The organism is Acetatifactor muris (genome assembly GCF_024623325.1).
GTDB classification, from domain to species: domain Bacteria; phylum Bacillota; class Clostridia; order Lachnospirales; family Lachnospiraceae; genus Acetatifactor; species Acetatifactor muris.
Window position 1 is genome coordinate 1 of the sequence record NZ_JANJZD010000008.1, and the last position, 57,671, is coordinate 57,671.

General features: G+C 48.4%; 46 protein-coding genes and 2 pseudogenes (1 of these 48 running past the window's edge). 4 read left to right on the plus strand and 44 right to left on the minus strand.

The genetic code is table 11. The features are described from left to right. From NSB25_RS30020 to ileS, 13 genes and pseudogenes are all read right to left on the minus strand, one after another. Window positions 1–96, minus strand: a pseudogene (locus NSB25_RS30020) (maturase); the annotation flags it as partial. 704 nt (window positions 97–800) lie between these two features. Continuing rightward, window positions 801–3,374 carry an FILTED domain-containing surface protein gene (locus NSB25_RS08945; RefSeq protein WP_103237446.1) on the minus strand — a complete coding sequence of 858 codons (2,574 nt, stop codon included), beginning with the start codon at window positions 3,372–3,374 and terminating at the stop codon, window positions 801–803. A gap of 198 nt (window positions 3,375–3,572) precedes the next feature. Next, window positions 3,573–4,829 carry a hypothetical protein gene (locus NSB25_RS08950; RefSeq protein ID WP_103237447.1) on the minus strand — a complete coding sequence of 419 codons (1,257 nt, stop codon included), beginning with the start codon at window positions 4,827–4,829 and terminating at the stop codon, window positions 3,573–3,575. Window positions 4,830–5,147: 318 nt separating this feature from the next. Further along, window positions 5,148–5,639 (minus strand): SseB family protein, encoded by a 492-nt coding sequence (locus tag NSB25_RS08955; protein ID WP_103237449.1) that lies wholly within the window; start codon window positions 5,637–5,639, stop codon window positions 5,148–5,150. Window positions 5,640–5,928: 289 nt separating this feature from the next. Next, window positions 5,929–6,729 (minus strand): class I SAM-dependent methyltransferase, encoded by an 801-nt coding sequence (locus NSB25_RS08960; protein WP_103237451.1) that lies wholly within the window; start codon window positions 6,727–6,729, stop codon window positions 5,929–5,931. A gap of 273 nt (window positions 6,730–7,002) precedes the next feature. After that, window positions 7,003–7,413, minus strand: coding sequence for a hypothetical protein (locus NSB25_RS08965; RefSeq protein WP_103237452.1), 411 nt, complete (start codon window positions 7,411–7,413; stop codon window positions 7,003–7,005). A gap of 9 nt (window positions 7,414–7,422) precedes the next feature. Then, a complete protein-coding gene (locus tag NSB25_RS08970) occupies window positions 7,423–8,514 on the minus strand; it encodes an AAA family ATPase (RefSeq protein WP_103237453.1) in 1,092 nt (363 codons plus the stop codon). Further along, a complete protein-coding gene (locus NSB25_RS08975; RefSeq protein ID WP_103237454.1) occupies window positions 8,511–9,122 on the minus strand; it encodes a hypothetical protein in 612 nt (203 codons plus the stop codon). Before NSB25_RS08975 ends, NSB25_RS08970 begins: the two co-directional genes overlap by 4 nt. Beyond that, on the minus strand, window positions 9,068–9,796 hold the full coding sequence (locus NSB25_RS08980) for a DUF262 domain-containing protein (RefSeq protein WP_172454890.1): 729 nt from the start codon (window positions 9,794–9,796) through the stop codon (window positions 9,068–9,070). Before NSB25_RS08980 ends, NSB25_RS08975 begins: the two co-directional genes overlap by 55 nt. 239 nt (window positions 9,797–10,035) lie before the next feature. After that, window positions 10,036–12,345 carry a hydratase gene (locus NSB25_RS08985; protein WP_172454891.1) on the minus strand — a complete coding sequence of 770 codons (2,310 nt, stop codon included), beginning with the start codon at window positions 12,343–12,345 and terminating at the stop codon, window positions 10,036–10,038. Window positions 12,346–12,378: 33 nt separating this feature from the next. Continuing rightward, window positions 12,379–13,365, minus strand: a complete 987-nt coding sequence (locus NSB25_RS08990; protein WP_172454892.1) for a metallophosphoesterase family protein — start codon at window positions 13,363–13,365, stop codon at window positions 12,379–12,381. 77 nt (window positions 13,366–13,442) lie between these two features. Continuing rightward, window positions 13,443–15,908, minus strand: a complete 2,466-nt coding sequence (locus NSB25_RS08995; RefSeq protein ID WP_257479245.1) for a glycogen/starch/alpha-glucan phosphorylase — start codon at window positions 15,906–15,908, stop codon at window positions 13,443–13,445. Between the two features lie 210 nt (window positions 15,909–16,118). Further along, window positions 16,119–19,295 (minus strand): isoleucine--tRNA ligase, encoded by a 3,177-nt coding sequence (gene ileS, locus NSB25_RS09000; protein ID WP_103237698.1) that lies wholly within the window; start codon window positions 19,293–19,295, stop codon window positions 16,119–16,121. 568 nt (window positions 19,296–19,863) lie between these two features. On the opposite strand from ileS, the gene NSB25_RS09005 reads away from it, so the two are divergent. The 3 genes from NSB25_RS09005 (at window position 19,864) to NSB25_RS09015 (ending at window position 20,868) form a co-directional block, all read left to right on the plus strand. Continuing rightward, a complete protein-coding gene (locus tag NSB25_RS09005) occupies window positions 19,864–20,091 on the plus strand; it encodes a hypothetical protein (protein ID WP_103237457.1) in 228 nt (75 codons plus the stop codon). Then, window positions 20,081–20,395 carry a type II toxin-antitoxin system RelE/ParE family toxin gene (locus NSB25_RS09010; RefSeq protein WP_103237458.1) on the plus strand — a complete coding sequence of 105 codons (315 nt, stop codon included), beginning with the start codon at window positions 20,081–20,083 and terminating at the stop codon, window positions 20,393–20,395. The genes NSB25_RS09005 and NSB25_RS09010 overlap by 11 nt, the downstream gene beginning before the upstream one ends. Before the next feature lie 218 nt (window positions 20,396–20,613). Further along, entirely contained in the window at window positions 20,614–20,868 is a 255-nt protein-coding gene (locus tag NSB25_RS09015) for a hypothetical protein (RefSeq protein WP_103237459.1), read from the plus strand. Window positions 20,869–20,877: 9 nt separating this feature from the next. Here NSB25_RS09015 and NSB25_RS09020 read toward each other — a convergent pair whose 3' ends face one another. After that, a complete protein-coding gene (locus NSB25_RS09020) occupies window positions 20,878–21,459 on the minus strand; it encodes a hypothetical protein (RefSeq protein ID WP_146039924.1) in 582 nt (193 codons plus the stop codon). 449 nt (window positions 21,460–21,908) lie between these two features. Between NSB25_RS09020 and NSB25_RS09025 the strand changes: the two genes are divergently transcribed. Continuing rightward, window positions 21,909–22,613, plus strand: coding sequence for an Rpn family recombination-promoting nuclease/putative transposase (locus NSB25_RS09025; protein ID WP_103237461.1), 705 nt, complete (start codon window positions 21,909–21,911; stop codon window positions 22,611–22,613). Between the two features lie 110 nt (window positions 22,614–22,723). Here NSB25_RS09025 and NSB25_RS09030 read toward each other — a convergent pair whose 3' ends face one another. From NSB25_RS09030 to NSB25_RS09170, 30 genes and pseudogenes are all read right to left on the minus strand, one after another. Further along, the gene (locus tag NSB25_RS09030) at window positions 22,724–23,353 is read right to left on the minus strand and encodes a DUF2971 domain-containing protein (protein WP_103237462.1); all 630 of its coding nucleotides are present in this window, start codon (window positions 23,351–23,353) and stop codon (window positions 22,724–22,726) included. Next, on the minus strand, window positions 23,353–24,150 hold the full coding sequence (locus NSB25_RS09035) for an ABC transporter permease (protein ID WP_242982223.1): 798 nt from the start codon (window positions 24,148–24,150) through the stop codon (window positions 23,353–23,355). The genes NSB25_RS09030 and NSB25_RS09035 overlap by 1 nt, the downstream gene beginning before the upstream one ends. 5 nt (window positions 24,151–24,155) lie before the next feature. After that, window positions 24,156–24,959: an ABC transporter permease gene (locus NSB25_RS09040; RefSeq protein WP_103237700.1), complete on the minus strand. Its 804-nt coding sequence runs from the start codon at window positions 24,957–24,959 to the stop codon at window positions 24,156–24,158. Window positions 24,960–24,973: 14 nt separating this feature from the next. Beyond that, window positions 24,974–25,762 (minus strand): ABC transporter ATP-binding protein, encoded by a 789-nt coding sequence (locus tag NSB25_RS09045; protein WP_103237463.1) that lies wholly within the window; start codon window positions 25,760–25,762, stop codon window positions 24,974–24,976. A gap of 215 nt (window positions 25,763–25,977) precedes the next feature. Further along, window positions 25,978–27,372: an MATE family efflux transporter gene (locus NSB25_RS09050; RefSeq protein ID WP_172454894.1), complete on the minus strand. Its 1,395-nt coding sequence runs from the start codon at window positions 27,370–27,372 to the stop codon at window positions 25,978–25,980. A 432-nt stretch (window positions 27,373–27,804) separates the two neighbouring features. Continuing rightward, complete coding sequence (locus tag NSB25_RS09055) at window positions 27,805–28,626, minus strand: Rpn family recombination-promoting nuclease/putative transposase (protein WP_242982224.1); 822 nt, start codon at window positions 28,624–28,626, stop codon at window positions 27,805–27,807. Between the two features lie 116 nt (window positions 28,627–28,742). Then, a complete protein-coding gene (locus NSB25_RS09060) occupies window positions 28,743–29,312 on the minus strand; it encodes a SymE family type I addiction module toxin (RefSeq protein ID WP_103237464.1) in 570 nt (189 codons plus the stop codon). Between the two features lie 33 nt (window positions 29,313–29,345). Then, window positions 29,346–29,924 carry a hypothetical protein gene (locus NSB25_RS09065; protein WP_242982225.1) on the minus strand — a complete coding sequence of 193 codons (579 nt, stop codon included), beginning with the start codon at window positions 29,922–29,924 and terminating at the stop codon, window positions 29,346–29,348. A 55-nt stretch (window positions 29,925–29,979) separates the two neighbouring features. Further along, window positions 29,980–30,090 (minus strand): recombinase family protein, encoded by a 111-nt coding sequence (locus NSB25_RS29910; RefSeq protein ID WP_146039925.1) that lies wholly within the window; start codon window positions 30,088–30,090, stop codon window positions 29,980–29,982. 371 nt (window positions 30,091–30,461) lie between these two features. After that, entirely contained in the window at window positions 30,462–32,171 is a 1,710-nt protein-coding gene (locus tag NSB25_RS09070) for a glycosyl hydrolase 53 family protein (protein ID WP_103237465.1), read from the minus strand. A gap of 5 nt (window positions 32,172–32,176) precedes the next feature. Beyond that, a complete protein-coding gene (locus NSB25_RS09075; RefSeq protein WP_172454895.1) occupies window positions 32,177–33,160 on the minus strand; it encodes a LacI family DNA-binding transcriptional regulator in 984 nt (327 codons plus the stop codon). 1 nt (window position 33,161) lies between these two features. Beyond that, the gene (locus NSB25_RS09080) at window positions 33,162–33,545 is read right to left on the minus strand and encodes a hypothetical protein (RefSeq protein WP_146039926.1); all 384 of its coding nucleotides are present in this window, start codon (window positions 33,543–33,545) and stop codon (window positions 33,162–33,164) included. 37 nt (window positions 33,546–33,582) lie between these two features. After that, window positions 33,583–35,727 (minus strand): beta-galactosidase, encoded by a 2,145-nt coding sequence (locus NSB25_RS09085; protein WP_103237468.1) that lies wholly within the window; start codon window positions 35,725–35,727, stop codon window positions 33,583–33,585. Window positions 35,728–36,013: 286 nt separating this feature from the next. Next, window positions 36,014–37,537, minus strand: coding sequence for an ABC transporter substrate-binding protein (locus NSB25_RS09090; protein WP_103237469.1), 1,524 nt, complete (start codon window positions 37,535–37,537; stop codon window positions 36,014–36,016). A gap of 159 nt (window positions 37,538–37,696) precedes the next feature. Continuing rightward, window positions 37,697–38,623, minus strand: coding sequence for a carbohydrate ABC transporter permease (locus NSB25_RS09095; protein ID WP_103237470.1), 927 nt, complete (start codon window positions 38,621–38,623; stop codon window positions 37,697–37,699). Between the two features lie 14 nt (window positions 38,624–38,637). Further along, window positions 38,638–39,552 (minus strand): ABC transporter permease, encoded by a 915-nt coding sequence (locus NSB25_RS09100; protein ID WP_103237471.1) that lies wholly within the window; start codon window positions 39,550–39,552, stop codon window positions 38,638–38,640. Between the two features lie 337 nt (window positions 39,553–39,889). Continuing rightward, window positions 39,890–39,994: pseudogene (locus NSB25_RS30025) on the minus strand (transposase); the annotation flags it as partial. Window positions 39,995–40,136: 142 nt separating this feature from the next. Next, window positions 40,137–40,943 carry an SGNH/GDSL hydrolase family protein gene (locus NSB25_RS09105; RefSeq protein WP_103237472.1) on the minus strand — a complete coding sequence of 269 codons (807 nt, stop codon included), beginning with the start codon at window positions 40,941–40,943 and terminating at the stop codon, window positions 40,137–40,139. Beyond that, window positions 40,940–42,361, minus strand: a complete 1,422-nt coding sequence (locus NSB25_RS09110; protein ID WP_103237473.1) for an MFS transporter — start codon at window positions 42,359–42,361, stop codon at window positions 40,940–40,942. Before NSB25_RS09110 ends, NSB25_RS09105 begins: the two co-directional genes overlap by 4 nt. After that, window positions 42,354–43,250 (minus strand): TrmB family transcriptional regulator, encoded by an 897-nt coding sequence (locus NSB25_RS09115; RefSeq protein ID WP_172454896.1) that lies wholly within the window; start codon window positions 43,248–43,250, stop codon window positions 42,354–42,356. Before NSB25_RS09115 ends, NSB25_RS09110 begins: the two co-directional genes overlap by 8 nt. 314 nt (window positions 43,251–43,564) lie before the next feature. Further along, window positions 43,565–44,590, minus strand: coding sequence for a GDSL-type esterase/lipase family protein (locus tag NSB25_RS09120; RefSeq protein ID WP_172454897.1), 1,026 nt, complete (start codon window positions 44,588–44,590; stop codon window positions 43,565–43,567). Window positions 44,591–44,734: 144 nt separating this feature from the next. After that, on the minus strand, window positions 44,735–46,555 hold the full coding sequence (locus NSB25_RS09125) for a type 2 periplasmic-binding domain-containing protein (protein ID WP_103237476.1): 1,821 nt from the start codon (window positions 46,553–46,555) through the stop codon (window positions 44,735–44,737). A gap of 247 nt (window positions 46,556–46,802) precedes the next feature. Further along, window positions 46,803–47,717: a carbohydrate ABC transporter permease gene (locus tag NSB25_RS09130; protein ID WP_103237477.1), complete on the minus strand. Its 915-nt coding sequence runs from the start codon at window positions 47,715–47,717 to the stop codon at window positions 46,803–46,805. 12 nt (window positions 47,718–47,729) lie between these two features. After that, complete coding sequence (locus tag NSB25_RS09135; protein ID WP_103237478.1) at window positions 47,730–48,683, minus strand: ABC transporter permease; 954 nt, start codon at window positions 48,681–48,683, stop codon at window positions 47,730–47,732. 81 nt (window positions 48,684–48,764) lie between these two features. After that, on the minus strand, window positions 48,765–50,336 hold the full coding sequence (locus NSB25_RS29185) for a DUF5597 domain-containing protein (RefSeq protein WP_103237479.1): 1,572 nt from the start codon (window positions 50,334–50,336) through the stop codon (window positions 48,765–48,767). A 150-nt stretch (window positions 50,337–50,486) separates the two neighbouring features. Next, on the minus strand, window positions 50,487–51,980 hold the full coding sequence (locus NSB25_RS09150; RefSeq protein ID WP_103237480.1) for a response regulator transcription factor: 1,494 nt from the start codon (window positions 51,978–51,980) through the stop codon (window positions 50,487–50,489). 38 nt (window positions 51,981–52,018) lie between these two features. Continuing rightward, the gene (locus tag NSB25_RS09155; RefSeq protein WP_172454898.1) at window positions 52,019–53,764 is read right to left on the minus strand and encodes a cache domain-containing sensor histidine kinase; all 1,746 of its coding nucleotides are present in this window, start codon (window positions 53,762–53,764) and stop codon (window positions 52,019–52,021) included. An 8-nt stretch (window positions 53,765–53,772) separates the two neighbouring features. Continuing rightward, complete coding sequence (locus NSB25_RS09160; protein ID WP_172454899.1) at window positions 53,773–55,134, minus strand: ABC transporter substrate-binding protein; 1,362 nt, start codon at window positions 55,132–55,134, stop codon at window positions 53,773–53,775. Further along, window positions 55,118–56,458, minus strand: a complete 1,341-nt coding sequence (locus NSB25_RS09165) for an ABC transporter substrate-binding protein (protein ID WP_103237483.1) — start codon at window positions 56,456–56,458, stop codon at window positions 55,118–55,120. The genes NSB25_RS09160 and NSB25_RS09165 overlap by 17 nt, the downstream gene beginning before the upstream one ends. Window positions 56,459–56,498: 40 nt before the next feature. Then, window positions 56,499–57,671, minus strand: partial view of a beta-galactosidase gene (locus NSB25_RS09170; protein ID WP_103237484.1) — the 3' portion only. Its footprint extends 903 nt past the window's final position; only the last 1,173 of its 2,076 coding nucleotides appear in the window; its start codon lies beyond the right edge, outside the window — the gene reads right to left on this strand; the stop codon is at window positions 56,499–56,501.

Sequence of the window (57,671 nt, forward strand, 5' to 3'; positions counted from 1 at the left end):
CACTCCTGCCGCTCCTTTGTTCCTTACGACTTGCAGATATGCCGCATTGAGATTATCTTTACTTAATATCTGCTCCATGAGACTACTTGTGTCCATGCGTTGTTTCCTTTCTTCCCCTTTTGCCTTTGCCTCCTTTGAAGTCATCGACAGGCGTTATGCTCCGGCTACGAAGTGGAACGTACTTCAACTGATTGATTGTTCAGCCCTTCGCTCCATTCCCATTACAGGAACTTCCCTGCTACTATGGCTTCTGCTGACTTCTCACAGTTCGTTGTTACTACGGCTAATGAGACCGCCTGTGAGACCTCCCCAGTTAAGGCGCAGTATCTTTCCCCTCACCTATCCGCCGCATTTACTGGTACTTCCGGCAACTTTTGGACTTCATCTTCTTTTGCAGACTTATCCGTATTTCCCAGCCTTTTATGCGGTTCCTGTCCGTCGGACCAAGGGTTTGCTTACAGCTTCTTTCAGATTCCATCTCGCGGTGGACACCCTTGCTGTTCAGCTATGTGTTTCCTCGTTGCCCAGGCACACTCGGGACTTTCACCCGTTAGATTACTGCCCATGCTGGGCAAACAAAAGCGAGGCTGACCAGTTGACGGCCGCCTCGCAGAATTCTTTCTTCGCCTGGTCATTTTTTATTTTACCGACGAGTCAGAACCGTCACTCGTCATCATTTGGCGAAGGAAAGTAGAAAATTCTATTTCTTCATTCTTTTTATCATACGGAAAACAGGCCAATTTATCAAGACCATACTCTAACTATTCTCATCTATTTCTGTATGTCTTTTTCATTTATTTTTATACTTTTTCTTCCTGCATTTCTTCTTTTTCCTCTCTTTTTTTGACAGCGAAAACAGCCAGTGTAATATTGATTACCATATATAAAAGCATTAATATAGTCCATCTGTCAATAAAGATCATGGGGTTGCGCATATTTTCTGTCAAAATGAATGTGATAACTGCCAATATCACAGGAAGAATACTCAGAATTCTTATCAAACCATGCCTTTTCAAATCATTTTCGTGCTCATCTGCTTCCTCTCCATTCTTTAACGCCTTCTCTTCATCCCCTTTTCCTTCCCTTGTAAAATAGGATATCAGCAAAGCCAGACTGATGATTGCAGTAAGAATCGTGAGAATCAGATTCAGCAAAGCCCATGCCGGAGAACCGCTTTCCCTGCCTGCCAGCGGAATGTTCCTGTCACCTATATCTGACGATTCAGACTCCTCTGCAGGGGCTGGCATGGATACAGGTTCTTCATACAATATCGCCGATTCCACAGGCTGCTTTTCTGCAGCGGGCATATCTGAAACCGTCGGTTCCACAGGCACAATCTGTGCCTTTACAGGCAGTATTGTTTCCGCAGGTGGTATAGTCCATACAGGTGTCAGCGGTATAGCTGACTGCCGTTCCGGTGTCGGTTCCGGCGTTGGCTCTGCTGTCGGCTTCGGCGTTGGCTCTGCTGTCGGCTTCGGCGTCGGTGTTGCTTCCGGCTCTGTCGTCGGCTCCGGCGTTGGCTCTGCTGTCGGCTCCGACGTCGGCTCTGCTGTCGGTTTCGGCGTCGGTTCTGCTGTCGGCTCCGGCGTCGGCTCTGCTGTCGGCTCCGGCGTCGGCTCTGCTGTCAGCTCCGGCGTTGGTGTTGCTTCCGGCTCTGTCGTCGGCTCCGGCGATGGCTCTGCTGTCGGCTCCGGCGTCGGTGTTGCTTCCGGCTCTGTCGTCGGCTCCGGCGTCGGCTCTGCTGTCGGCTCCGGCGTCGGTGTTGCTTCCGGCACAACAATTTCCTGCCATTGTGCCGTTACTATGATATTACCCTTTTCATCTGGTTCACCGATATCCCATCCGACAAAAGCAAATCCATCTCGTATTGGGTCCGCGGGATGTTTCTTCGGAATTTCTTCCCGCTCCAAATTCTCTTCTGTCTGATAAATCGTGTCATCATAACCACTTACCCAGATAACAGTACAATTTCTTTCATCCGGATGTTCCGTGTTATCTGGTTCAGGTGTCCTGTTTCCATCCTGTGAACCGCCTGCAGGTTCCAGCACAATAATTGTCTCACTGTCACTGGGCTTCTCACCCTCACAGTTCTCAAAATCTACCATTACTGTATTGGTAACCTCGTCTGCCTCAAAATCACGATCTATTCTTACAGTAAGCTTCAGTATGGCTTCACTGCCTGCCTCAATTTTACCTATCTGGTATACGCCATCTTTCGGTTCAATCTTTTCATTGTTCAGCTCCGCCATCATGAGAACCAGTCCCTTGGGCAGATAATCTGTCACTGTCACCTTCCTTGCGTCCAGTCTGCTTTTATTCGTTACTGTCACAGTATATACAACTGTCTCCCCTGCCTCCACGATCTTCCTCTGAGCTTCCTTGTTCACCGTCAGCTCCGGTACTGCCATCTCTGTGCCATCATCCATCGCAGTATGCCTCTCTACACCGTCACCTTCCCCTGAGACCACATTATACACTCGTTCCAGAACATTCTGTTTTGCCTTATCATAGTCATCCTTTGTCAGTATATGGCTGGCCTTCACTGTAATTGTCTCACGGGCAGGTACCTCGGCCACAAGCCTGCCCGTCCCTGTCCTTCCTTCATATTCCAGAATCACATCCTCCATGGCTGTGTCCGTCAATGTCACACGACATGCAGAATATCTGCTGATATTGCTGATTCTGATATCCCATGTGATAAGGTCACCTGCCTGTGCGGGCTTACTTGATGTCCCCAGCTTCGACGTGCGTACTTTCTCAAGTACAATCTCTTTACTGTCATCTTCTTTATAGGTATTTGTAACAGATCTCGTCACTCCCGATGCTATAGAGCCAACAGACAGTATAATAACATTTCCGTCCGCTTTCCCGGAAGAGGGCTCTGCAGAATAAATATAGCCGTCCACATCACAGTTCTCAGTAATTGTAATTCTGCTGCTCTCACCTTTATTGTAAAAATACGGTACTTTCCATGTCACAGTCCCTGTATTCACTTCCACCTTTTCTGCATTATCCAATGTCAGAGTCTCACAGGCGGCAAGCATTCCTTCTGTAGGAGAATCACATATAACTTCCCATTGAATGGAAAAATTCTGCGGAATTTCTTTCAGTCCCACAAATATTTTCTTAAACGTCATTTCTTTTGTTTCTACAATTCTTTTTTCACAGATGTCAGCATTTCCTGCTCCTGTACTATCCGGCTCAGTCTCCTCCGCTGTGCCCCCTTTCATCTCATATAAAACGGGCGAATTAATCTCCGTTTCATTCCAGTCCTCGGAGCGCTCCATGGAAAAAGCAGTTATTGAACTAAAACCAAACAGCAGAACAAGAAGCAGTGCAAAGACGCTCCTGCCCAAATTTTTTTTGAACTTCATATTTTCTTTCCTTCCTTTGATTTTTTATTCTGAGAAAGACTTTCTGACTTGAAAAAGAAAAATGCTCTGACTCAGCCGAATCGACTTAATCAGAGCATAACACAAAATTCTTTACTTGTCATTGGACGTTTAGTCCAAAATACACTGCTTTATAAATTATCAGATAACAGTTCAAACAGGACCTTAGCAAAATGTTATCTATGCCTGAGCATAATATTTCGCCACATCCACATGCTGTACAGTACCCACATTTCCGTTCTCATACAGAAATACTCCCGTATTCCGGATGGCCCCTCTGGTCTGACCCTCCTGTCCTTTCAGGGTGAAATCTGTGGCGGCATTCTGCAGGCAGATTGCACCTACTCCCTTGTCAGCCAGCCGATACAGCACATCGTTTCCATTTTCGTCCTTACACCATATTTTCAGCTTACTCCAGATAGCGTCATTTTCATCTATCCATCCATTCCCGTCCTCATCGTATGCCGCCAAATCCGCAAAGCCGTTTCCGCTGGAAGTGCCGAACAACTCGCTTCCATCATTGATCACTCCGTCTCCATTTTTGTCCAGAGCCAGATATCCGCTTCCTTTTCCCAATTGTGACACTTCATCCTTCTCGCCGTCTCCGTCAATATCAAAATAAAATGTCTGATCCGACAGTTCCGCCACATCTGTATCCAGATTAATCACCAGAGGGTCACACATGGTAAATGACATTAAATGCAAGTCCTCTTCGTAATACTGCTGAAAAGAACGGCTCATACCCACATTTACATTAAAATTGATTTCTCTGCCATCTGCTGTCCGCACAGTACCCACCGTGGAAAAATTCGTGGCTTCCGTCTCCGTCTGACTCACAGCCTTATTGTAGTTCAACACTTTCAGAGTCTGCGTACGTGTTCCCTTTTCCAGACTCCCGGAACCGTTCTGATAAAACTGTCCGTTGGAATTGTTGACATATTCCTGCCCATTGTTCTGCCAATCTCTGGATATCTGGCTGTCGACTGTCTGAATACCATTATTCTGCATCCACTGGTTCAGCCGATTCCTTCTGGCAGAGAACAGCAAATCAAATATATAACGTATAGTTGTCTGTCGAATACTGGCCAGTGTTTGACTGGCCGGCGTTCTCACCGACACACTGGAACCTGTCTGCAGACGATTCTGCCAATCCTGAAGAGATGCCGCTGACTGCTGTACATTTTCCTTCGCTTCCTCTGCGTTGTTACCCGCGCCTTCTCCGGGTGTGTTGATGCCTTCCTTCTTTCCGGCATCTGAACCTGTATTTCCTGCACTTCCCGTATTTTCACCTACTGCGGTATGCAGCGCACCATTTCCATCCGTCAGCTCCTGGTGATAGTTCAATATTGCAAAACGTCTGAATATAGTGGTAGTCGACCGATAGCTTCTGGCAGACTCCATTCCCACTGTACTGGAATCGATCTTCAATTTTTTCACCCCTCAATGTCCACCCATTCTGCCTCGCCTGCATTTCCGTTCCTCCCTGACACGGTTTTGCCGCTTTTCAGAACTTTTTATGGTTTTCCTTCCTGGTCCCGCTGCCAGCTTCTTTGTCCAATCCCTGTACCCAAAGCAGACACCGCATCTGCGGCATAAAAAAATGGCACTCAGGCAGGAAACTCCTTTTCCTGCATAAATACCATCCGTGGTGTCCATATATGTTATACTCGGCGCAGTCGGCCTAACTGCTTCCCTGTACTTACTATATCGACACAAAAAATTCTTTCTTTAGAAGCTATTGGCAATAACTTCCTATTACTTTCTTTTTTCCGCCATCTGTTTTGCCTGAGCCGCCTTTGCGGACATAATTCCCGCCAGCATCTCTCTGGGGACAATCAGATTGGATCCGGCAGGATTAATCACAACTCCCAGCGCCGGGCAAATGTTCCCCTTTGCATCTCTGCGCAGTACCATGGCGGCATATTCCTCCAGCTTCAGCGCAAACACAGGAAACTTCTTATTCTTCTCCTGCCACTTTTCATACTCGGCCCTGTCTGTAAAAGCCATGAAAAATCTGGCCCCATCCGGCGTATTCAGCATGGGAAACTGGACTTTGCTGCCCGGCGCAACCACCGGCTTGCCTTCTGCATTCTCCTCAGGCGCCGGTTCCACAATAGCCGGTGACAGTAAGTCTGCTTTCAGCAGTTCACCCACAAACATATTGCGGTGTTCCGGTGTATCCTCTGCTTTCATCAGTTCAATCGAACCCACCAGCATTGGGTTTGATACAGATTTATTGAATTCCATAATTTCTCCTTTTCCTTATGAGTAAAATTTGTTAAATATATATCCTTCGTTGTTACCGGGCTTGCATTCTGCGCATGCAGAATCATTATACCATGTGCGCAGAAAATCAAGCGGCTCCGAAGGAGACATTTGATTTTCAAGCCATGGGGAGCCGGTATAATGCGCCACGCAGTGGCGGCAAGTCAGCTTATGCTGGCTTGAATTCTGCGAATGCAGAATCATTATACCATGTGTCTCCGTTTTCGGCTACAAAAAAATAAATCACCAGCAGTTACTGCGGAAGCGCCTTTCATTCCTTTTCTCCCACAAACAGTAAATGGTTCGTCATACCAAGCAGCTCCGGCTTTTCACAGATATAAAAGTGATAACGGAGATACTGTGCGTAATCCTCGTCGCTCATTTCATTGATCCTGGTCGCCAAAAGCTCGCTTGCACCGTCAGATGCGACTTCGTATAATACGTTGATACCACCGTCGGCAAGGAGCTTTCTTGCAGCATCAACCGTATGGAACACAAAGGGAAAGTCGTTGAGCCTGAATGTTTCCTTATCGTAGTCACCCTTTGAAAAGTAATTCCCATTGTATACAAGCTCAGTAAGAAAAACAAAGTCGTTGGAAATAAAAGCAAAGAAAATCTTGCCGCCGTCTTTGCAGACTCGTTTTGCTTCACTGATACATTTCTGCTTGTCCGCATCACTTTTCAAATGATAAAGCGGGCCGAAGAGAAGCACAATGTCAAAGGTCTTATCCGCATAACGTGTCAGCTCAAGCGCGTTGCCCTGAACAAGGTCGATCTTATCTTCGGGTTTAAGCTTTTTTCTGAAGGCGGCAATATTGGCGTCAGCAAGCTCAAGCGCCGATACTTCATATCCCCTGCGGGCAAAATAGATGCTATATTCGCCTGCGCCTGCGCCGATATCGAGTATCTTATCGCCCTCTTTCAGGTATTTATCTATGTAATGAACGGTAGTCAGAAATTCAACCCTTGCGGCTTTCGAATGATTGAGCCTGCTGTCTTCGTTGAAGATATCGTATGTTCTGTTCACACGTTCACTTTCGTTTTCTATTTTTGCGAGTTTGTTAAAGTCCATTTCTCTCCTTTCCTGTATATTTATTCTGATTCATATCATACCCTTCCAACTATGTAGGATAGGACAGGTTTTTTAGTTTTTTGCCCACATAACAAATTAATATAATGTTCTCTTCATATTCCGGAACGAAAAAGGATGCGGAAAAAATTCTCCACGCCTTAGCCAAAGTTCTTCATAAGTCTGAACCTGAAATAAATCTTCCCTTTTTAATATACATTCTATGGCATGCTTTTTTAACTGGTTTTTCTCATATATATTAACCACGCTTACATGCTACTCATCTTCATACAAAGAAGTGAGAATACCGTCTATAGATTCCTGCTCCCATTTCTCGTCCAATCCTATACTCAGCATAACAGAATCATTTAAATATGCCTCAGTTCCACCTTTCAGGCTTTCCCCGTCCACGCTGACCTCATACTCATCTTCCGGATGATAAGTGATACGTTTTCCCCAAAAGCTGAGATACAGTCTCTGGTATTCCCTGTCTGCAGTCGCCAGCCACTTTTCCAGGGGATATTTGTCTGACCTCAAATACAATATTTCGTCGTCGGGAACAGATACCTCTTTAGCTGGATATTTCCTTTTCAAAGTACTATAGATATCTAAAAAATTCCTTATTTTACAGTCAATCTTATGCGGGTCCTCCTGCCCGGCCTTCCAAGATTTTTCATTTAAATACATTTTTCCCCCTTATACCAATTCGTATAACGCCTTATCCCATTCATCGAAGAAGCCAGCCGGCCAACGGTCCAGCCGGCCATCCTGCAAAATTTCAGGATGAATACATTTATGACGGTAGCCGTCCGCAAAATCCTTATAAAAAAAGGAAAGTATTGTTTCTTCTTTGGATAACACCCGATTTTTAACTGCCAGACGTACCCCATTTAAAATGTGGTCACTGTGTGTCTCGGCAATTACCTGCACACCTCCCATCCCCACACGGGCAATCAATTCTCCCAATGCTCTCTGCCCTGCAGGATGTATGTGTGCCTCAGGATTCTCGATAATGATAATATCACCTTTCTTTGCTGAAACAAGCGCAATCATCAGAGGAAGTACATAAGTGATACCAAATCCTACATTTATACTCTTATATGACTTTGTCTTCTCCCGTCCTTCCACGAATTCATAGCGCACTTCTGACTTTCTTAACTGCATATTTACAGCCACCTGCGGGGAAATACCAGGAGAAATTCTGTCCATCCAGACTTTTGTCTGATTCCCCAGTGAATTCCCCATTTTATCAGGCAGAACCACATTCTCATTTTCCACGGCATCATCCCAATGATAATTGAGATACTGTAAAGCATATTCCCCGTCGTTCCCAAACTCTTTGCTGTTTATTTCCTCTTCATTTCTGATTCGATATAAATCCTGTGGCGGAATACGATATGCCGATAAATAGCTGAAATATTTTCCAAAGAGTTCCGAATCTATATTTTTCTCATTTCTATTTATAACAGGAAGGAAATCCGAATCCGGCAAATATTGAAACGTCCATGAATGCTCTCCTTTGCCATCTCCATAGCCTAATTCAATCATTTCTTCTTCTGCTCTCTCATACAAAACATCCTGACCACTTCCCAGTAAAACATAATCCCCATTCAGATGTAATCCTTTTATACCGTCATTTTTTAATGCAGATTGTCTTAGCAATAACAGGCTTTGAATCATAGTTGATTTCCCCATACTGTTAATTCCCGATAGAATATTAACAGACTTTAGAGGGAGCTCAAAGTTCTCAAAACATTTAAAGTTTTTCACTGTTACTTTATTTATCATACAAACTCCTTCAACATATTTCGCGCCATATCAATTCTCCGGTTTGTGGAGTGTTGATCACCGGCTTTAATCGCTGTGATGAATCCTCGGTCCTGTTGCATATCACAGAATTTCATTAAAAATTCTTTCCTTTTACAGACAATTTTATCCAGCTGTTCTTCCGTCAGTTCTGAAAAGCATACCGACCACATCTCAAATATTGCTTTGTTAATCGGTCCTCTTCGCCAGTTTTCATTATAGGATTTTGATAATAGAATCTGCTCTTTGATTCTATTATATTTTCGAAAGGCAAATTTCCCGAAAATTTCAGCGCAGTACCCCATAACTGTCTGAAATTTGTCCTCAATCCTCCTGATATCGCTTTCCCTGTAATTATTGACCAGTTTCATCGCCTTTATCAGATAATGATCAATATTTCCTTCAAATTCCTTCGTATAGTCAAGCTCCGTAAACGCCAGAAATCTGGTGACATATTCTCTGTCCAGCATTCTGTCAGGTCGAATTGCATTCTGGGTGGCCCTGAGAAAAATTTCACTTTTCGCAAGTCTCTCAATCAATTCTGTGACCTTGCCCTGATAAAGAGCCTGCCGGATTTCCTGGTCTTCCAATACAATGCCACCCGTATGTCCGGCGTACCTTTTTCTACTGTATAAGCTATGACAGAGGTTTCTTTTATCCTCCTGATGTATTGTCTGGGAAGTTCGTCAAAGTTAAGTCCGTTAAAATCCTTTAAATACTGTAAGCCTGTAAACTGCTGCTTTTCCCGTCGATTGTTCCTGTCGGCTCCTACCAGAAAATTCTTAAAAGCAGTCAGCCTCTGCAGTCCGTCAATCACAATCCATTCCGCCTCATTGGCAGCATTGAAATAAAAGGCCGGAATCGGTATTTTCAGCATAAGAGACTCAATCAGGCGGCTCTGCTGTTCCGACGACCATAAATTCCCATTCCGCTGAAAATCAGGATTCAAATCTATTTCTTCATTTTCCAGTCTTTCCATAAGGTTATAAACATTAACAGTTCGCTGCCCTATGTTCACTTCCGCCGGTATGAAGGTTTCAGGATTGGTTTCTTCCGCCGGATATCCTTCATCCTCTTCAGGCATAATGGTGATTTTCCTTTTTCCCAGCTCTTCTATCGCCGTTAAAATGTCCTGCTCTGAAATATCTTTTTTGTCCTTCAAAATATCCATTGCCACATTATAACTGACACAGTTGTCGTTATTCTGCGCAAATTTCACGATTTCCATTATTTTTTCTTCCAGGACAGCTTTCATTTCCATCATCTCCATTTTCCTGATATTACTTCTAAAATTATAACATCTATTTTACCAGCATACAATTACGATTTACAGGTTTTATTGGTTTTCGATCCATTTTTCCTTCAATGTACACCTTTCCTTTTATTTCTATATAAAAGGTCTCAAAAGGAAAACAGAGCAAAAATCGTTCTGCTCTGTTACCCTTCTTATCGCAGTTATTCTCTTTTTCGTCTGCATTTAATCAATTATTCATCTTTCATTTCCTACACCCGATTATAATTAATCAGGCAGCCTTCCAGTATGATCTGTCTCTCCTCGTCCGTCAGCTCGCCCAGCCGCAGTTCAAAGGTCTTCAGCTCGTCCTTCCCCACCACACAGGCGGTGATTGTGTCTGCTTTCTCCTCCACCGCCCTGCGGATATCCGGAAGAAAGAGATAATCCAGATTCCGGAACGGCAGTTCTCCCTCCTTGATCAGGAAGGGCAGCATACCCCAGTTGATCAGGTTGGAGCGATAGCGCTTGGTGGCGTATTCATTGGCGATATTCGCCCAGCCGCCCAGCACCTTCTGGCAGGAAGCCGCCTGCTCTCTGGCGGAACCGTCCCCAGGCTTTACAGCGAAAATCGTGGAGCCAAATCCGGTATTGGAATGGTTGGCTTCCGGATACTGCTTTTTAATGACTCCCATAAGCTCCTTCAACACAGGAAGTACCTGGCAGGGATGCTCTCCCCCCATGCGGGCCTTCTCCGCCTTCTGGATTTCCTTTGCTCTGCCCACATATTCCGGATCCTTGCGGCTCAAGGTAAATTCTGCCAGCCCCAGAGGATTGGAGCGGTAGGAAGAAGTCTCTCCGGAAGGAATCAGTTCGTCTGTGGTGGTAACCGGATCATGGATTTCGCTGACCACCTGCAGAAGCAGATTCTCCGGAAGTGCTCCCATCTCCGGCCAGTCCTTGATATTGGGCCCCAGCTGAATTTCCGCATCCGGGTCTGCTTTTCCTTTGGAATCGAACACTCTGTTGGCATATATTTTGCTGTCAAAGTGGTACTTATATTTTCCGATTTCTCCATCGAATTCCGTGGCCGGCGTCAGAATCCCCCGATTGGCCGCAGTTGCCGCAATGGAACGGGCATCCATCAGGGCCACAGAAGAGATCTGGCCGTTCTGGAGCTTGCTGCCCTCACGGTTGGGGAAATTTCTGGTGGAATGGCGGATACTGAAAGCGTTGTTGGCCGGTGTGTCCCCGGCGCCAAAGCAGGGACCGCAGAATGCTGTCTTCATGACCGCGCCGGTCTCCATCAGCGCTGCCGCACAGCCATTTTTCACCAACTCCATATACACGGGCATGGACGCCGGATACACGCTTAGCGTAAAGCTGTCCGAACCGATGGATTTTCCCTTCAGAATATCGGCGGCTGCGCAGATATTTTCGAAGCCTCCGCCTGCACATCCCGCAATAATGCCCTGATCAACCACGAACTTTCCATTTTTTACCTTGTCTTTCAGGTGAAGCTCCAGAGGAGAACCGTCTATGGTCTTCGCATCGCCCAGGCTTACTTTTGCCCGCTTCTCCGTCTCATCCAGAATCTCCAGAAGGTTGGCGTTCAGCTCCTCTATAGTATAGGTGTTGCTGGGGTGGAAAGGCATGGCAATCATTGGCCGCACCTTAGACAGATTCACCTTTACCACACCGTCATAATAAGTCACATCTCCGGGCACCAGTTCCCTGTAGTCTTCCTTACGTCCATGAATCTCATAGAATTCCTCGATCTCCCTGTCTGTCTCCCAGACAGAGGACAGGCAGGTGGTCTCTGTGGTCATCACATCGATGCCGATGCGGAAGTCAGCGCTCAGGGAAGCCACGCCGGGGCCCACGAATTCCATCACCTTGTTTTTCACATATCCGTTTTTGAACACGGCGCCGATAATGGCAAGGGCCACATCCTGGGGGCCCACACCGCTTACTGGAGCTCCCTCCAGGTATACACAGACTACTTCCGGTCTGTTGATATCGTATGTCTGATTTAAAAGCTGCTTCACCAGCTCCGGTCCGCCCTCTCCCACTGCCATGGTACCCAGCGCCCCGTAACGGGTATGGGAGTCGGAACCCAGAATCATCTGTCCGCCTCCGGAAAGCATTTCTCTGGCATACTGGTGGATTACCGCCTGATGAGGAGGCACGTATATGCCGCCGTATTTCTTTGCACAGGACAGCCCGAACATATGGTCATCCTCGTTGATAGTACCGCCCACCGCACAGAGAGAATTGTGGCAGTTGGTGAGCACATAGGGCATGGGAAACTTCTGCAGCCCCGACGCCCTGGCGGTCTGTATGATACCCACAAAAGTTATGTCATGACTGGTCAGCTTATCAAATCTGATCTTCAGTTTCTCCATATTGCCGGATGTATTATGACTTTCCAGAATACGATAACTGATTGTCTGTTTTACTGCCTCTTCTTTCGTTGTATTCCGTCCGGTTCTGCTGCAGACGGCCTGCTGCGCCTCCGGCCCGTCGGCGATGAGTTCCCTGCCATTGACCAGGTATGCACCGCTTTGTAATAATTCTATCATATGGAAATCCTCCTATTCCTGTTCCGCTGCCCTCTAATTTTCTGTGCCGGTGATGTGAATCAACACCGCATTTCCCTGATATCCGGCAGCGCCCACCACCTGGGGCACATTTTTTTCTCCTTCTATCACATCTCTGTCATAAAAATGGACATGACCCGCAAGTACAAGTTCCACCGGACTGTCTGCCGCGGTTGTCAGCGAGATAAATTTCTCCGATTCCTCATTTGGATAGATTCCTCCGAAATTGCCGGCGCCGATGACCACGGGACTGTTCCAGGCCTCCACCGCCTTACTCAGAGCAGATTGTGTCATAAAAGGCACATGGGCCATGACAATCACCGGACGATTGTCCATGAGCGCTTCCCGGTACCTGTCAAGCGCCTGTGCATCCACCTGATTGGTACTGTCATCTATGCCCAGAATCACTAGCCCCCCCAAATTCAGTCTCTGAAACGCCGTGTTCCCCTGCATGAAGGGTTCCAGAAGCGGCAGATACCTCTCTCTGCCCATGTCGGTCATATACTCCCAGGGATAAGTCCAGTCATGGTTGCCGTTGATATACAGATAAGGCATGTCCAGCGCTTCCAGCTGTTCCTTCAGCCACTGCAGATTGGCCTCCGACGGACTGTCTATAATATCTCCGCCAAGCAGCACCGCGTCCACTTTCTTCTCATTGGCATATTGTATCCATTCGGGAAACTGTTCTTCCGCGGGGACACCTTCCGCATTTACAAACATGGGATAACGGCTTTCCTGATCCTCTGCCTCCTGTGCGGAGACTTCGCTGTCTTTGATTACCACATGGGTGTCTGTGAGAAACAGCAATGTGTATTCCCCTTCCAGACCTTCCACCTGCACTGTCTCCTGCGCAATATTCTTCTCCCAGTTTTTCCTGCTGTTTTGTCCAAATCCCACACTGCAGCCTGTGCCCACAACCATCAGCACTGCGATTATTGTCATAAGGGCGTGCCATTTTGCACGCCCCCGTGAACTCTTTTTCTTTTTATTATGAAACTTCATACTTTCTCCTGGTCCGGCCATCATCTGATCTCCGACTCCGTCCTTTGCCCCGGCGCTGTCCAAAGCTCACACGCTCTTCAGCCATTCTGCTGCAGCGTCACCTTATCCAGATGCCAGATTTCATCCACATACTGCTGAATGGTCCGGTCGGAAGTAAACTTGCCGGAGCAGGCCACATTCAGAATAGCACTCTTTGCCCAGCCGCTTCTGTCTCTGTAAGCCGCCTCCACTTTCTTCTGCGCTTCCGCATAAGATTTGAAGTCCTTCAGGATAAAATAGGTATCCGCCCGGTTGGTGGACAGTGTGTTCAGCAGCGAATTATACAGCGGGCGGAACAGCTCCTTATCCGCGCTGTAGGTGCCGTCAATCAGCTGATTTACCACTTTGCGGATGTCCGCATCCGTGTTGAAAATCTGCATGGGATCATAGCCGCCGTTATTTTCAAAATGAATTACTTCATTGGAAGAAAGGCCAAAGATAAAGGCATTCTCTCTTCCCACCTCCTCCACGATTTCCACGTTGGCACCGTCCAGCGTTCCCAGCGTAATAGCCCCATTGAGCATAAATTTCATATTGCCCGTGCCGGAAGCCTCCTTGCTTGCCGTGGAAATCTGCTCGGATACATCTGCCGCTGCAAAAATAATCTCCGCGTTGGACACATTGTAATTCTCGATAAATACTACCTTAATCTTCCCCTTGATGGAAGCATCATTATTCACCACGTCCGCCACCGTATTGATCAGCTTGATAGTCAGCTTCGCGTTGCGATAGCCGGCCGCCGCCTTTGCGCCAAAGATAAAGGTTCTGGGGAAGAATTCCATATCCGGATGCGCCTTCAGTTCATTGTACAGGTGCATTACATGAAGGATATTCATCAGCTGTCTCTTATACTCATGGAGACGTTTTACCTGCACATCAAAGATGGAATTGGGATCCACTTCAATGTCATTGTGCTCCTTAATATATTTTGCCAGACGAAGCTTATTCTGGTACTTGATTTCCATGAATTCCTTCTGCGCTTCCGCATCGTCAGCCAGCTTCTTCAATCCACTGATCTGAGGCAGATCTGTGATCCAGCTGTCGCCCACCTTTTCCGTAACCCACTGCGCCAGCAGCGGATTGCCATGCAGAAGAAAACGTCTCTGGGTAATGCCGTTGGTCTTGTTGTTAAACCGCTCAGGGAACATCTCATAAAAGTCCCGAAGCTCCTCGCTCTTTAAGATCTCCGTGTGCAGCCTTGCCACACCATTCACGGAATAGCCTGCCACAATCGCCATATGAGCCATCTTCACCTGTCCGTCATACAGGATTGCCATCTTGCGGATTTTCTCCTGCACATTTACATTATAGACATGCGCGTATTTCTCCTCGATCTGCTGCACAAATCTGCGGTTGATTTCCTCCACAATCTGATAAATTCTGGGAAGCAGCCGGGAAAACAGGTCGATAGGCCATTTCTCCAGCGCCTCCGCCATGATAGTGTGGTTGGTGTAGGCACAGGTCCTGGTGGTAATATCCCACGCCTCGTCCCATCCCAGATTATACTCATCCAGCAGAATGCGCATCAGCTCCGGAATTGCCACCGTAGGATGGGTGTCGTTCAGCTGAAAAGTCACCTTCTCCGGAAAACGGTGAATATCATCATGCTTTCTCATATACTTCTCCACTGCTTCCTGAACGGAGGCGGAGATAAAGAAATACTGCTGCTTCAGGCGCAGCTCCTTGCCCGCATAATGATTGTCGTTCGGATACAGCACATCCACCAGATTTCTGGCCAGATTCTCCTGCTCCACAGCCTTGCTGTAGTCGCCTTTGTCAAAAGAGTCAAGCTGGAAACCGCCCATGGATTCCGCATCCCAGATACGCAGGGTATTTACGATACCGTTTCCATATCCCACAATGGGCAGGTCATAGGGAATGGCTCTCACCGCCTGATACCCTTCCTGTACAAAATGGTTCCTGCCGTTCTCGTCACAGCGGACAGACACATGGCCGCCGAACTTTACCACTTTCGCATACTCCGGCCTGCGCAGCTCAAAAGGATTCCCCTCCGCCAGCCAGTTATCCGGCACTTCCACCTGAAAGCCGTCACGAATCTCCTGCTTGAACATGCCATAGCGATAGCGGATTCCGCAGCCATAAGCGGGATACCCCAAAGTGGCAAGGGAATCCAGGAAACAGGCCGCCAGTCTTCCCAGGCCGCCGTTGCCCAGAGCGGCATCCGGCTCCTGGTCCTCAATCACATTGATATCCAGTCCCAGCTCTTCCAGAACCTCTTTCGCCCCCTGATAGGCCTCCAGATTGATCATATTGTTGCCCAGAGCACGCCCCATCAGGAATTCCATGGACATATAGTAGACCATTTTCGGGTCTTCCTTCTCATAGGCCTTCTGGGTATTCATCCAGTTGCCGATCACTCTGTCCTTAATGGAATAGGATGCGGCCTGAAAAATCTGCTGCGGAGTAGCCTCCTCCAGATTTTTGCGGTACATATTCATTACATTATAGAGGATACTCCTCTTGAAAAGTTCTTTATCAAACACAGGCTTCTCCTCCGCTTTCTCTGCAGGGGTGCTTTCGGTATTTACCGCATCCTCTTCACAGGCAGCGCAGATATTGCTTTCCCTTTCGGCTGAATCTGTCACATTCTTATTTTCCACAACTTTTCTCCTTTCGTCGTTTTATAGAAGCATCTTTTTCATTATACCAAAATTTGCCTGACATTCCAACTGCTTTTTACTATTATCCAAATCCTATTCTGTTTTCTCAATGGCAATGGTCACCTTTTCCCCGTTCACATTCTCCCATTCCTTCGCCACGGCAAAATCCACACCGGCTGTCATCTCTTCCGCCAGCACCTTGCCGGAAATGGTCTCCCTGTTGCGGGCGGCAATCTCAGCCAGCTTCTCATTCCCGTTCACGGACACTCTGATGTGATCCATCACTTCGAAGCCGGCCTCCTTGCGCATGGTCTGAATCTTGCTGATCAGCTCATACACAAAGCCTTCCTCCACCAGTCCTTCCGTCAGGTTGGTGTCCAGGACCACCGTCATTTTCCCGTCCTCCTGAGACACATAGCCTTCTTTCTGTGTCATGTCAATGAGCAGATCCTCCTTTGTCAGCTCCACTTCCGTGTCATTCACCACAAAGCGCAGCTTTCCTTCCTGGTTCAGCCGGTCCATAGCGGCATTGCCGTCCAGAGATGCCAGCTGCTTCTGAATCCCGCCCAGCTGCTTACCGTATTTCGGTCCCACTGTGCGCAGCTGCGGCTTGAAGGTATAGGTAGTGTAATCCCTTACATCCTCTGTGTACACAACCTCCTTCACATTCAGCTCGTCCTCAATGATTTCTGTATAGAAGCTGTCCAGAGCCTCTGTCTGTCCGCCTTCCCCCGCCATTTTGACATACATCCTGCTGACAGGCTGACGGTTCTTGATGCTGACGGCATTCCGGCAGGCACGGCCCAGAACAACAGCCTCCAGCACTTCTTCCATATCGGCCTCCAGCTTTCTGTCAATGAAAGCTTCCTCCACAGCAGGGAAATCGCACAGATGGATGCTTTCCGGCGCCTGCGCGTCTGCGGAACACACCAGATTCCGATAGATTTCCTCCGTCATAAAGGGAATCATGGGTGCCGCCGCCTTGCAGACAGTCACCAGCGCCGTGTGCAGAGTCATGTAGGCATTAATTTTATCCTGCTCCATCCCCTTGGCCCAGAAACGCTCACGGCTCCGGCGCACATACCAGTTGCTCATCTCCTCCACAAAATCCTGCAGCGCTTTCGCAGCCTCGGTGATTCTGTATTTATCCAGATTGCGGTCCACCTCTCCCACGGTGCTGTTCAGTCTGGAGAGAAGCCATTTATCCATGACAGGCAGTTTATCATATTCCAACGTATATTTTGAAGCATCAAAGCCATCAATATTGGCATACAGCACGAAGAAGGTATAAGTATTCCACAGTTTATCCAGGAACTTATGCTGTCCTTCCAGCACTGTTTTGCCGGAAAACCGCTTTGGCAGCCAGGGCGCCGCGCTGGTATAGAAATACCACCTGATGGCATCCGCTCCGTAAGTCTCCAGCGCCTCGAAGGGATCTACCACATTGCCCTTTGACTTACTCATCTTCTGGCCGTTTTCATCTCCCACCAGTCCCAGCACAATGACATTCTCATAAGGCGCTTTATTGAACAGCAAAGTAGATTCCGCCAGCAGAGAGTAGAACCATCCCCGGGTCTGATCCACTGCCTCGGAGATGAAATTCGCCGGAAACTGCTGCTCAAACAGCTCCTTATTTTCAAAAGGATAATGATGCTGTGCAAAGGGCATGGCCCCGGAGTCAAACCAGCAGTCGATTACTTCCGGCACCCGCTTCATACTCTTCCCGCACTTCGGACAGGGGAAAGTCACTTCATCAATATACGGTCTGTGCAGTTCCACCTTTCCCGCCTCCTGGTCTCCGCACAGACGGCTGAGCTCTTCCCGACTTCCCACACACTCCATATGTCCGCACTCACACTCCCAGATATTCAGTGGCGTGCCCCAGTAGCGATTCCTGGAAATCCCCCAGTCCTGGATATTCTCCAGCCAGTTGCCGAAACGCCCCTCGCCAATGGTGGGAGGAATCCAGTTGATGGTCTTGTTGTTGCGCACCAGGTCATTCTTCACCGCCGTCATCCTGATGAACCAGGACTCTCTGGCATAATAAATCAGAGGCGTATCGCAGCGCCAGCAGAAGGGATAATCATGCTCAAATTTCGGCGCGGAGAACAGCTTTCCTTCCTTATCCAGATCTTTTAAAATATCCGGGTCGGCATCCTTCACGAACTTCCCTTCATAGGGCGTCTCCGCCGTCATATGTCCTTTCCCGTCCACAAACTGTACCAGCGGCAGATCGTACTTTCTGCCCACATTGGCATCGTCCTCACCGAAAGCAGGGGCAATGTGTACGATACCAGTACCGTCTGACATGGTGACATAATTGTCACAGGTCACATAATGAGCTTTTTTGCCCTGGCGGGAGGCCTCCTCTCCGGCGCAGGCAAACAGCGGCTCATACTCCCTGTACTCCAAATCCCTTCCCTTATAAGTCTCCAGTACCTGGTAAGCCGCTTTTCCCTCTTCCGCCAGACCGCCAAGCACCGTATCAAGCAGGTCCTGTGCCATATAATAGGTGTAGCCGTCCGCCGCCTTCACCTTCACATAGGTCTCCTCCGGGTTCACACACAGCGCCACATTGGAAGGCAATGTCCAGGGGGTGGTGGTCCAGGCCAGGAAATAAGCGTCCTCACCCACACATTTGAATCTTGCCACCGCGGAACGCTCCTTTACCGCCTTGTACCCCTGGGCCACCTCATGGCTGGAAAGCGGCGTCCCGCATCGGGGACAGTAGGGCACAATCTTAAAGCCCTTGTACAAAAGCCCCTTGTCCCAGATGGTTTTCAGCGCCCACCACTCGGATTCGATAAAATTATCGTCATATGTTACATAGGGATGGTCCATATCTGCCCAGAATCCCACAGCACCGGAGAAGTCCTCCCACATCCCTTTATATTTCCAGACACTCTCCTTACATTTGTCAATAAAAGGCGCCAGACCGTACTCCTCAATCTGCTCCTTGCCGTCCAGTCCCAGAAGCTTTTCCACTTCCAGCTCCACAGGCAGACCATGGGTATCCCAGCCCGCCTTCCTGGGCACCATATATCCCTTCATTGTGCGGTATCTGGGAATCATGTCCTTGATGGTACGGGTCTCCACATGTCCGATATGAGGCTTGCCGTTTGCCGTAGGCGGGCCATCATAAAAGGTATACACCGGTCCTTGCTTCCGGCTTTCCATACTTTTCCTGAAAATATCATTCTCTCTCCAGAACCGTTCCACCGCTTTCTCACGGTCCACCAGACTTACATTTGCAGAAATCTGCTGATACATATCCTGTTTCCTTCCTTTCTCCTTTTCCTGTAAAACTTTATCCGTTTCCTTCACGCTTTTCAGGGACAGACAGTTCAGCCCTTTCCCGCTCTGCTTCTGTGAAAAAAGCTCCGTCCGTAAAAGGACGAAGCTTATGCTTACGTTTCACCACCTGTTACACCGTACGTTTCCGCATAAAACTTTTCTATATGGAAGTAATACGTTTTCCCGTAACGGAGGAATATCGTTCAGGGCTACCGGACGGACGAATCCCGCCTTTTGTCCTGACTGCTCGGAAGTGATTTTCACTGTCTGTCTACTCGCACCGGTCTTCCACCCCCGCCGGCTCGCTGCTGCTTTCTTCGGACAGCTACTCTCTTCGTCATGGCATTTACTGTCTGTGATTTTGATTCTTATGCTATGCATTATAGCCTGTTGCTTTTTCGTTTGTCAAGACTATTATAGACTTTTGATCATAGAAAAATCACTTTGCAAATAAGCTCTTTCGGGGTATAATAAACTTAAACCAATCAACTTGATTTAAAATGGAAATATGGCAAGCTTCCATCTGAAGCAGGGAGGGATCGCAATGAGCACATTGGACACTACTATCTCTATGATTCAGAAATGTACGGAAGATGAATTGCAGGTCGTCCAGCAAGTAATTCGGCAGTTTTTTCTGAATAGAGGGCCGCACACCACAACAAAAAACCAATTTCTTGAGGAACTACAAATTTCCCGGGGGCAGCACCAAAGCTGCCAGAGCCAGGAGGCCGGTGAAGCATTGGCGGAACTGAGGGCAAAATATGGACTATAAGGTAATATTGTCAGATCTTGCCAAGCGGCAGCTCGATGACATTCTTTTTTATATTTATGCAACGCTGGACAACGAAGTTGCTGCCGCCCGCATTTTAGAGGACGCAGAGTATACCATACAGAAGCTTGCTCAGATTGGCGGTTCCTTAAAAATATGCGAAGAGCCGGAGCTTGCCGAATATGGTTACCGGAAAATGCATTTTTTATCGCATCGCTACCTTATGCTGTATACCATAAACGGTACCTGCATCCATGTGGATAGAATCTACCATGCACTTGAGGATTATAAAAATCTGCCGGATTAGTCGCCATACCACTAAAAAAGTATGTGTCAGCGCATTTCTTGACAGCCCCGTCCCCTACTTGCAGATTTCAGATTCGCATGTAAGATTTTTCTTAATCTTCCCATGATATATTCGTACAACAAAGAGGTAACGAAAGGAACAATAGAAAAATTATCCCTATACAAAAAAACGCCTCTCTTTCATGCAATCATGGCATTTTCCTTGAATACATTTATTGCATGCATCTGGCTAAAAAGCTCCTGTATGCCATGACGGACGGCAGCACTGCATACTGTGTTGTGGGCATCGAGAACCAGGCGGAAATCCATTATGCGCTTCCGGTCAAAAATGGCGTTTATGATTTCCTCCAGTTATCTCACCAGGTCAGCGAGGCGGCCAGCGCCCATAGGCAGGCCATGAAAGAGCTGAAATCAGAATCCGGAGAGGCTCCGCAAGAAAAAGAAGAACCAACAGACGGTGTGCAGCTGAAGTAATAAATGTTGTTACGGGATCCAAGTTGAAATATCCTGAAGGGAAAGGAGATGTGAATATGTCGAAATCTTCAAATCCTTTATCTCATCACGGTATTGGGATTGTATTCGATACTGCTTCAGCATGGATCCCATCCCTCCCCAGGAAAAGCCTGTATAGTTCATTTCATTCTCCGCAAATTCTTCCTCATAGTCTGCTGCCGTCTGTTCTGCCGTCCCCACAATATCTGCAACCTCCGGAACTGCCCTCCCTCCATCGGATACAGACGAAATACTGACCATTGCGGGATCCACATCCTCAAAACTATCCGTGCTTTCTCCCGGCCCGCTCGTCCCGTTCTCCTGGACAGCAGCTTCCACTGCCAGGCCAATCTCTGAACCACCAACGGCGGTATTGCTGTCGGTATTTTGATAATCATCTATCGACACCTGTTCCCCGGAAAATGAATTGTCCGAAGCCTGAGGCGCAAGTTCCTCTGCATCTCCCAGCCGGAATTCTTTTCTGCTGAACCCGGCATTTTTAAGACCTGCCAGAATACTGTCTATGGTCTCCCGAAAATCGCGAGAGCAGGTAAACACATAAGAAGAATTCAAAAGTGTCCCCGCATGTCTTTTCGTGTATGGCTGCCTGAGTATCCGTCCCCAGATTGTGTACTGCACAATGTGGTTTTTTTGCAAGGAATGCCGTAAATTCGGAATTTTCGGCTTGCTTTGGAGTTCAAAATTCATGGGGATAGGGGCAAATAGTTCAACTATAATTCAACTCGTTTACTGCAATCTGGCTAAAAGTACGGATGAAAACCAGAAGATACCAAAAGTTCAACACACTTGAATCCAACATGGAACGGAAATAAAAAGGCATCCTAAAATAGCAAAAAACACTTTTCAAACACGTCTTTTCGGACTATAATACTCATATAACTTGGTATATACTTTACATTTCCATGGCATTCCCTTTCATATCATGGTATTAGAAATAACACTCCACCGTAGGTGAGCAGAAAACAAGACATAAATGATGAAAAGAGAAAGGAACCAGCAATATTGCTGTTTGCGAGGAGATTTTGCAAATCATTCTCCAAAAACCAAAGCTTAAGGTAATAGATGCACAGACACAACGTTTTCTTCGCAATATTGGAGCGCACTCGGTAATCCTTGACTTGCTTTGCGAAGATGAGGATGGAGCACGAATTAATGTTGAAATGCAGAAAACCGATGATGATGACCATGTAAAACGTGTCCGTTTTAACAGTTCCAACATCGACACCACTTTTACGGAAAAAGGATTAGACTATAAGGATTTTCCAGATATTTATGTAATTTTTATTTCCAAGTTTGATATGTTCCTGGAAGGCAAGACTATTTACCATGCTGGGATATTTCTGCGGGAGACAGGGACAATTATCAATGACGGTATCCATAGGATATTTGTAAACTGTGCTGTGGATGACGGATCAGATATTGCAGAGCTGATGCAGTACTTTAAAAACAGTACCGGCAAAAACAACAAATTTCCCAAATTATCAGACCGAGTATCTTATTTCAAAGAATCCAAAGAAGGAGCTGACGCTATGACACAAGTTGTTGAAGAATACGCAAACAAAAAGGTTCTTGAGCGAGACAAAGAAACAGCCAAATTATTTTTACAAAACGGAGCATCTGTCGAACTGGTTAAGAAATCCATTCCAACCCTTTCTGTAGAATTCATTGAAAAACTAAATCTACAGCTTACAACCGTAGAACAATAACAAGAAAATCTGCAATTAGAAACGGCGCGATCAAAATCACGCCGTTTCTAAATTATAACAACAATACATAATATTAGTCTATTAGCATAAAACGTTATCCAAATGACCTACTAACATATTTGCGGATACAATTTATATGCAGATTGATCCTTTCTAATCTGCATTTTATAAACAGGAATGTTTTTCTCCACAGCTATATGTCGAAGTATCTTTTCATGTATTGGGCTTATTTTACGTCCAAGATATACTGCTGCTGGTTTTTTCCTTGCCCATGAGAATTCCTGTTGGTTAAATTCGGCAGAATTGCATGAGCATGTCAGCCGCCATTCACGCTCATGCCCCCATTCGCTGGCTTTATGCAGCAATATTTTTGTAGGCATAAACAAATCAGGACACGGAACCATATTTTGTAAACTTTTATACAGCGAAAGCGCATTTCTGTCCAATAGCATCTTTTGAATAATATTTTGCTGGAAATGCCATATGGCATATTGGGTTGCATCAAAACAAACATCATCATATATTACCCGTGCTAATAAACAACTTTTATTTGAAGGACAAAGATTCCTTGTCATGCATGAATTACACATTGTGTAACCATTACCCCGAAAATCATAAGCCAAGGCAAAGCCGCAACTGGAATCAGCATAATACCCCAGATTGTATCCTGCACAAATCAGATATTTTGCGTAAAATATCCAAACTCTGACAAGAGGGAATCCATATAAAATTCTAAGCATCACGACCCGCTGGATTTATAATGCCGTACGCCAAATTTCCACAGTCCCAGCGCCGGCAGCAGAAACCAGCAGGCAAGCAGAGGCAGAAAAATGAATATCTTCTCCGTCCGGCGGCCCAACACATACAGAAGGGGATAATATTGCACCAGCGCATAGGGAATGATGAAAGTCGTAAAAAGCAACATCCTGCGGCCATAGATACCGATGGGATATTTCCCGTATTCCCTTGCGCCATCCGTAAATATATTCATGAATTCCAACCCGTCCAGCGTAAAGAAACACAATGCGGCATAAATAATGAATAATCCGGTAAAAACTGCGGTTCCTCCCACCAGCATAAAGAGAATTGTCAGCACTTTGGAAAAGTCCCAGGCAACTTCACTTTTCAAAATTCCATACACAAACATCACAATCGCCTGTGTCATCTTACCGATTCGGGTCAGTTCAAACTTGCTCCCCAGCACCTGGAGAATCTCATTCCGGGGCCTCACCAGTACCCGGTCAAACTCTCCCTTTCGCACCATGCCGGAGAAAGCGTCAAAGCCTCTGGCAAACATTTCCGCGAGAGAGAACTCCAGAAGCATGACCGAAAAACACAGCAGCACCTGGCTGTAGGTAAAGCCTTCCACACTGGGAAATCTCTGAAACATGAAAAAGATTCCCAGGAAAGTAGTAAAGGAAATCAGAAACTGTCCCACCACAGTGAGCAGAAAGGAAGTCTTGTACTGCATCACACATCTGACATTCATAGTTACATAATGCATATACAGTCGAACAGATTTGTACATTTTCCTCATCACCCTCAACCTCCCTGTACCGTTATCCGCTTCTCCGCCATCCGACACAGCAGCTTTCCCGCCGCTGTGACCACCACCAGCCAGAATACCTGCAGAATCACCGCCCTTCGCATCTCATCTCCGCTCAGACTCCCGCTGTAGAGGCGCAGCGCCACATTCTGCATGGCGGCAAAGGGCAGCAGCTCCATAATCTGCCGCACCTTATCCGGAAAAAAGGGCAGAGGAATAATCGCTCCCGAGAAAAATTCCATGATGGACATAAAAAAGATCCGAAGTCCCTGTGGTGATATGGTAAAAAAGGCAAGCATATAAATCAGCATGTTAATAGACACCGTCACTGCCAGTCCCAGCAGCAGGGTAATCACAAACAGCACAAAATACCCCGGACCGACAGGCGGATTCATCCCATAGGGTGCGGGCGTCAATGCGGCAACCAGCAGAACAGGAAAGCAGCGCAGCACCGCTCTCGACAAACGGTTCGCCGTACTTCTGGAATACCACATATTGTATATATTGACCGGCCTGCATAATTCATAGGCAATGTTTCCATCCACGATGGAATCGAAAATTTCATTTTCCATCATCCATACCGCAGTCAATGCCAGGAATGCCTGCTGCAGCCATACATAGGAGACAGCAGCTGAAAAATTCATGGGAAACGCCGACGCATCTGTCTGGTAAAACGCATGAAATACCATGATTTGCATAAAGCCCCACGCGAACTGTGTCGCAATCCCCGCCAGCGCGGCCACCCTGTACTGCAGGCCCATGGCGAACCGCAGACGAAAGAAGGAGAAATATTTTTTCATACCGTCCCCCTTTCTCATATATCCAAAGAGCGGTACAGTTCCGCCACAGTCTCATCAATACTGTCACCGCCCATTTTGATATCATCCAGGGTGCCGTCCATCAGTATTTTCCCTTTGCCAATCAGGAGAATCCGACTTGCCAGAGCTTCAATGTCCTGCATATCATGGGTGGTGAGAATTACCGTGGTTTTGTGAGTTCTGTTCTGCCTCAGAATAAAATCCCGGACAGCCAGCTTCGATACGGCATCCAGACCGATGGTAGGCTCGTCCAGGAACAGAATACGTGGCCGGTGCAGCAGAGAAGCGGCAATCTCACAGCGCATCCTCTGTCCCAGAGACAGCTGCCTTGCCGGAGAACGCAACAGCTCTCCCAAATTCAGCAATTCCGTCAGCTCTTCCAGACTCTGTTCATATGAAAATTGGGGAATCGAATAGATATCCTTCAACAGTTCAAAGGAATCTATGACAGGAACATCCCACCACAGCTGGGAGCGCTGGCCAAACACAACGCCAATCTCCCTCACATGCTGAATTCTGTTCTTATAAGGAATTCTTCCGTCCACAAAGACGTTTCCGCTGTCAGGTGTCAATATTCCGCTCAGAATTTTGATTGTGGAGCTTTTTCCTGCTCCGTTCGGGCCGATGTAGCCCACCATTTCGCCGTCTCCAATGGAAAAGCTCACATCGTCAAGTGCCTGAATCACTTCGTATTTCCGGTGAAAAAATGCTTTGCAGGCTTCACCGAATCCTGCGTTTCTCTTTGCAATCCTGTACGATTTGCATACATGTTCCATCGTAATCATTCCTGCTTCCTCCTGGTAGTTATACTGTGCAATGGTATCATAGCATCATATCTTGCCAAGTCGGTCTGGTTCCGCTGGATTTTGCCAGCAGATACCGAAGGTAAAATATTCAGTTTTATCGCTGACGCGAGGAGATAAGTTTATCACGCATACTTATAAAAGTCAATTCACATTTACACTTTTCCAGGCTATTTCCCAGTCTAAACGATAACAGTTCAGACAGGTCCTGAACTGTTATCAAACCCGTGAATCCAGTCGCAGCACAGGTAGTAAATCAGATAAATCACCGAACTGATGGCCCAGGTCAGCGGATAAGCCCAGTAAATATAGCCAATCTCATGGGTCAACTGCATGACCGCGAATATGTAGGTAATCCTCAGCACACACCAGACCGCCAGCATGACGCACATGGGCACAAACGCCTTGCCTGCCCCCCGGCATACCGCCGCCACAGAATGAGAAAATGCCAGCAGGCAGTAGAACAATGCAACTGTATGGGCCTGCCGGACCCCCAGTTCGATGACACCGGGATTCTGGTCAAACATTCCTATCAGCTTCGGTGCAAAAATGTAACAGAATACTCCTATCACTTCCGCTGACAATACCGCCGCCAGAATGCTGAAACGTGCCCCTTTCTTCGCACGGTCATATTCCCTGGCACCCAGGTTCTGGCTGATAAATGTAGTGCTGGCCATATTAAAGCTGGTAATGGGCAGAAAGGCAAAGCCTTCGATTTTCGCATGGGTTCCATAGGCCGCCATGGCCAGCCTGCCGAAAGAGTTAATCTGGGACTGCACAATCACATTGGCAAAGGCAATCACAGAATTCTGCACCCCGGAAGGCAGACCATTATGGATGATCTCCCGCAGCATATCCTTATGAAAACGAATCTTCCTCCATTCCACGGTGAACACATTCCCTTTGCGGGTCAGATGTATCATGCAGAGCACCACGCTGGCCGCCTGAGAAATTACCGTGGCCACAGCCGCCGCCCAGACGCCCCAGTGGAATGCGGCCAGGAACACCACATCCAGCACTACATTTAATATAGAAGAAAAAATCAGATAATACAGCGGCCTACGGCTGTCTCCCAAAGCATTCATGATACTGCGGCAGACATTGTACAGGACCAATGCCAGAGAGCCGAGAAAATAATAGCGAAAATAGGATATCGCCTCCGGCAGTACTTCCGGGTCCGTCTGCATCCACACCAGAAACGTGGGAGTGAATGCCACACCCACCACTGTCAGCAGTATGCCTGCAACAAGACCGAAAGCCAGCACTGTATGAATGGACCGGGAGACCTGCTCCCTGTCCCCCGCACCGAAATAGCGGGATGTCACCACACCCGCACCCATGGCAATCCCGGCAAAAAAGCTGATCATCAGAAAAATCAGCGTCCCCGAGGACGTCACTGCCGCCAGCGCATTGGTGCCCAAATACCTGCCCACGATAAAGGCGTCCGCCGTATTATACAGCTGCTGAAATACCTGGCTCAGGAAAATCGGCAGCGCAAACCCCAGCATCAGGGAATAGGGATTCCCTGTGGTCATATCTTTGGTGTGCGTGGTATTGTTCTTAACTTTCGTTTCATTTTCTTTCAAGTTCATCTGAAGTCCTTTCCCGTACTGTTCCTTTTCCTGCTGTCTGTCAAAAGCTGATGCCCATCTGCAGAATTCTTTAATACTTCAAAATGCTCACCCACCTCATTGTCCGGATCCGCCAAAAACAGTAATTCTGTCTAATCTAATATACTTTTCCCATAAATCTTCTGTACTTCTACATAACTTCGCACTTACTTGTGATATGGTTCTCCATAACAACCTTAAGTACGAAAATTTTCATAGTATTATCTTAAAACAACTTTTGACAACCCTCTATTTTCCGCCTAAATCTTAGCTTTCTTGCACTTTCTGGCCTTCCTCAAAACTTCGCCTTTACTTATGGTATGGCTGTCCATAACATACCTAAATGCGAAAAATCTCATAATATTATTAAGGACAGAAAATCTTTAAAATTTTCTGCCCTGTGATGCTCTGCTTTTAAATGATATGATATTCCACATAAAGTTCCTGACGATACTCTTTATCCTGTGATACTTTGATAACGTCTGATAAACGGCCATCTTCACTTAAAAGTATTATTAATTTTGCCAACATTTCCTCACCTTTTTTCACATTCTCCTGGTCTCTCATCAACAACGTCATATACTCATGCCTCCATTCTCTATTCTTCTTGGCCTCTTTTACAGCTTCTTCCAATCTCTCCACATAGGCATCCTTCGGCTTCTTCCCTGCCACATAATCAAGGAACGCCTTTAATTCATCACTCACATCATCCAGAGTTCCTTTTGCATTGAGAAATATCTTTACCGCCTCATCACCCATAGAAATGCTACCGTCTTCTTTACAGATATTTTCAAAGGTATAAATATGCCGCCCTTTCCCATATAAATCAAATGGACAGATAAATATAACATAGCTTCGCTTTAACTCATCATAAAGCTGCCCTTTGTCGATAAGCTGCAGGTCTATCATACTCTGATAATACCGGCTTCTCTTAGGAAGTTCCTTTGTATGGCTCACCTGCATTTCTATGTCGTAAACAACTTCTTTCTCATCTCTTACATACACATCCAGCCTCACACTACGAGCATCCATATCCATGTTAATACTTTTCTGTAATTCTGGATATTCAATGCGTTCAATGTTCAAATCCGGGAGAATCCTTTGCAATAACTCTTTGCACAATTCCGGATTCTGCATGACCTTGCCAAACAGGAAATCATTGGATATGCTTAATTCTTCCCATTTTGTCTGCTTTGTTTCCATGTCTCCCATTTTATCCACCTGCTTTCTTTCCATAAACCACTGCCGGAAAATGTGTATTTTTTTTAATCCCTATTATCTATTTCTATTATACACAGACTTCCGGCAAATTACAATAAGCCGAGAACCTGTCTCCCGCCATTTTTTCCTTTTTAATCCTTCAAGATAACCAGCTTATTCTGGTAACACTCCACAGACACGCTACAGCCAATTTCAAAGCCCCACTGCTCCACCCAGTTCCCCTGCAGGATAATCTGCGGCACATTTTTCCCATTCCTTGTTGTAAATGAGTATGCTTTCATCCTCCGGGTAGCCACAGTATAACCCGAACCCCCATCCTCTGCCACCATACAGTTATTTAACTGAAATCTTTCCATGACCTGGAACATTCTTGACAGCATGGTTTCCTTTCCAAATCTGCACGTTTCCGTGAAATCCGGACTTTTCAGGCCGTTCATGCTACTTCGGACTTCCTGAAACAAGACCTGTCTGTTCTGACGGATAAATCCTGACAACCTCCACAGGTTGTTCAGTGCATAGAGTGTATCTGCCACCGAATAAAATTCTTCTTTTGTCAGGGTTCGGCTGGAATAGTAATCTGTAAAACCTTTGTCCTTTGCCATCATCAGGAACCTTATTTTTTCCACAAACTCCCTCTGCTCCAGCTCTGATTTCAAATTTTCATATTCTGCCGCAATATACCGGTTCAAATTGTTTTTCATCACCTTTTCATCCTTCTTTCTGATTAAATTTATTTATGATAACACAAGCTCCAAATCCAAGGTCTTAATCCCCAGTTCCCGGAACATAAAAACAGACGGCGCACCGTCTGGTGGTGTGCCGCCATAGCCCTGTAGAAATTGAATCAGCTCATCTGATAGCTTCAGTTTGATAGAATCTATGTTCCGGTGCTGGTCGATTGTAATCTCTGAAATCAAAAGATGTAACAGACGTTTCCGAATGGTACGGTCAATGTCGCTGGACAAAATCCTGCTGAAATTTTTTAATATCTCCCGGATGGTTTCTTTGGGAATTTCTTTTTTCCCTTCTTCCAGAATCACCATGGATGTTTCCGTCTGTTTTTCACGAAGTTCACATAGCTGCCGGTTTAATTCCTCCCTGCGTGTTAAAAATTCCTCCCTGGAAATCTCGCTGTCTTCGTAGAGTTCATGGTTTCTCTGTTGGCGAACCTTGATTTTTTCCAAGCTCTTTTCCTGGACTCCCCGTTCCTTTATGGCGTTTTCCTTTAAGATTCTATGCTCCCGGTTAACTCTGCCCACAACCTCTTTAAAGAATTTCTCGTCGCTTAACAGTTTATCCAGTTGATTGTACACAAACGTATTCGCTTTTTCTACCCGGACCATATTGCTGTGGCATACGGTGGTTCCTTTATTTTTCCAGTGAAATTATAAACTGAACCTGTTCCCATAACTCATCCGGTATGATTGCTTCATGTTTTCCGTCTGCAATAATAGGATTGGGATTGATATTGTTCCTCACAGTTCGTTGTTACTACGGCTAATGAGACCGCCTGTGAGACCTCCCCAGTTAAGGCGCAGTATCTTTCCCCTCACCTATCCGCCGCATTTACTGGTACTTCCGGCAACTTTTGGACTTCATCTTCTTTTGCAGACTTATCCGCATTTCCCAGCCTTTTATGCGGTTCCTGTCCGTCGGACCAAGGGTTTGCTTACAGCTTCTTTCAGATTCCATCTCGCGGTGGACACCCTTGCTGTTCAGCTATGTGTTTCCTCGTTGCCTAGGCACACTCGGGACTTTCACCCGTTAGATTACTGCCCATGCTGGGCAAACAAAAGCAGCCGGACTGTTCAAAGCCCGGCTGACAGTATTTAAGGGAAAGTTCATTCAGCTCATCCCGTCCGTACCAGAGAAAACCTCCGCACCATCCCATACATGGGCGACGCGTCAATATGTACACCTATGGTCACAGTCCCCTTCTCCAGCTCCAGGTCTTCTATACGTCCGGCTTCAAAGCCATGTTCCGTGAGATGCATCACCAGTTCCCGCACCGTCTCCCCCTGTCTGGCAAAAAGCCGCACATCCACTCCCGTGGTATCTGTCCCCTGGAACTCGGCCTGCAGACAGTATTGCCCCGCTTCCGCCAACGTCACCTGCTGGCTGATCTGATACCTGAAATGTCTCGCACATTCCACCCGCAGCGCGTTGAGAGGCGGCGCCGGATAAGGATCCACGAACTCAGGGAAAAGCTGGGCAATCACTTCATCCCCGCTGCTCTCCACCTGCCATCTGCTCATCCCTTCGTCCCAGTTGGGATCCGCCACAAGATTTGCGCCGGCTTCCAGCGTGCGTTCCGTCCGGATTTCCATCTGTACGGGGCTCTTTCTTTCTCCCGCCTGCCCATATACGATGCGACTTCCGATTTCGGTACAGGTAACAGAATTGCCTTCCTGCCAGGTTACCTTTTCCTGCTTTATCCTTCCGTCTGCCAGCAGGACGGACACGGTCTCCGGCAGCAGCACCGTCTGGCCCGTCTGGGCGACAATTGTCTGAGGTTCATATATCTTCGCCCATCTGTCCTTCTCCACATGCTCGCTGTCAAAGGTAAAGGCCAGGATTCCTTCCATCGCCTTTCCTTCTTCGTCCAGAATCCCCATGTTGCCGGCCCAGCCGCCCTCAGCCTCCTTCGGCACGCACAGAGGCTCCCAGTAGAAAATCCCCTGCCCCATATGGTCCGGCAGCGACGCCACAATACTGCTGACCAGCTCCAGAACCTGTCGCTGTCCCTGAGGATTTGCCGGAAATCCCGCTATCTTTTCCTGCATCTCATCAATGAAGCCGCCCTCACATTTTCTCCAGGCATGTGCAGTCTCCACAATCATGACAGGCTTGTGATAATCCCCAATCAGACGTTCCATGGTTTCCTTCAGATCCGTGTAGGTTCCATGCCAGAAGGGATAATAAGACAAACCAATCAAATCGAAATCTTTCAGCCCATTCCGGAAGGACTTATCAAACCATTCTTTCAGGTAAAAATATCTGCCGCCCTGATCCAGATGAATCATGATTTTCAGATCCGGGTCTCCCACAGCCTTCGCCCCTTCGATACCTGCATTGACCAGCTTTACCATCTGCTCATACCGGGGCAGCTCTCCCTCGGGGAACAGCAATCCGCTTCTGATCTCATTGCCGATCTGCACAATATCCGGCATCACCTCCTGCCGCTTCAGCTCCAGAAGGGTATCCCTCGTATAAGAATAAACGGCCTCCTGCAGCTCTTCCAGGCTGAAGTTCTCCCACGCCTTCGGTTTTACCTGATGGCCCGGGTCCGCCCAGAAGTCCGAATAGTGAAAGTCCAGCATGAATGCCATATCATGTGCTTTGATGCGCTTCGCCATGGCAATCGTATGTTGCAGATTGCAGTATCCGCCCGAATGCTTTACATTCTCCGGGGTATGCCAGATGCGCAGCCGAATGGCGTTCACCCCATATTTCTGTGCCAGGTCAAACGGATCCATAACGGTCCCATCCATATCTTTCATCTGTATCCCTTCCGCCTCATATTGAGGCACAAAAGATATATCCATTCCTTTATAAAACATATTATTTACCTTCTCTCCGTTGATTTACGCATCAGAATCTCATAGTCTATCATTGTCTTCTTCTGGTATTCTCTTCCCTGAAGAAACTGAATCATCTGCTTTCCAATGACGTTTCCCACTGTTCTGGCAGAGGAGTTCACCGCCGTGACCAGTGGCAGAAAGCTGTCCAGCAGAGAACTGTTGTACAGAGATGCCACGGCGATATCTCTGGGAATGCGATATCCCTTTGACTGTATCCTGGAGAACATCTGACTGCACAGAATATCATCCCCGCAGACCACGCACTCCACCTTTTTCGCCATCATATCCTGTATCACGGAATCGCACAGGTCCTTCTGAAATTTCCCCATATAAAATGCCTGATTCTCCTTTTGCAGCCCGCTCTTCAAAATCGCATTATAGAATCCGTTATACCGGCTTCTGTTCACATGGAAAGACAGATTATCCACCACCAGTGCAAACTTGCGGAACCCCTTTCCGATCAGGAGTGAAATCAGACTCTCCGCCGCCCCTTCATTGTCGATATCCGCCTGAATGACTTCCCCATACTCGCACAGGCCGGTCACTCCCACCGGACATTTCGCTTCCAGCAGATACCGCAGCGCCTTATCGTCCTCCAGACTTCTGGTCAGGAGGACACCATCCACCTTCTTCTGCTCCACCATTTTCCGTATGCCGGAAATGTCCTGAGCAGTCCCCACCGTAATCATCACATTATAATCCAGCAGAGAAGTCGTCTCACAGATTCCCAGCAGACATTCCAGAAAATAGGGATGACCGTTGGCATAGATATCATTGGGAAATACCACTCCCAGCGTCCGGGTCTCGGTCTTCGCCTGTGTATCCTCTTTTTCACCTGCATCCTGCTCTCTGATAAAATTCTGAATTCTGATTCTGGTCTCCCTGCCGATTCTCCCTTTTCCGGATAACGCCCTGGACACCGTACTCTTTGATAATCCCAGCTCTCTTGCTATCTCTTCCTGTTTCATTTTACCCCTTAACTGTATGTCCCATATAGGCAATCGTGCCGTCTTCGTTCCTGGAATATTTACAGAAAAATTCATCCCATATCATCCGGGCCGCCTCTCTGGTATAGGTATGAGGCCAGCCTTTTACCCCGGTAAAGCGCACCATGGGCACCTGCTCCTCATTGCAGGATACAGCATGTCGGTAAATGCCGTTCTCATATCTCCGGGCCTGATTCCAGTCCGTATGATTGCACGCACACAGTGTTCTGACCCCCGTCAGATTCCTTCCTCCTTCTGTCAGATTCCATCCTTCCCCCAGATCCAGCTCGCCCATCATGTACCAGACAGGCCTCTGTACACCGTCCCCCGGCACTTTCACACTGCTCTCCGGCAGATAAGACTCCACGCCTCCCACCGGTGCAAAAGCCGCCGGATGACTGTCTTTATCCCCTCAGTTCAAGGCGGTACTCCGGCAGCAATTCGGCACCGCGCAGCTCGCAGCCGCTTTCCACCGGCAGATCATAGTACACTTCCGTTCCATAGCTGCAGGGTAGCGGATTATCGCTGGCATAAATCCGGATAATGAGCTCTTCGGGATAATCAAAGCGTCTCAGCGCAAAATGCCATCTCTCTCCGTTGGTAAACCAATCGTCTGCCAAAGCTCCATTCCGATAAACTTCCGCCCGGTCTCCCAGATAATCTATGGAAGCATACAGCTGATGCACCGCTTCCTTCCGAAATCCGCTCATAGTCAACGCATATTCGCGCCAGAGCAGCTTTCCGTCCGCATCTTTTTCCTCCCTCACAAACGAGGTCTTCGCTTCGGGTTTCACCGTCTCGGGCACACTGACAGTAATGCTTTGCGCCTCTCCCGTCTCCCGATAAACGGTCAGTTTCTCCTGCGCCGCCTTCGTCAGCAGATATTTCCCCCCATCCATCTCCATAAGGCAGCTGTCACCATGTTCCACGATATACAGCGTATCCTCTGTCCTGAAAGCACGGTTTGCCTCTTTCGTGGACAATACCACGACATTTCCTTCTTCCTCTTCCCACTGGAACAGAGGATTCTCCAGGTCAGTATAGAAAAATACTCTCTCTCCGATTCTGCACAGCAGGCTTGCATTGGTCAGTTCCAGCTTTTTGTCTCCCACCGGCAGGTCAAATGGAATAACCGCGCATTCTCCCGTTTTCAGAGACAGATGGGGAACTGTCACGCTTCCCTTTTCTGTAAGCAATTCCATGGCAAAGTCTTCGTGAGGCTCCATTTTTCTCCGCCTCTGATGATTGTTCAGGAACAGGAACCCCACCCCTGTATCATGATTCATTCTCACAGCAGCCCGGATGGTATGCATATCTTCCGGTGATTCCGGAAGAATCTCCGGGAAATGGACTTCCGCCCCGGCCAGAATCTCCCCGTAATCCTCCATCAGAAAATGCATTTTCTTCAGTCTGCCATAGCTTTCGTTCAGCTCTCCGGACTCTCTGATACAGGTCTGGAAATCATAGCATTTGACAGGAAGATTGTTGTAGATGTCCGTCGCCTGAGATTCCTGGAGTGTGCTGTATTTTCCCTCGGGGTTGATGCCTCCGTGATACATGTAATAGCCCGGCATATTTCCGCCGCTTCCCAGGATACACAGCGCCTGAGCCTCTGTATCCTCCGGCCAGGGGAAGGGACGTCTGTGGCTGGTGGGCTGAATCCCGGCCCCCAGTTCCGCTGTTATCCAGGGATATCTGTATAAATCATAGGTGGTTCTGCTGCCGTCATGACTCTTGCGGTCGGAACCAATATTGTCATCTATTTTATAAGAAGAGAACAGGAAATTCACACCTGCCGGCAGTTCCTTCGTGTGTGTGGCCCAGGGTGCATCCACATAGCCCCCCAGCGCCGGAAGCGTCTCTTCTTCCAACACATAGGATCCCCAGCCGGTGGCAGAATAGTAAGGCACTTCAAATCCCGCGGCTATGGCTTTTCTTTTCAGCTGCGCCATATGGGCAAGTCCTTTTTCGGTCTCCGCCGGGCCGCCGCAGTGTCCGTACTCGTTCTCCAGCTGCACGCCGATCACCGGCCCCCCGTCCTTACACATCATTCCCCGGCACTGCTCACCCAGTTTCCCGAAATATTTCTCCACATACCCCAGGTACTCCGGTTCATTCACGCGCACTTTCTCCTTGTCCATGCAGGCAATCCAGTCCGGGAATCCTCCGTTCCTGCACTCCCCGTGGGCCCATGGTCCGATGCGCAGCCATACCTGCAGTCCTGTCTTCTCACACAGCTCCAGAAAATGTCTCAGATCCCTGCAGCCGCTGAAGTCCCATTCGCCTTCCCTCTCCTCGTGGTGAATCCAGAAAATATAGGTGGCCACAATATTGATGCCGCCGGCCTTCATCTTCTCCAGCTCTTCCTCCCAGCTCTCCGGCTCATACCTGGAATAATGGAATTCTCCCATCACAGGAAGAATTCTCTTCCCGTTTTTCAGCAGGCTGACATTGTCCACCTGATACAGATTCCCGTCCTTATCCTTTCCGCTCATGGGAAGCAGTTCCGGCGCCTTCCCTTTGGAAATGATGTTGATTTGATTCCTCATGTTGTCCTCCTGTTCCAGTCGCTGCGCGACAGCTCTAAAGTCCCGTATCAGTCCATCCAATACCCTTACGCCGGCTGATACTGATCTTTTATAAAAAAGAGGTGCGGTGACTGATCACTGCCCCTCCTGATGCCAGGCAATCTCCGGAACCGCTTTTCAGGCGCCCGGAATTGTGCATTTTGTTGCGCACTTTTCACATTCTTCCATATAATTTAACTTGATAAAAATTATAGGAGAGGGGCAGCCTTCAACCGCTGCCCCTCTTTATCGCAGTCTGCATGACAGTTTAATTATTCTCCAGGAACTCCTTCGCCTGGCGCTCTACTTCATCCAGGATATCCTGCATGCCGGCATCGTCCATAGCCTTGCGCAATGCTTCGATGGAAGCATCCACATCGTCTACCAGACCGTTCAGCAGCGGATCATAGTATGTTCCCATTGCCGCTTCCACAGCTGCAAACTGTGTACTCACATTCTGGGAGTCAAAGCTGAATCCGCGGTATGGATTCTCTGTCTCTTTGATATTCGTTTTCCAAAGTGCTTCCAGTTCTTCCTGTCTCTCATCCAGAGCAGTTTTATCCGCAATATATTCTTTTCTCTGAATGCTCTCGTTGTTCCATCCCCAGTTACAGTTGCTGGATACACCGTAACCACTCTCGTCGATTACCTCATACTGATCGTCGCCCACGGCCTTCCAGTGTTTTCCTTCGATGCCCAGCATGGCCAGATCCTGAATGGCAGGATTACAGTAGAACTCGTTCAGTACCATCATGGCTCTTTCCTTGTGCTGGCTGTTGATATTGATAGCCACACCATTGTTGGTATAGGGATTGACATCCTTCGCACGATCAGCCTGCGGATCACATATGGTGACCTTCCACTCAGGATGCTCTGCATTGGCCTGTTTTCCGTATGTCACACAGGAGCCCATATTCCATACCATGGTTGCCGCCCTGCCGGTAAGCAGACCTGTCTGACGCTCATCGCCGGAATTCAGCACATCCTTGGACCAGCATCCCGCATCCGCCAGTTCCTTCATCTGATGGCAGTACTCACTGAAGCCATCCCAGTCCAGCAGATAATAGACTTTCGTGTCATTGGGGTCATCATTATTGAACAGCACAGTTTCTCCCGACTTCGGGGTTCCGGTAATGCCTCTGAAGCCCTGTCCTCTGAACCAGGTATACCAGGGACCTCCCTGGCTGGCATACATACCGTCCGCTGCACAGGCCAGATAGAACTGGCGTAGCTCATCCCAGCTGGTGATATCCTTCATGCCGTATTTCTCAAGCAGATCCCCGCGGACTGCCAGCACATCCTGGCCAAACTCACTGTTGTAATTGGGCACCATGTACACCTGTCCGTCAATGGTAGCCTGCTGCCATGCCACTTCGGGAACCACTTCCCAGATATCCGGCGCATAGGTCTGAATAAATTCCTCGGACAGCGGATAGAAACCGCCCAGAGCCACTGTCTGCTGATAATGTGCCCAGCCTGCCGCAGTGAAGATCAGGTCGAACTCTTCCTGACCGGAGAACAACAGGGAATACTTGGTATCATGCTCGCCCCAGGACAGAAAGTCCACGGAGATGGAGCAGTTCAGCTTCTCCTCCAGAATCTTGTTGATCTCACCGTATACTTCGTCGAAATCAGGGGTTCTGTCACCGATCAGATACATTTTCAACTCCACATGCTCGGAAGTGTCTATGGCTCCTGTGGAACCGCCGCCAGAAGCTTCTGCGGAACTGTTCTCTCCGGAAACTGCCCCCCCCGGTATTATCTCCGGCACCTGAGCCGCCGCCCTGATCATTTCCGCTGTCTCCGCAGCCTGCAAGCATTGCCACAGTCATGGCAGTACTCAGAAACAATGTCATTACTTTCTGCAATCTTTTTTTCATACTTACCTCCTTAAATTTGTAAGTGTACTCTATTTTCACCGCCTTCAGGATATGGCGGGCAGTACCGTAATTCAGCCTTTCACCGCGCCGATGGTAATACCCTGCACGAAATATTTCTGTGCGACAGGGAATGCCAGAATGATGGGACCGGTTACCACGATGGTCAGTGCCATCTTCAGGGTCTGGGTTGGCAGCGATATGGCGCTCACCACGGAGCCGGACACGGCGCCGCTGGAAATCAGCTTTTTATAAGCCTCTATATTATTTACCTTCTGATACAGGAAGTACTGCAAAGGATACTTCGCTTCATCCTTAATGTACAGCATGGCATTGTACCAGTCGTTCCAGTAAGCCAGCGCAATGAACAGTCCCACCGCCGCCAGGGCCGGTTTGATCAGAGGCATTACCACCTGGAACAGGGTTCTGACTTCTCCGCAGCCGTCGATTTTGGCCGCGTCCACCAGGGATTCCGGAATGCCGATGATATAGCTCTTCATAATCAGCAGATTGTAGACACTGAACATCAGCGGAAGCAGCAGCGCCAGATAGCTGTCTTTCAGTTTCAGCGTCTGGGTATACAGGATAAAAGTGGGCACCAGACCGCCGTTGAACAGTGTGGTAAAGTAGAAGAAAAAGGAAAAACCATTTCTCCATTCGAAATCTTTTCTCGCCAGCACATATGCCGTCATTGTCTGAACCAGAAGTCCCACAATCATTCCCACTATGGTCAGCACAATAGTAGTACCGTAAGCCCGGAAGATGACAATGGGCTCTCTGAATACATTTTTGTAAGCTTCCAGCGTGAACTCCTGGGGAAGCACGGAAAATCCGTTTGCCGAGATCGCCGATTCCGAGGAAAAGGAACCTGACAGCACCATGATAAAGGGTACCAGGCAGACCACCGCAATGAGTCCGCAGAACACATAGGCCATGGTGTGGAGCGCAATCACGTCTTTACCGACTTTTACTTTACCCAGATGATTATTTGTCTTTGCCATATTCTCCACCTCCCTCAGAACAATGTATAGTCTTTGTCATAGATGCTTACCAGTTTGTTGGCCAGCAGAACCGTAACGAAGCACAGTACTGACTGGAAGAGTCCGATTGCCGCCGACATACCGAAGTTGTTGCTGGAAATCAGCGCTCTCATGGCCAGCGTGTCAATGACATCCGTATACTCGAACAGCAGGCCGTTATTTCCAACCAGGTTGTAGAACATGTCGAAATTTCCTCTGAAAATTCCGCCGATGCTCATCAGGAACAGAATCACCATGGTAGGCATGATGGAGGGAATGGTCACCTTGAAAATTCTCTGGAACACATTGGCGCCGTCGATGGCCGCCGCTTCGTAAATGGAGGTGTCCACGCCCATGATCGCCGCCAGATACATGACAGAGCCATATCCCACCCCTTTCCAGATATTAAAAAAGAGGAGAATAAACGGCCAGGACTTCGGGCTGGTATAAAACGGAACCTTTTCTCCTCCCAACGCCGCGATAATCCGGTTGATAAAACCATAATCCGAGCTGAACAGATTGAAGGCCATCACACCCACGATAACCCAGGAAATAAAGTAGGGCAGAAACATCATGGACTGAGAAATCTTCCGGAACCACTTGTTATGGATTTCCGTGAGGAACACTGCCACCGCCACCTGCACTATGGTTCCGCAGACGATAAAGAGAATATTGTACAGAACGGTATTCCTGGTCACCATTGCCGCCTGCCCTGATTTGAAGAAAAATTTAAAATTTTCAAATCCGTTCCAGGGACTTCCCCAGATACCTCCGGCATAATTATACTTTTTGAAAGCCATTACGATTCCCGTCATGGGGTAATACGCAAATACCAGCGTATAGATCACCGCCGGTGACAGCATTAGAAGATAAACTCGATACTTGTACAGCTTCTTCAAAAATTTCTTCATGCTCTTTTTCTTCTTCCTTTCTTTCAGTTGCGCAATTTGTTGCGCTCATTTTCTCTTACTTCCTGGTTCTTTCCGAAATATTAACTTCATTAAAATTATAGAAAATAATTTTTTTGTTGTCAATTTATATATTTTTCAAATATCGCTTTTGAGAATATACATTTTATACAAATATATGTTTTCTGAGCGCAATTTAGTTGCGCATTAATGCGCACAAAAAGAGACTGTTGGGAAACTACAGATTTAAAGCATTTGATCCCCTAACAAAAACATTCCCTCAAAAATCAGTGTTCCATAGACACTGCATTCTTGTGGGAATGTTTTTATTACATATCTTTTTCTTTGCCGCTTTTTCCTGGGAACGACAGCCGAACCTGCGGAAGTCCTCGTTCTCCTTGATGTCCCCAAATTACCCTTCTGTCTGAATGGAGCGAATCTGGCGGTGGTTTTGTTGGACTATCTATTTACCACCACCCGTATATGCCCGCCTTAGGCAGATCAGTAAACTCTGATGGTCTTGAATATAACCACAGAAAACATTTTTCACACACATGATTCCTGATTTATGATAGCATGTAAGGCTCTTAGTCCGCTGCAGGTACTTCATACGCTACATCCCGATTCTTGAGCCCCATACCGATAAAAGGCACTTCAAAGAAATCCCTTGGATTGGCGCGGATAATGTAATCCATATAATTCCCCACCATCAACGCATAGCTGTAATATCCAACCGCATTGGGATGAAAACCCAGGCCGAATGTCTTGCGCATCTCCTCATCGTAAGTCGGGCCATCATGAGACATGTCAATGAGATAGGTGAAAGAAAATAAACCGCACACCTTTTTCATTTCCTCCGCAATAGCCAGAATGATGGGGTCGCCCAATTCCTCCCCCCTGCGCTGCATGGACACCAGGAATAACCGCGCATCCTTTTCTATCCCTTTCAGCCGGGACAGGATACGGCCCAGATCCCCAAAGAAAGTATCCGGGTTCAGTTCGGGCCTGTCGGGGTGGATATCGGCAGCTGTGCCCGGGGCCTGGCCGCAGACAAACACGTCATTATTCCCCAAAGCTATGATGTACGCCTGATTCCACTTCCAGAAATTGTTTTCATCGGCCCAGCTCTCCACAAATTCCCTGGCTGTCATGCCGCCCCGGGAATAATTGTTGTATGTGGTCCCGGTGAGGCGCTCCAGCACAGCAGGCCAGGAATACTCATACATATCATGGTAGGTTATGTCGCCATCCTGGTTATGGGCCTCAAACTCCCCGGAGGACAGGGAATCCCCAATCACCCCGATCTGCCTGAATATCCCGGCAAAGCCGCAGGTGGGCTTGATCTCGTCCAAAGGCATTTCACCAGGTTTTAATGTGAATTGATCCAGCTTCATGACTTGCTCCCTTCTTTATCCCATTCAGCTCCGGTAACTTTTTTCAGATCCAGGCCGCGTGTTTCGCCAACGTACTTCCAGATGATGAAGATCGCTATGACCAACCCGGGCACCGTCAGGAACAGGTACAGGTATCCGAAAGCCACCCCGGGCAGCAGCGGCAGGACGAAAATGGTCACAATGGTAAGCAGCCCTCCCACGATCCCGTTGAGCAGGGTATTAATAACGGTGACGGAGGAACGCAGGTTGGTGGGCGTAGACTCCGAGAACATGATCCCGCCGATAGTGTCTCCTGCGCCCCAATAGCTGCCCATGAAACCGCCGATCGCCAGCCCTGTCACCCAGGGGGACAGCCCCAGCATGGAATTGGCGATAAACAGGCTGTAACACGCCACTGCGGAAGCGGACATGGCGATAATGGTCACTTTCCGTCCAAACCTGTCGGATACCAGCCCGGCCAGGCAGGTCATCAGCGCGTTTCCCACCGGGTAGAGAAACAGTGCCTGGGTGATGGCCTCCTCTGTCATCATGGCGGACTCTTTCATCACCGTATTGTAAGTAGCCGTTGCCAGGGATGCCGAATAAAAGAAACAGCAGGACAGCATCAGAAACCGAAGCTGACGGTGTCTAAATGCAAATTTCAAAGCGTTCAGAATACCTCCCTGAGCATTGCTGTTTTTCTCAGCGGAGCTGCGGCGTTCCCGCTCTTCCATGGGTGTCTTCAGATAATTGACCCGGGTGACAAGGAATGTTTTTGTCTCCTTTGCAAAAAACAGGGCCGCAAAAGACAGCGCAAAGGCCAGCAAAGCCGGGAACAGATACACCATATGCCACCTCTTACTCTGGTTCTGCATAATGGTCTCCCGCAGCAGAGGGACAAGCATGGTCCCCAAAATAGCCACTGCCTTGGTCAGCGCATAATTCCTGGCCCTGGTTTTCTCACTGGAGCACTCCAGAATATACACACACTGCATATCATGGGAAACCATAAATCCCATCAGCGAGCCGCCGATCATGAACACTACCAGATTATCCGACAGATAGACCAAAAACAGTCCCAGCCCCATGACAAAAGTGTTGAGCACCAGAAAGGGCTTGCGCCCGAACCTGTCGGCCAGGGGGCGGTAAACCACGATCAAAAGCGTGAGCGGGTATGTAATAAATCCCAAAACCTGGGAAAAGGACATCCCCTCCCCATACGTCATGCCCATGCCCTGTACATAAAACTCATCGATGATGTTGGACTGGAACTGGATAGAGATGGTTGACGCAATCTCATCAATGATATAAATCAGAGAAAGCACCATAAAAAGGTATGCCACATAAAACCGCCCGCTTCCGGCCTCCAGCTGCTTTTCCCGCCTGGCCAGCTCCTTCGCTTCCCTCGCCCGCAGCCGTTCCACATTCTTTTTACCCATCGCATTCACACCTTTCTTCCGGCAGGGGGCTTTCCGGCTCCAGCATCCGCCTTTCCTGAAATTCGTATACCATAAGGTTTTTGGTCATATCCCAGTCCACGCCAAACTGTCCGGCAAGGCCACGGAGCATCCGCAGGAAATCCTCCGATGTCTTCCCGGGAGCGAGAAGCCCCTGCTTTTCCACATATCTGTGGCAGAAAATATTCAGCACCAGCTCATCAGTTGCCAGAGAAACAATGGCGTGGTTTTTCGTGTAAGTAAAAATACTCCGCTGTCCGCTGTCCGCTCCGGTAAGGCACACTGTGCCGTCTACCAGCAGGGTCATCCGCCGATATGGGAACAGCCCGGAAGCGTCTCGCAGGCGGTAGGAGAAAACCTTTGCCCCCGCCAGATCAATGTCCTCAAAGGAAAAAAGATAAACCTTGACACCCTGGGCAATAGCCGCGGCCAGCGCTTCCCGCAGGCGTTCAAACTCCTCCCTCCAGACGGAAAGTGAGACCTCCCGCTTCGCGCCCCCGATAAGTTCCAAAGCTTTCCTGATAAATCTGTCATAGCCTACCAGGTTCAGCACATAGTCCTGATTCTCTTCTTCGCCGGACAGTCCGCTCAAAAACTCCTCCGCCCGATTCAAGTCGCTTTCCTGCTCTCTGCGGATCCGGGATATCAGCTTCTCATATTCCAAGGGGCGGTAATAGCACGGTTCCCCTTCCACCTGGAAAAGGATTCCCCTGTTAACCAGCCGGTCGATTACGCCGTATACCAGGGAGCGAGACACCCCGGAGAACTTCGCGATCTCATAGCCATTAAGAAACTTGTGCTGAAGCAGCGCCGTATATACCTTTTCCTCGTTTTGGGAAAACCCCAGACTTTTCAGATACTGCGTCTCCATGTAGTAGTCACTCCCATCACTACTATTATTTTTTTCAATATAACATATGCTCTTAATTATGTCAAGAGGCTTCCCATTCCCCCAATCCCGGGAATTTCCAGAATATTTCCTATAATTAAATGCGGCGCATGCCCCCGCCTGCAACAGCATCTCCACCATCCACCTGTGCTCCCCCTGTTTGGAAAACAGATCAAACACATCCGGTAACATGAAGTGCGAAGTGTTCGCGAACGGGGCCTGTTACGTGTGCCAGGATAGGAGACAGCTGCGCCCCATCCGGACAGAACGCAGGTGCCAGGATTGCCGCTCCGGCATCAGCGGCTGATACCACAGTTCTCCTTCAAACGCCCGGTCAGACGCTCAGCAATCTGATGTACGCCGTAAATGTTGGGATGCACTTCATCGGCAGATATCAGCGACATATCTCCCAGCAGCTCCAGCCCGTTGAGATAAGTGACATTGGCATACCCTGCTTTTTTCACCTCTTCCTCAATAATCTCCCTCCATCTCGCCGCCTTTCCCTCATTTTTGTAATCATCGGAACAGTAAAAAGGGGAAACGACAAACACCGGCTTCTCCGGATTTCTCCCCGCCACCTGCCTCAACGTATTGGCCGTTCTGGCATGGATTTTGTCCTCCGCCCAGTCCAGTACATTGATTCCCAGCTCCAGAACCGCCGCGTTCCATCTGTTCTTCTCCCCTTCGGCTGCTATATAATCCACCAGATCCGGTTCCATTGCGCAGGCCCCCGCCATCCCCAGATTCCGATTGTCCATCTTCAAAGCTTCCGCAGTCTGCCATACCCAGGAATGGGATGTGTCGATGGAATTGGAGCCATGGGTAATGGAGGAACCGTAGGCCAACAACGTCCGCGCCGGACACTGCTCCGGCTTCGGCGGCTCTGTCTCTCCGACCACATCATACAGGACGAAACTGCCTCTGTCGAAAACCACCCGCACCACTTCCGGGTCCCAGGTCTGCCCGAACTCTTCCGCTATCCTTTTCAGCACTTCCGGGTTCTTATTTTTGTGAATCACATACTCTCCGGGTTCCGCAAAAATGTACTTATCCACTTCGTGATCTTCCCATCCGCCCTGAATGGCTCCCCGGAACACATGGAACACAGATGTGGAAGGCGCCAGTGCCGCCATGCGGATTCTGACTTCATCGCTCTTCATGACAAAGCGAAGCTCCACACCTGTGGAATTCCCCGCCATGAATTTCCCACCCTCTTTTTCCATGCCTTCCCGGATTTTCCCCGGAATCCGGGTCCAGGTCACGCCCCCGTCCATTTCCACCAGTTCCGCTGCATTGTGAATTTCCAAATTTTTCCAGATCATAACACTTCTCCCTTTCATCTGCCGCTCACGGCCTTTTTTCTGATTATATCGCTGCTTCGAAGCCGGCGCAAGAGCGGCATCGCAAAAGGGCTGCAGCGGCAGCCCTTTTGTCAACTACTTACCTATTGTCATCATCCTTCCGGATTATTTCGCCTTCAGGGAATCTCTCACTCCCTTCGCCTTCTCCAGTTCGTCCATTCTCCACTGAATCACTTCCCCGGCGTTCAGATCGATGCAGTCCTGAATCATCTGGTCCCAGATTTTCTCGAATTCCGCATCATCCTTCGCGTACACCATGTTCCAGCTGGCGGCTACCACAGTCTCTTTGATGGCATCGATTGTCAACTGCATCACATCGTCAGGCTGCGGGCAGAAATTGATCACATCATCCAGGTCACTGAACGGATGATAAGCCGCCTTATCCACTACCTGATCATAGAATCTGTCATATCCAAAAGTCTCTCTCCACTGTACATAGCTGTCGCTGTTGTTATTTACTTCTTTGACTTCCGTCCATTCTCCCAGTCCTCTGTGCTCTCTGGCACCATCCGGCCCCATGTAGGAATTGGAGTAAGCGCTGGAAGTAAGACGGTCACTATCCATCCACAATACAGGTTTCTCTCCGTTGAAATCATATTCCTTGCCGTTTATAGTCACATCCAGTCCGTATTCGGTGGGCTTTACCAGACCGTCCTCTCCATACTCCCAGAGAATACCTTCCGGGCCGCATACAATCTCATAGAAAGTATCCGCATCTGCCAACATATCCACTGCCCGCAGAGTTGCGTCCAAATCCTGGCAATCAGCACTCACCACCAGATAATTGTTGGTTCCATAGGTATTCACCCATTTCTCCGGAAACAGCTGTTGCCCTTCCACATACACAGGAAGATATCCTGCCCAGCCTGCGCAGGTACCGCTGGGAATCATACAGGCAAGACTCTTCTCCACTTTTGCCTTCTGGGTCTCTCTGTCATTGTTGATACTGTCGGGATCCATGACTCCTTCTCTCATACACTGATTGTACCATTTCAGACCTTTATAATACAGACTGTCCTTTCCTGTCTCCAGCAGACTGCTGTATTTGCCGTTTACCATATCACTCTCAATCAGATAGGGAAGATTATCACTCTCATAGCCAAACCATTTGTTCCACAGCTGCATGTTGCCCCAGTAGGTGGCATCGCTTCCTGAATTCAGCATGGTTCCCCAGGTCTTTGTTCCATCTTCCGCTGTAGGTGTGGTTTCCATCATTTTCTTCATCACAGGAATCAGATCATCCACTGATTTAATCTCCGGACACCCCGCTGCATAATAGGCATCCCAGTTCACCTTTACCGCATTCCTTCCGGTATCTGCCCAGATACCATTGTCCTTCGGCAGCTCAAACACTCCCACCTGAGCAGGAATGCCGTACAGTTCTCCGGTGTCCGCGCTTCTGAATTCCTTCACATAATTCAATGCCGTCATCAGCGGTTCGTCTGCCACCACATGAGGCAGCTTCTCCTCTGTAAGATATTCTCCCAGATTCAGAATCTTTCCTGATTCAATCAAAGTAGCCATATTGTCATAATTCACATACATGATATCAGGCAGATCACCACTGGCCAGAATGCCGTTGGATTTCTCCTCTGAGTAAGCCCAGACCTCCACCTGAATCCCCCTCCTGGCCAGAATATCAGCCTTATAGCCGGTCACCAGTCCACTGGAGGTCGCCGCATTGGAGGGGTATATAGTCACCAATCCCAGTTCTCCGTAATCACCGCCTGCCTGTTCGCTGCTTCCTTCCCCGCCTTCCTTCGTGCTGCTTCCCGCACTTTCCCCGCCGTTGGCACTCTGTGTGTTCTCCACACTTCCGCTTCCGTCCACAGGTGTGCCGCTATCACCACAGCCGGCCATACTCATAATCATTGCCGACATCATGCCGAAAGCCAGTAATTTCTTTGTCACTTCTCTTTTTTTCATCTTTCTCTCCCTTTCTTTTTTTCGTTAAAATATTGATATATTGTATCTACCTGAACAATTCGTGATAGATCCGTATACTGTGTGAACAGTTATGCCGTTTTCACTTCGAATTACACAGGGCGATAATTAATGCAGGAATCGCCTGCCTGAACACGCACTGCATCCGAGTGAAAAGGATACATATTAATCGAATACTCTGTACTTACTGCCCCCTTGACGACAACCCATTCGCCCTTTCAGGGTGCACCTAACCTTTCACCGCTCCGATCATCACGCCCTTCACGTAATATCTCTGAATAAAGGGATATACCAGAATGATGGGAATAATCACGATTGCCGTCAGGGTCAGACGTATACTGGTTGGTTGAATGTTACTTGCCGTATTCATGGATTCCGCAGCGCTGTTGATCTGGGTGGCCGCGTTTCTCACCTGGTTTTGGAATTCATAGAGCAGGAACTGCAATGTATACAGCTTTGGCTTCGTAATGTAAAGCTGCGTGGTGAAGAAATCGTTCCAATGTCCCACTGCGCTGAACAGCCCCACAGTGGCCAGAATAGGTTTCTGCAACGGCAGTATAATTCTGATGAATCGGATGAGATACCCCGCCCCGTCCAGCACAGCCGATTCCTCCAGCTCCTCGGGTACGGCCTCCATGGAAGTCTTGATCAGAATCATGTTGTAGACTCCCACCATGCCTGGCAGAACGTAAATCCAGAAGGAGTTGATCAGCCCCAGCATCTTGTTATTCAAATAGACCGGAATCATTCCCGCCGAGAAGTACATGGTGGCCACCACAGCCCGATACCAGAACTTCCTGGCCCACATCTCCTCTTTCGTAAAAAAATAGGCCAGATAAGAGGTACAGATCAGAGTGATTCCCGTGCCTAGAAATGTTCTTCCCAATGTCACCATAGCTGCATTTCCCAGATTCTGGACTTTCAGCACCTCTCTGTAATTCTGCAGCGTCAGTCCCCGGGGGAACAGCACAATCTGTCCTACCTCCACCAGGGAAGGATTGCTGATGGTACAGATAAAGAGATAGTAAAAGGGAAAGATGCAGATCAGGGCAAACAGGGTAAACACAACACCGCATATCCCATTGTAGAGTATGTCGCTTTTAGACATTTTCTTTTTCTTCCAGGGTTTTCGCTTTTCCGCCATTCTCTCACCTCCCTAAAATACACTGGTTCCGCGGATCTTCTTCGACGCGGTATTGGCCATGCCGAACAGTACCAGCGCCACCACAGACTTCATAATTCCTACCGCTACGGAGAATGATATCTGTCCGCTTCCGATACCCAGTTTATAGACATACAGATCCAGCACTTCAATATATTCCTTATTTAATGCATTTCCAAATGCAAGGAACTGATCCACGCCCGTATTCAGGAAGTTTCCGATGCTCATAATCAGCAATACGAAATATGTGGGAATCAGCATGGGTATGGAAATATACCGGATGCGCTGCGTCCTGCTGGCCCCGTCCACCATGGCTGCCTCATACATCTCCTGATCAATCCCCGCGATGGATGCAAAATACACAATGGCGCTCCATCCCAGACTCTTCCACTGCTGCAGCAGGACCATCCGAATCCACACATGATTGCTGGAAGTCATCAGATTGGTAGGTTCGCTGATCCATCCCAGATCCATCAGCACCGTATTCACCAGTCCTCCCGTGGAGAAGAAGCTGTTCACCAGGGAATAAATGATAACCCAGCCCACAAAGTTGGGCAGCGTGGTCACAGACTGCACAAACTTCCGAAATCTCCTGCCCTGCATCTCACTTAAGAATACAGCCACCAGCAGCGGCAGCGGTGTAAAAAGATATCCTAAAATATGGATTCCAAATGTGTTACGCAGCACTCGGAACAGGTTCCTGCGCATTACCACATTGCCAAACAGAGCGGTAAAATTATCCCACCCCACATAGACACAGTCCAGCAGGTTTTTCCCCGGCTTATACTGGAAAAAAGCAAAGGACCATCCCCACAAAGGCAGATAATGAAAAACAAATACTACTACAATCATGGGCAGCGCCAGCAGGAATACTTTCTTTCCATTTTTGTTACTGGCCTTTCCTATGGTTTTGACCGCGGCTCTGCCGCGTAATTTTTCTTTCTTCATTCACACGCTCCATATCTGTCTTCCGAACGGCGGCTTTCCTGCAAAACCTACCGTCCGTAATTTCTCTATTCATACGGCTCCTCACCACTTCACATCCCTACAGGCAGCCGGATTCAACTTTACACGGACCACCGTACCCGGATAGACAAACACACCGTAATCATTCTCATCGCCTCTGCGGACGAAATCACAGTTCCAGTTCCCTGCCTCATCAAAATGTCCTTCTTCCACAGTCAGCGCCGTCAGTTCCGTGGCCGCCCGGGAACTGTATATCCGCTTCGGATAAGTGTCATCAGGAGCGGCTTTCAACAGGAAATGTGCGCTGAATCCCGCTCCTGCCAGATAGAATTCATCCGGCGCCGTCTCACAGATCAGTCCCCGTCCTCTCTCTTCAAACACAGTGGGATATTCCTGAAGCACTGCATCCGTCCGTAGACTGGTCCACAGCGAAGATCCCTTTCTGCTGTAATTGCCGAACTCACAGGTCACGTGATACTGTGTTCTCTCCACATGCACCATCTTCTGGAATTCCTCCTGAGACACGGCAAACAGGTAATCCGTACCGCCATATTTCAGCAACAGAGGTGCCATGGATTCCAGAATCCTCATAGTCGCCGCCACTTTTCGGGCCTCTCCGGTCAGCTCGCCCTCCGGCCCCAGAGTCCGTTCCGCCCCGAAGCCACAGATACCGATGGCCCCGTAATCCCCTGCCGCGTGAATCAGATTCACTGCAAAAGCATCTCCTCCTGTTCCCGTCTCCGGAATAAAGAGTGGATTGTCCACCCTCCCGTAAAGCCTGCAGGCTCTTCGATAAGCGCTCAAAGGCTGACAGTACAGATCCGGTGCAAACAATGCAATACTGGGCGCCGCCTTTTTCCAGATATCCAGCACTCTGGCCACCGGCGAACCGGAGGAATAACTCTGTCCGGGAATCTCCTGGCGAACCTCTCCCTGCATAGTGTTCATGTATAGAGGCAGCTCCGGGTAAATGACTTTTCCCGCCGAGGCAATCCGCTCCACAGCCAATCCGAAGTACCAGGAAGAGAAGGCTTCATGGGCATATCTGCCAAATCTGTCATACCAGGAACTCCCCTGACCGGGCGCTCCGGATCCGTCCAGTTTTACATCAAAAAGGCATTCTGGCACACCTTTGTCAAAGTCTTCCTGTGCCGCCTGGGAATAGCATCTGTCTATTGGATAGAAACCGATTTCATTCTCCACCTGGAGAGCAATCACCGTCCTCTCCCCCTCATCAAATTCCTTCAAAAAGGTAATCAGTTTCACAAAAGCCCGGCGATCTGCTTCTATGGTTTCCCTGCAGTGCGGAGACATCATGGGCACCACCGTCCCATCCCTGTCCCTGGCCAGCCGGAACCGCTCCGGATTCGATTTCGCCCATTCCGGAAGGTATGTACTGTCCGCATTCTTGCTGAATCCGAACCAAAGCAGCACCAGATACAGACCGCTTTCCCGCACCTTTTCGATTAGATTTCTCACCTCGCTCATATCAAATCTGCCTTCTTCCGGTTGGATCTGATACCAGTATACCGGTACTTCCAGCGTATTTCCGTGATATTTTTTCACCGCTGCAATGCTCTTTTTAATCAACTCCATACAGCCGAAACTGGAGTTGTGAGACTGGAGCCCCAGCACATAGACAGGCTTCCCATTTTGTCCTTAAAAATCGTTCTCATCTCTTTTTCCTCTTTCAGATGTTATTTAGAGACATAAAAATTCTGTTTTCATGATAGCCAAAAATGCCATCTGAAAACAGAAATTTTTTTAGGACCTATGGGTAGAATTTCAAGGCTGTTGCTCTCCCTCTCTGTATTGTCTGGGAGACATTCCGGTATATTTTTTGAAAACTTTTGAGAAATAATTGGATTCCGCATAACCGGTGCGCATGGCAATCTCTGTGACGGAAAGTCTGTCTCCTTTCAGCAACTGTTTTGCCTTTTCCATACGCACAGCCTCAATATAAGCTGACATGTTCATTCCCGCTTTTTCCTTGAACATAGCCGACAGATAACTGGCATTTAGAAAAAAATGGGCTGCAATCTCCACGGCGTTCAGATTATCCGCATAGTGGTTCCGAATATATTCCCTGATCCTGTCCACTACATCCATGTCCTTTTCTCCCACAAACCGGTTCAGAACAGTCTCTATCACCTCTTTCAGCCTTTCCTTCAGCTCATCTTCCGTCCTGTACCTGAGCAGATAGTCCTTCTCCCTGAGCCTGTGGAACAGAATCTTAAGCTCTGTCTCATCCATCTGATTCCCCACCGCCCGGCGTAGCAGTACCAGAAGCTCTGTAATCGCTCCCTCTATCACCGCCACGGAATTCCTCCTGTCCACAATCAGATCCGGCAGAAGCAGCAGTTCTCCCGCCATGAATTCATGGGCCCTTTTCATCTGATACTGATAAATGTCGTTCATGGAATCCCTGATTTTCTGCTGATTCCCCTGAACTGCCGTCAGCCCTTTTCCCACGCCTCCTGTCAGATACCGCCCTGTCAGAATCTTTTTCTCCGGATAAAACAGTTTCCGTTTCAATATCCTCACAGAACTGTCCGCAGCCCCGGCCAGTTCCGCGACATCCACAATCTCCGACCAGGCTGCGGCCCCTTCCCTGTTCTCCAGAAGGCTCCAGACCGCTTCCAACGCGCTTTGAATCCATGGCTTCTCCAGCGCATCTCCATTCAGCAGGAACACATGACATTCCCCGCAGGAATATTCGTGCAGATAGTAACTTTCCACCTCCCCATACTGCCTCAATGTCTCCTCCAGACAATTCCCGATAATTTTCTCCACGCCGTCGCTTTCTTCCACATAAAATGCCGCTGCCGACGCCAGACGTTTCTTCCCTGCAAACTGTCCTTCTTCCAGAGACATTTTATGCTTCAAATGTCTGGCTATTTTTGTTTCATCCAGCTCATGAACCAAGCGGTTCAGCACCTTATTTACATCCTCCACCTTCACAGGCTTTAAAATATAATCCTCCACCCCCAGCCGCAGTGCCTGCCTGGCATATTCGAAGTCGCTGTACGCGCTGGTAATCACATAGCGGACCTCCGGAAAACGCTTTTTCGCCTCCTCGATAAAGGCAAGTCCATCCATCAGAGGCATCCTGATATCCGCCAGCACAATCTGGGGATGCAGCTTCTCCAGCAGTTCCAAAGCCTCCACTCCGTTTGCGGCCTCCCCGGCCACCTGCACGCCCAGCTGCTCCCAGTTTACGCGGTTTATAATGCTTTTCCGAATATATTTTTCATCGTCAACCACCAATATTCTGTACATATGACCTCCTTTCAAATTCCCTCTGTCTCATCCGGATATCAAACAGACAGCTCCGGTACATCTGTCTGTCCGGTTCCGGCAAGGAGAAAAGGAATTTTGAGGGAAAAACAAGTCCCCTTTCCCAACTTGCTGAATATCTCAATGGAATATTTCTCTCCGTAATACATGCGCAGACGCAGATGCACATTGAGAATCCCCAGACTCTTATACTGATCGATATACTCCAACGGTCTCTCCGTAGTCTCCTCCAGTCGGACCCTCATTTCCTCCAGGTGTTCCGGTTTGATTCCAGTTCCGTTATCATAAATCAAAATGGATATGGTATCCTCCTCCCTCTTCACCCGCACTCTCAGCATACCATCCTTCCAGACTCCTGACAGTCCGTGAGAAATGGCATTTTCCACCAGCGGCTGCAGGGTAAATTTCACTATGACGCAGTCCATACATTCCTGGTCAATATCGTAGAAAACTTCAAATCGATCTTCAAAACGTACCTTTAATACCTTCACATAGTTCTGAATCTGCTCCACTTCCTCCCGGAGTGTAGTGGTATTTTCAAATCGGGTATTGTATCGCAACATACTGCTCATACATTCGCTGACCTCGATGACTTCCCGGTCCATCCCCTCACTGGCCAGCCCCATGATAGTCTCCATGATATTATGCATGAAATGCGGGTTGATCTGCTGCTGCAGTGCCTTGATTTCCGCTTCCTTAAGCAGTGCCTGTTTTGCCTCCACTGTCCGTATCAGCTCATTGAGCTTCAATAACATCTCGTTAAATTCCAGAATCAGCAGACTGATTTCATCCTGTGTATCCGCCTCCACCACCGCCAGCAGATTCCCCTCTTTTACCTCTTCCATCCCCTTCACAAGCCTTTTATAATTGACAGTAATAATATTAAAAAACTTGCCTGAGACAAGAAGGGTAATCAGCACAATAGAAGCCAGCACGATCAGGAGCGTCCGGATCAGCATATACTGATTCCGAAACAGTTCTTCTTTCGACATGGCCATGCACAGGCGCCACCCGGTGCTTTGAGAAATGCCACAGGACATAATATATTCTTTTGTCTCATAGACGCCTCTCTCCTCTTTTGCCATCATTTCCGTTTCCGGCTGAATCACCAGTTTGTCATAGAACAATACTTTTCCCTGTTCATCCAGAATGGTGGTGCCTGCCACCTGGGAATAATTGTGCAGAAAGCTTTTCTTCAGCATTTCCAGGTCCACATCAATCTTCAGATATCCTACTGCATCGTCACTGTAGACATCATTAATTCTGTATGCAACTGACACCATAAACTCTTCGTTTTGTGCCCCCCCAGAGAGCAAAATTTTCTCTTTTCCGGTCCAGAGCAACTCCTGATACCATTTCTTGTATCTGTAGTCCTCTATATCTCCGGCCTGCATCAGCGAATATACACTGCCATACTTTCCCGCTTTATAAAAGGAAAGCTGCATATCCGGATGAGAGTTGTAGTACAGGCTCTCCACACCATTCAGCCAGTTCAGATCGGCGGCCTTGACTGTGTCATTCTTCAGAAAACGGATAATTTCTCTGTTGTAAATAAGCGAATATGCAACATTGTCTATATTTTCAAAGCGCTGTTCGATCATGGTCAGATTGGATTTCATCAGATCCAGTCCCATTTCCATGGACTGTCTCTTCATGTTCCTTCGAGTAATTACGTACTGGAAGAGAAACATGAGGCAGTTCGAGACAAGAATCACCAGAATCAGATATCTGATAAACTTATGTGTAAGTGATCGTTTTCCCTTCATCCCCATCCTTATTCCTTTGCCTTCATCGTTTTCAGCGCATGTTCAATATTGTCAAAGCATTGGTCCAGGCTCTGTTCCTGAAGCAGATAGGACATGATCTCTTCCTGGACCACCTCCATGGCTTCGCTGTATCCCAAGCTGGCCGGTACACAGGAAAGCTCTCCCTCCATGAAAAAAAATTCCCTGTGTTCCGGGTACTTTTCGGAATTCAGGAATGTTTCCCGGATCTCCTCTGAATCCCAGGCGGGAATATAGTCGCGCTCCGCCAGAATTGCCGCGCCCTCCGGCCCGCAGACAAACCGGATAAAGTCGCCTGCCGCATCCGGATGTACTGTGGATTTTACCATGGATATCACCGCCGCATCCGAAATATTGTGCAGAGGTTCCTCCTCCCACCTGGGCATAGGCGCAATATCGTACTCGAAATCCAGATTCTTCTCTTCTATCTTCTCATTCAGCCAGGATACGGACCAGTCTCCGGTAAAACACATTCCCACGCTTCCCCCCAGAAACACCTCATTGTTGGTCCGTCCCTGCTGTTCTGTCCACTCTGTATAAGGAAGCTGTGCTTTCCGCTCATAAGTCATATCATAGCACCATTTTGCTGCTTCCCGGAACATGGCCAGGTCCTGGTCTGCCAGAGGATTGTTGGCTCCCCTGGTCCTGGCCGGAACCCGCCACCAACTGCTGGTAGGCTCGAACCCCATGGCTCCATATATCCTGTTCACACCTACTCTCTCTGTCAGCAGCATCGCTGTCTGTGCGTACTCCTCCCAGGTCCAGTCTCCCTCCGGATAGGGTATTTCCCTTTCTTCAAAAATCTTCTTATTGTAAAATACCGCCCACCTGCTCATCCGGTAGGGACACATATATTCCTTATACTCCTGCTTATCTCCCTGATACCAGTCCGTAAAGCCTGCTTCCAGCTCTCCGATGTAGGACTCCAGATTTTGCAGCAACCCTTTATTTACCCATATAGCTGCCTCGGCGATATGAGGAAAGAAGACACAATCCCCTTCTTTTACACCTCTGCTGATCGCCATCATCTGCTGAGAATACTCCGAGGCCGGAATCACATGCAGCTGGATCTCCATTCCAGGCCTTGTCCGCAGATAGGCTTCCGACAGTAACTGCAGATTTTTCTCCTCATCCTCCCAAGCATATACCTCCAGGACAGTCTTCTCCTCTTTCGCCGGTTTTTCCTCCCGAATCTGATACATTTCTCCTGATTCAGCCACCCCGCATCCGCTCAGCATTACTGCCGTCAACAACAAAACGATTCCCCGCCTTTTTCCCTTTCCCCAGATCACACACATCCCTCCCTGCCTGCTTTCCTTCCCCGGTATCCACTCCTTACTTCTTTGTACCATACAGCCGCTCCAACAGAGCATAGGCTTCCTCCGGTGCCAGCAGTCCATACATAATTTTCTGTTCCAGATCCTCCATAATTCCCCCCGTGGTTCCACCGTCAATTACCGTGGTATCCACCTTCATCAGAGGACTGCCGAGAGAGCTATGCCCTTCCGCCAACGTGACAAGCTCCGCCATAGCCTTCTGCTCCTGATTGAAATCATCCATCAGCACCTCTCTTACCTTTCTGGACGCTGGCATTCCTCTCTCCGCATTGAGAATTTTATTCGCATCCACATCATTGATCAGGAAATTAATCAGCCTGGCCGAAGCTTCTTTCTGTCCGGATATGGCAGACATACACAAATGAATCCCCGGCCGGATATCCGTTCCCTTCTCCGTGCCGGGTCCCGGCAGAAGTATCAGCTTCATCTCCTGCCCCCTATCCTCCATCAGCTGTTCATATTGATTGGAATACAGAAAATACACGGCATTTTTTTCCTGTTTCCATACTGTGTCAGCAGAAGTCTTCCGATTCATGCTTTCCACATAGGGCACTGTCAGTCCTTCTTCCTCCCATTTCATTCTCATCCGATAAAACTCCACATAGGTTTCCCGGGAAAATCCTATGGCAAGTTGATCCGGCGCTTGATACATTCTTTCCCCTTTCTGCCTGCAGAAATACTCAAAGAGGAATTCTCTTCCAAAAAGGTCTCCGCCGCAGAGTTCATATCCTGCCTCTTTCAGCGTCAGCAAATCCCGCTCCAGATCCTCCCATGACGCATAGTATACCTCCGGAATCTCCAGACCGGCTTTTTCATACAGCTCCGGCACAACGGCCATGCACTTTACGTTGCACCCCATGGAAAGTCCGTACAGCTTCCCATCCATCCTGCCGCTGTCCAGCAGATTTTCCGAAATCTCCGACACATCGATCAGTCCCTCTTCCACATAACTGTCCAGCGGTTCTACCAGTCCTACCTTCATATAACTGTTGTTGGTGGCAGAACCCACATACCCCTGCCATACATCTGGCATATAGCCCACCCTGGCGGAGATTTCCAGATTCTCGTAATAGCTGTCAAAAGGAAAGTATGCCATTTGTACCTGAATATGAGGGTTCCGCTCCATGAACAACTCGACCGCCTGCTTCGTTCTCTCCGCACGATCCTCATTCCCCCACCAGGCAAAGCGGATGATCACAGACGGCACATTCTCTTCCTGTATTATGCTGCCCTCTCCTCTGTTCTCTTCCGCTTTTCCGCAGCCTGCCACCGTCAGGAGAAGCAAGAGCAGGAGATATACCATTATTTGAACGTTTCTGCTTTTTGACTTGAAAATCATGATTTTTCCTCTGTCTTAGAATAACGGTTTCACATTTTTCCTATCCTATCATGGGAATCATCTCCGGCATCCGGTCGAAAGCTTCTTTTTCTCCGTTTTTCACGTCATACAGCACTTCCGCCGTCTCCCGCACCGCCCAGGTCAGCTCTTTGTAAGGCTGCATACAGATATCCACCATGCCGATCTGATAGTTTTCCCCATCGAACCGCCCCAGCACAAATTCATCCACGAACTCAAACCAGTGTGCGCCCACTCCCAGCGGATGGGCCGCACAACCTTCCACAAATTCCCGCCACAGTACCCCTCTCTCATTCTGGTTTGCCACGCCCTTAATTCCCGTGGCTGTCAGGCCCCTGTCCAGGGCTCCCGCGTGATACTCTCCGATGATCACCGGCCTGTCCACCCCTGATGCCTGTACGAAATTCAGATCTGTCAGCGGCTCCAGAGCATAACAGTTAAAGGAAAATACATCCATGTACTCCCATCCTGCCAGCATGTCCGGATGGTTCATCTTCGACCAGCGCATCCCCAGAATTAAATGATTGGGATCCACTTTTTTACAGGCCTGAGAAGGAATCCGACAATACTCCCGCACCAGGAAAATGGAATATTCCCGCAGGTCCTTTGCTGATTTCGGATAAGTCTGAATACAGTTTTCCACAGGCTTTCTCAGCTCTTCAAAGCTTTCGAAAGCGCATCCCCATGCCTGATTCAGCCTCTCCACATTTTTGTAGCGCTCCCGCAAAAAAGCAATCAGTCCCCTTCTGCAATAAGTGTCCACCGGATTGTGCAGCACTTCGTTTCCCAGAGAAACGCCCGCCACAAAGTGGAACTGAGGCTCATTGCGTAGAAAATATCCGATCATCCAGGGATCGTCCTTCCATTCCTTCAGGATCTCCGCGCACTTTACGCTGCTCTCCTCATACTCCGGCGACAGCACATCCGGAAAGTCCCGAAAGATATTGACGGCAGTGGAGGGGAATTCCGGAAGCTGCCTTGTGTAAGGCAGTCTGCTTTTCCCGTCATTCACATTCAGCCCCGGCCCATTGCCCTGGGAATTGATACCATTAGACATAAGGATATGATAGGCCAGCGCCTCCCCCTTCTCCTTCCAGTCTTCCCCGTAAACCCGATACAGATTCGCCCCCAGATAGTCAAACTGCTCCACCGGTGTGCCGAACCAGGGATGTCGTTCCTGACGGTAAAATTGCTT

Coding starts and splice junctions, on each gene's coding strand:
- NSB25_RS08965 (WP_103237452.1), bottom strand. CDS start 7,413: ATGTATTTAAATGAAAAATCTTGGAAGGCCGGGCAGGAGGACCCGCAT.
- NSB25_RS09095 (WP_103237470.1), bottom strand. CDS start 38,623: ATGGCAAAGACAAATAATCATCTGGGTAAAGTAAAAGTCGGTAAAGAC.
- NSB25_RS08955 (WP_103237449.1), bottom strand. CDS start 5,639: ATGGAATTCAATAAATCTGTATCAAACCCAATGCTGGTGGGTTCGATT.
- NSB25_RS08990 (WP_172454892.1), bottom strand. CDS start 13,365: ATGAAGTTTCATAATAAAAAGAAAAAGAGTTCACGGGGGCGTGCAAAA.
- NSB25_RS09115 (WP_172454896.1), bottom strand. CDS start 43,250: ATGGAGACGCAGTATCTGAAAAGTCTGGGGTTTTCCCAAAACGAGGAA.
- NSB25_RS08985 (WP_172454891.1), bottom strand. CDS start 12,345: ATGATAGAATTATTACAAAGCGGTGCATACCTGGTCAATGGCAGGGAA.
- NSB25_RS09130 (WP_103237477.1), bottom strand. CDS start 47,717: ATGGCGGAAAAGCGAAAACCCTGGAAGAAAAAGAAAATGTCTAAAAGC.
- NSB25_RS09005 (WP_103237457.1), top strand. CDS start 19,864: ATGAGCACATTGGACACTACTATCTCTATGATTCAGAAATGTACGGAA.
- NSB25_RS08980 (WP_172454890.1), bottom strand. CDS start 9,796: ATGATGGAAATGAAAGCTGTCCTGGAAGAAAAAATAATGGAAATCGTG.
- NSB25_RS09035 (WP_242982223.1), bottom strand. CDS start 24,150: ATGAGGAAAATGTACAAATCTGTTCGACTGTATATGCATTATGTAACT.
- NSB25_RS09100 (WP_103237471.1), bottom strand. CDS start 39,552: ATGAAGAAATTTTTGAAGAAGCTGTACAAGTATCGAGTTTATCTTCTA.
- NSB25_RS08960 (WP_103237451.1), bottom strand. CDS start 6,729: ATGGACTTTAACAAACTCGCAAAAATAGAAAACGAAAGTGAACGTGTG.
- NSB25_RS09015 (WP_103237459.1), top strand. CDS start 20,614: ATGCATCTGGCTAAAAAGCTCCTGTATGCCATGACGGACGGCAGCACT.
- NSB25_RS09085 (WP_103237468.1), bottom strand. CDS start 35,727: ATGAGGAATCAAATCAACATCATTTCCAAAGGGAAGGCGCCGGAACTG.
- NSB25_RS09010 (WP_103237458.1), top strand. CDS start 20,081: ATGGACTATAAGGTAATATTGTCAGATCTTGCCAAGCGGCAGCTCGAT.
- NSB25_RS09120 (WP_172454897.1), bottom strand. CDS start 44,590: ATGATCTGGAAAAATTTGGAAATTCACAATGCAGCGGAACTGGTGGAA.
- NSB25_RS09070 (WP_103237465.1), bottom strand. CDS start 32,171: ATGTTTTATAAAGGAATGGATATATCTTTTGTGCCTCAATATGAGGCG.
- NSB25_RS09030 (WP_103237462.1), bottom strand. CDS start 23,353: ATGCTTAGAATTTTATATGGATTCCCTCTTGTCAGAGTTTGGATATTT.
- NSB25_RS09165 (WP_103237483.1), bottom strand. CDS start 56,458: ATGATTTTCAAGTCAAAAAGCAGAAACGTTCAAATAATGGTATATCTC.
- NSB25_RS08945 (WP_103237446.1), bottom strand. CDS start 3,374: ATGAAGTTCAAAAAAAATTTGGGCAGGAGCGTCTTTGCACTGCTTCTT.
- NSB25_RS09160 (WP_172454899.1), bottom strand. CDS start 55,134: ATGGTACAAAGAAGTAAGGAGTGGATACCGGGGAAGGAAAGCAGGCAG.
- NSB25_RS09110 (WP_103237473.1), bottom strand. CDS start 42,361: ATGGGTAAAAAGAATGTGGAACGGCTGCGGGCGAGGGAAGCGAAGGAG.
- NSB25_RS09060 (WP_103237464.1), bottom strand. CDS start 29,312: ATGAAAAACAATTTGAACCGGTATATTGCGGCAGAATATGAAAATTTG.
- NSB25_RS09135 (WP_103237478.1), bottom strand. CDS start 48,683: ATGAAGAAAGAAAAATTACGCGGCAGAGCCGCGGTCAAAACCATAGGA.
- NSB25_RS09090 (WP_103237469.1), bottom strand. CDS start 37,537: ATGATCAGGGCGGCGGCTCAGGTGCCGGAGATAATACCGGGGGGGGCA.
- NSB25_RS09150 (WP_103237480.1), bottom strand. CDS start 51,980: ATGTACAGAATATTGGTGGTTGACGATGAAAAATATATTCGGAAAAGC.
- NSB25_RS09075 (WP_172454895.1), bottom strand. CDS start 33,160: ATGAAACAGGAAGAGATAGCAAGAGAGCTGGGATTATCAAAGAGTACG.
- NSB25_RS09045 (WP_103237463.1), bottom strand. CDS start 25,762: ATGATTACGATGGAACATGTATGCAAATCGTACAGGATTGCAAAGAGA.
- NSB25_RS09050 (WP_172454894.1), bottom strand. CDS start 27,372: ATGAACTTGAAAGAAAATGAAACGAAAGTTAAGAACAATACCACGCAC.
- NSB25_RS09155 (WP_172454898.1), bottom strand. CDS start 53,764: ATGAAGGGAAAACGATCACTTACACATAAGTTTATCAGATATCTGATT.
- ileS (WP_103237698.1), bottom strand. CDS start 19,295: ATGTATCAGCAGATTTCTGCAAATGTAAGTCTGGTGGACCGTGAGAAA.
- NSB25_RS09040 (WP_103237700.1), bottom strand. CDS start 24,959: ATGAAAAAATATTTCTCCTTCTTTCGTCTGCGGTTCGCCATGGGCCTG.
- NSB25_RS09105 (WP_103237472.1), bottom strand. CDS start 40,943: ATGAAGCTGGATCAATTCACATTAAAACCTGGTGAAATGCCTTTGGAC.
- NSB25_RS09125 (WP_103237476.1), bottom strand. CDS start 46,555: ATGAAAAAAAGAGAAGTGACAAAGAAATTACTGGCTTTCGGCATGATG.
- NSB25_RS08970 (WP_103237453.1), bottom strand. CDS start 8,514: ATGATAAATAAAGTAACAGTGAAAAACTTTAAATGTTTTGAGAACTTT.
- NSB25_RS09055 (WP_242982224.1), bottom strand. CDS start 28,626: ATGGAAAGAAAGCAGGTGGATAAAATGGGAGACATGGAAACAAAGCAG.